Source organism: Kitasatospora sp. NPDC092948 (assembly GCF_044754805.1).
Classification (GTDB): domain Bacteria; phylum Actinomycetota; class Actinomycetes; order Streptomycetales; family Streptomycetaceae; genus Kitasatospora.
This window is the reverse complement of sequence record NZ_JBIVPU010000014.1, coordinates 117757-171555: the sequence shown is the minus strand read 5'-3', so window position 1 is coordinate 171555 and position 53799 is coordinate 117757. Positions and strand designations below refer to the sequence as shown.

Here is a 53799-nt window from a genome sequence, read left to right as displayed (position 1 = left end):
AAAGCGAATCCGCCGCAATCTCCGAAAACGCGCACAGCAAATACGAACGGAGACGCGAAAAGGACGCGACCCGTCACGGATCAACTGGGTGGTTCCAAGGGATTGGCTGCCCCGGGACCGTCCACGCAGACGCGTGCTCGGTGCTCCCTGTCAGGCAACTCGAAGAACTCTACACACCTACGGGTGCCGGATCAAGTGCCACCTGGAAGACCAGGACGGCGACATCGTCGTCGTGTTCCGCGGTGACGCCGAGGGCCCGCAGCAGGCGGGCGCAGACGATGTCGGGGGCGGCGACGGGGCCGGTGAGGGTGCGGGCGAGGTCGTCGATGCCCTGGTCGATGTCCTGGTCGCGGCGTTCGACCAGGCCGTCCGTGTAGAGGACGCCGGTGGTGCCGGGGAGCAGGCGGAGGGTGTGGGAGAGGTGGCCGGCGCCGCCGGTGCCGAGGGGTGGGCCGTTCTGTTCCTCGCCGTGCAGGACGGTGCCGTCGGGGGCGCGGAGCAGGAGGGGGAGGTGGCCGGCGGAGGCGTAGACAAGGGTGGTGGTGGCCGGGTCCCAGACGGCGTAGGTGCAGGTGGCGATCTGGTTGGCGTCGATCTCCATGGCGAGGCCGTCGAGCAGGGTCATCACCTCGTGCGGCGGGAGGTCGAGGCGGGCGTAGGCGCGGACGGCGGTGCGGAGCTGGCCCATGACGGCGGCGGCGCGCAGGCCGCGGCCCATGACGTCGCCGATGACGAGGGCGGTGCGTCCGCCGCCGAGGGCGATGACGTCGTACCAGTCGCCGCCCACGGCGGCATCGGCTCCGCCGGGGAGGTAGGTGGCGGCGACGTGGAGATCGGCGGGCTGTTCGAGTTTCTGCGGGAGCAGGCTGTGCTGGAGGGTGACGGCGGCTTCGCGTTGTCGGCGTTCGGCGTCGCGGAGGCGGCCGGCGGCCTGGACCTGGTCGGTGACTTCGGTGGCGAAGATCAGGACGCCGGTGGGGGTGCTCTGTTCGTCGGGGCCGAGCGGGACGCAGGCGATGTTGTAGTAGCGGTTGCCGCCGAGGCCGAGGATGCAGCGGGACTTGACGCTGCGGGGGCGGCCGCTGCGCAGGACCTGGTCGAGCAGGGGGAGGACGCCGAGCGCGGTGAGTTCGGGGAGGGCCTCGGCGACGGGGCGGCCGGGGGTGCGGGTGCCGAACAGGTCGCGGTAGGCGCGGTTGGCGTAGCCGAGCAGGTGGTGGGGGCCGTGGGTGAGGGCGACGGGGGCGGGCAGGCGGCGCAGGACATCGCGGAGGTCGTAGAGCTGTTCGGGGTCGCGGGCGTCGGGGCCGGAGGTGGCGGGGTCGCGCTGGCCGGGGACGGTGACGGGTTCGTCCGCGGTGGTGGGGGTGGTCCGCCACGCGGCTCCGGTGAGCCGGGCGCTCCAGCGCATGAGGTTCAACGTGGGCCGCTTCCTCGGGGAACTGATGTGGGGGTGGTTCCTGCTTCTCGGTCGATTGCGGTGTGAACATCACATTGCGTACCCGGGGCAGCACTCCATGTGATGGGCCGATCCTGTCAGGCTCCGGGGTGATTCCGGAAGTCGGGCCCCCGGTACGGCGCGTTCCGATGGGTGTGCGCCGGGGTGCGCTTCCGTGCGGCCGGCGTGGGGTGCCGGAGGGCCCGGTGTGGGAGCCGAGTACCGGAGTCGGTCAGCTGCCCGGGCCGGTGGTGAACCCGGACTCGAACTCGGCACGCGGGTGCTCGATGGTGCCGAGCGAGACCACCTCGCGCGGGAACAGTCCGCCGAACAGCCAGTCCATCAGCACCCTGATCCGGCGTTCCCGGCTCGGCAGCCGGCGCAGCTGGCGGGCGCGGTGCAGCCACCAGGCGCGCCGGCCGGTGAGGCGGGCGCCGCGCCGGGTGTGGGCGACCGCGCGGCGCAGACCGAGTGAGGTGGAGCAGGCGGGGTCGTCCGGCCGGTAGTCGGTGAGGGGCTGCCCGGCCAGTTCGGCGGCCAGGTTCTCGGCCAGCAGCTTGGCCTGGGCGAGGGCGTGCTGTGCGTTGGGGGCACAGGGTTGGCCGGCCTGGTCGGGGACGGCGGCGCAGTCGCCGGCGGCCCAGGCGTCGGCCAGCGGGCTGCCGTCGGGGTCGGCGATCCGGAGGGTGGGCAGGCAGGTGATCCGGCCGGCCCGGTCGAGCGGGAGGTCGGTGAGCGCGAGGACCGGGGCGGGGCGGATGCCGGCCGTCCAGACCAGGGTGCGGGCGGCGAAGCGGCCTCCGTCGGAGAGCGCCATGACCTGGTCGACGGCGGATTCCAGGGTGGTGGACAGCCGGACGTCGACATTGCGCTCGCGCAGTTCGGCGAGGGTGTGGGTGGCGAGTTCGGGGATCTCCTCGCTGAGGATGCGGTCGGTGGCCTCGACCAGCACCCAGCGCAGGTCGTCGGGAGCCAGGTTGTGGAAGCCCTTGGTGGCGGTGCGCGCCATGTCCTCCAGTTCGGCGAGCGCGCCGACGCCCGCGTAGCCCGCGCCGACGAAGACGAAGGTGAGGGCGGCCTGCCGGAGTGCCGGGTCACGGGTCGAGGACGCGAGGTCGAGCTGTTCCAGGACGTGGTTGCGCAGGGCGACGGCCTCGCCGACGGTGGCGAAGCCCATGCCGTGCTCGGCGAGCCCGGGGACGGGGGCGGTGCGGGAGACCGCGCCGGGGGCCATCACCAGGACGTCGTACGGGACTTCGGTGGGCAGTCGGAGCTCGCCCCGCGGGGCCGCGTCCACCCAGGCGGTGCGGGCGGCGTGATCGATCCTGGTGACGCGGGCGGTGAGCACCCGGCAGTCGGGAAGCGCGGTGCGCAGCGGGACGACCACGTGGCGGGGGTCGATGGAGCCGGCGGCGACCTCGGCCAGCAGCGGCTGGAAGGTGAGGTACGGCTGCGGTTCGACGATCGTGATGTCGATCCGCCGGTCCCTCAACTGTGGTCGCAGCAACTGCTGGAGGCGCAGCGCGGTGCTCAGTCCGGCGCAGCCGCCGCCGATGATCAGGATCCGAATGGGGCACCTCCGGCCGGCCCTCGGGCTGTGACCCGTTTCACGTTCCCCCTATGACGCACCGGGCGGAGGGGTCTTGTCCACAGTCCGGGCCGGATCGGTCCGAATCCGGTCCGGAAAGCGGCCCCGGGGGCGGTGCCGGGCCGCCCTGCCGGACAAGTGGCGGGGGCGGCGCGGCGGTTGGGCGGCCGCCGGTGGGGCCGGCACGGGTTGTCCGGCCGGACTGTTCCGGTTCTCGTCCGGGAGAACGGTGAATCCGTTTCCCCCGGGTTCTGTCTGCCGCATCATGCCCCCCCATGCATTTCGGCAAGATGTGTGGTTGTTGTGCGCGCGCGTGCTGCTCACGGGAGCCGGGAACGGCCGTCCGGCTGGCGAAAACGTGCACGTTCGACCCGCTCGAAAGCGGTGCGGGGCCTGTTTTCGCGGGCCGACGGCCCGTCAAGGCCCGGCGAATGCTGACAAGTCGGATCGAATGCGCGCGGATAGGGGCATATCTGCGCCGATGGCCGGGATCCGATCGGACGGGACGACGGGTGGTCCACTTCTGCGGCGAACTTCCTTGAACTATGGTCGGATTGTGGTTCGGACCGCCGATGGTGCCGGTCCATGTACCTGCGAGCCCGGTGGCATCGGTGCGACTGCCCGGGAGCCATCCGGGGAAGGTAGTGCGCGGACGTCGGACCGACCGGTGTCGACAGCGCACACCAGGGGGCGCAGTGACCGTTCGGGTGCCCGGGACGGGGTGCCTCGGGGGAGGTTGGCATGTCGGAGCAGGAACAGTTGGCCGAGCGGTCGCCGGGTGCGGCGTTCGGGAGGTCCTCGGTGGACGTGGTGCCGGAGCAGCGCGGCCCTGGTGAGCGGGAGCGGTTCGCGTTCCCGCAGGGCGAGCGTGCGGGCGAGGCCGGACGCGGCGCGGGTTCGCGGCTGCGGGTGGACGCCCGGCGGAACCTGGAGAGCGTGCTGCGCGCCGCCCGTGAGGTGTTCGGCGAGCTCGGCTACGGGGCGCCGATGGAGGAGGTCGCGCGCCGCGCCGGGGTGGGGGTCGGCACGGTGTACCGGCGCTTCCCCAGCAAGGAGGTGCTGGTCCAGCGGATCGCCGCCGAGGAGGTGTCCTGGCTGACCGCGCAGGCCCGGGAGTCGCTGTACGGCGGGCTGAACGGTCCGTGGGACGCGCTGGCCGGGTTCCTGCAGCGGGCGGCCGCCTCGGGCGCGGGCCGGCTGCTGCCGCCGGAGGCGTTCCGCTACGCGGAGGAGATCGGCCGGGTGCCGGAGCAGCGCGGCGGCGAGCTCCGGGCGTTCGCCGGGGTGCCGGCGGCCGACGGCGAGCAGAGCGCGGACCCGCGGCTGCTGCTGCAGTTGCTGGCGGCGCTGGTGGCCCGGGCGGGTGCGGCGGGCGAGTTGCGGCCGGGGGTGACGGTGTCCGACGTGGTGCTGGTGCTGACGGCGGCGGTGCCGGTGCACGCGTCGGCGGCGCTGGCGTCCGAGGACGGCGGCGAGGGCAGTGCCGGGAGCCGGCTGCTGCAGATTCTGTTGCAGGGGCTGCGCGCTTCCTGAACCGGTCGCGCGGGTCGGGCAGTTGACGGCCGGCGCGGGAGGGGGCGGCCGGGCGGGGGAAGTCCGGCCGGTCCCGGTGACGCGCCGTTCGGGTGACGGGGAGCCACCCGGCGCACCGCCCTGGGCGGACGGCGCGCGGAACTGTCCGGGTACGCGCGGTGCTTGCGCCCCCGTGTTCCCGAACACCTCGGCGAGCGGCGGCACGGAAGGGTGGGTCGGGGTCCGTGCGGCTACCGGCGGTCGCTGCACTATGCCATTCTTTGCCCGTGGTTGGAGCCATTGTCCCGTTGCGCCCCGTGATCGCCGTCGACTTCGAGCGGCGGCCCGCTCCGTGTGCCGTGCGGCCGGGCGGTGCCCGGTGAGCCCGGAGGAGCAGGGCACCCACGGGCAGGTCCCGGACCAGGGCGGCAGTCCCGCCCGGGAGTCGCTGATCGGCCGGGTGCCGGGTCAGGCGCCCGCCGGGCAGGGCGGGGTCATGCCGGAGGCGTTCATCGCCGACGAGCTCTCGGGGTGGGCCGCGGTGCCCCCGCCGGCCGATCCGGTGGACGGTGAACGCCCGCCCTCGGACGCCGAGTTGACCGCCCTGGTGCGGGCCGGCGACGACTCCGCGTACGCGGAGATCTACCGCCGGCACGCCGACGCGGTGCGCCGTTACGCCCGGACCTGCTGCCGGGACAGCTTCACCGCCGAGGACCTCGCGGGCGAGGTGTTCGCCCGTACCTTGCAGGCATTGAAGGCGGGCAAGGGGCCGGAGTTCGCGGTCCGCGCCTACCTGCTGACGGCGGTGCGCAACGTCGCGGCGGCCTGGGCGCGGTCGGACCGGCGCGAGCAACTGGTGGACGACTTCTCGACGTTCGCCGAGGCGTCCGCCGCCACCGTCGAGTTCGACCTGGCCGACCCGGGCGCGGACGCCTGGGCGCTGGCGCTGGCCGATCAGCGCATGGTGATGCGGGCGTACGCGGAACTCCCGGAGGACGACCGGGTGGTGCTCTGGCACACCGAGGTCGAGCGGGAGTCGCCGAAGACGGTGGCGGTGATGCTGGGCAAGACCGCCAACGCGACGGCCGTGCAGGCCCACCGGGCCCGGGACCGGCTGGCCGCGGCGTTCCTCCAGGCGCACGTGTCGGGCAGTCAGGAGTCGGGCTGCGCCGGGTACGCGAACCGGCTGGGCGCGTACGCCCGCGGCTCGCTGCGCAAGCGGGCCTCGGCGGAGGTCGGCAAGCACGTCCAGGACTGCACCCGGTGCACGGCCGCGTACCTGGAGCTGGCCGACATCAACCACAGTCTGCGGGCGGTGCTGCCCGGCGGTGCGCTGCTCTGGGTCGGCGTCGGCTGGTTCACGACCGCGGCGGCCGCGGTCGGCGCCGGGGTCGCCGTCACGGGCGCGGTCGCCGGCGGCACGGCCGCGGCGGGCGGTTCGTCCGCCGGCGGCGGGGCGGCCGGGGCGGCCGGGAAGGGGCTCGGCACGGCCGGCAAGGCCGGGATCGCCGCGGGCATCGCGGTGGCGGCGGCCGCCGTCGCCGCGTTCGCGCTCACCGGTTCGCCCGAGCCGAAGCCGCCGGTGGCCGCGCCGCCGCCGGTCAGCGCGGTGCCGGAGTCCCCGACGCCGGTGCCGCCGCCGGCCGGCCCGAAGCCCGCGCCCTCGGCGACGCCGACGCCGTCGCGGTCCCCGAGTCCGACGCAGGCGCCGAAGCCGAGCGCGGCACCGTCGCAGCCGTCGAGCCCGGCGGCGTCCACGCCGCCGGCCGCCACGACGCCGCGGGCGCCCGTCCCTGAGCCGTCGGTCCCGGCGACGACGCCGCCGCCGAGCCCGAGCCCCTCGCCGAGTCCGACCGTCACCGCGTCCAGCCGGTTCTGGCTGGACGAGGTGCCGACGAACCACGGGCAGGGCTCGGACGGGCCGACCATCCGCGGTGCCGGGTTCGCGTTGCAGCTGCCCGGGGCCTGGATGCACGGCGCCTACTACCGGCATGTGCTGGCGGTCCAGGTGCCGTCCCGGGTGACCATCGACCTGAACCGCAGCTGCCAGTCGTTCGACGCCGTCGCCGGCCTGGACGGCTTCGGGCCGGCCTACGGGCGGGTGGTTCTGTCGGTGCAGGGCGGCAACGGTGAAGTGCTGTGGAGTTCCGGCGAGTTGTCCGCGAACGACAAGCCGGTCACGGTGCACGCACCGCTGACCGGCCAGCGCTCGATCCGGCTGGTGGTCACCGCGGTCCACGGCGCCGGCCCGGTGGCCGACCTGGCGGACTGGGCCGGCGCAAGCCTCAGCTGCTGACGACCCCGGTCAGATCTGGCAGCTGCCGTCCGCGCAGGTGTCGCCGGCCGGGGCGATCGGGGTGAGCTGCCGGGCGGTCTCGGCCTCGACCTGGCGCAGGACCTGGAGGAAGGTGTCGGCCTCCTGCCCGCCCTGGACGGCCCACTGGCCCTCGAAGACGAAGGTGGGGACGGCGGTGACGCCGATGGCGCGGGCCTCGGCGAGCTGCGCGAGCGTCTCGGCCTCGCCCTCGTCGCCGGCCAGGTAGGCGGCGGCGCGCTCGCGGTCGATGCCGGTCTCGGCGGCGAGGCCGGCCAGCGCGTCGACGTCGCCGACGTCGACGCCCTCGGTGAAGTGGGCCTTCAGCAGGCGTTCCTTGAGGGCGGCCTGCACGGGGGCGCCGTACTCGGTCTCGGCGAGGTGCAGCAGGCGGTGGGCGCGGAGGGTGTTGACCTCCAGTGCGGCGTCGAAGTCGTAGTCGATGCCGAGCGTCCTGCCGACCTCGGCGATCCGGGCGTCCATGGCCAGCGACTGCGGCCCGTAGCGCTCGGCGAGCCACTCGCGGTGCGGGCGGGCCTGCTCGGGGGCGTCCGGCACCAGCTGGTACGGGCGGAAGACCACCTCGACGCCGTCCTTGCCCTCGAACCGCTCCAGGGCCTGCTCGAAGCGCCGCTTGCCGACGTAGCACCAGGGGCAGGCGATGTCCGAGTAGATTTCGACCTTCATGGCGGGGAGGGCTCCTGTCGGGTGGTTCACGCCGGCCGGACGGCCCGCGACAGCAGGTCGAACGCTCGGCCGTCCGCCGTCATTCCGGCTGCTCAGTCGTCCTCCGCGGGCCCCGGGACCACCAGCACCGGGCAGCCGGCGTGGTGGACGGCGGCGGTGCTGACCGAGCCGAGCAGCAGCCGGGTGAAGCCGCCGTTGCCGCGGGTGCCGATCACCAGGGTGTGCCGCCCGTTCGCGGCCTGCAGCAGCACGTCCACCACGTTGCCGAGCACCACGTGCAGAGTGAGCTGCCCGGCGTACGGGCGGGGGCGGGCGGCCTGCACGGTGTCGACGGCCCGGCGCAGGCCGTCCGACATGCTCGCGGTGAGCCGCTGGACGCTCTCCTGGATCAGGTCGGCCATGCCCGGCGGGTAGCCGGTCGGCGAGGGGTTGACCACGGCGAGCACGTGCAGCGGCAGGCGGTGCGCCTCGGCCTCGGTCATCGCCCGGTCGAGCGCCCACAGCGAGGCGTCGGAGCCGTCGCACGCGTTGAGGATCGCGGTGCCGGGCGGCGGGGCGTCGGTGCTGACGGGGAGGGTCATGGCGCGACGCTATCCGGCGGTCCGGCGCCCTCCGGGCAGGCACGCTCAGGGCTCCAGCGCGGGGCGGCGCGGCGCGGGCAGGCCGGTCCAGGCGGAGCCGGGGCGGCGGGCGGCGAGACGGCGCAGCCAGACTTCGACGGCGATCAGTTCGGCGAGGGCGGCGAGGGTGGCGGGCGGGGCGTCCTGGGCGGGGTCGACAGCGGTGGCGAGGGCCTTGCGGACGGCGGGGGCGTCGATCAGTCCGGCCTCGCCGAGCAGTGGACGGTCGAGCAGGTCGGCGAGCGCGGGGGCGGCGGCCAGGAGGCCGTCCCGGGCGGGGGCGTGCGGGTCGGGTCCGGCGGTGCGGCCCCAGTCGGCGGGCAGGTCGGTGCGGCCGGCGCCGGCCAGCACGGCGGCCAACAGGGCGGGCCGGGCGCCGGGTTGCAGGCGGACGTCGTCGGGGAGCAGGCGGGCGGCCCGGACCACCTGGTTGTCGAGGAACGGCGCGTGCAGGCGCTGGCCGTGCTGTTCGGTGGCGTGCACCAGGGTGCGGTAGTGGGCGGCGTGCCGGTGCAGGGCGAGGCGGGCCCGGCGGGCGCCGGGCGGTTCGGCGGGGGTGACGTCGCGGGCGGCGGTGCGCAGGTGCTGGGCAAGCGCGGCGAGGGGTTCGTCGGCCAGCAGGTGGGCGGCCGGGCCGGGCCGGTGCCAGGCCAGTTCGGCGGCCAGCGCCCGGCCCACGGTGCCGGGCGCGGCGGGCTCCTGGCGGAGTATCAGCTTCAGCGCGAGGTCGTCGAGGGCGTCGCCGCGGCGGGTGCGGGCCAGGCGGCGGGCGGCGCGCAGCACGGTGACGGGGGTGTGCAGGGCGCCGGTGAAGGCCCCGGCGGTGGCGCGGTCGGCGCCGGCCAGCGCGGCGATCGGGGCCAGCAGGTGCAGCGGACGGCCGGCGCGCAGCAGGTCGGCGAGCCGGGCGGGGTGGCCGTCGAGCACCTGCCGGGCGCCGTGGCCGGTGAGGTGGTCGGCGCCGCCGGCCCGGTGCAGCGCGGTGTGCCGGGCGGCGGTGAGCAGCGCGGGGCCCGGTTCGTCGGTGAGCGGCCCGGCCAGCGGATCGGCGAGTCCGGCGTACGGGAGGACGGGCGGGACGACGACGTGGCGCAGCCGGGGTGCGTGCACGGCGAGCGCGAGCCGGTCGGCGGTGCCGAGGGTGACGGCGGGCAGCGTCTCGGGCTCGGGCCGCCCGTCGGCGCCGCGGGCCCAGGAGCCCCGGACGGCGCCGGTGCGGGCGGCGGGCCGTTCGAGCGCGGTGCCGACCGGGGTGCCGGCGGGCAGCGGGACGGCGGCGGCGAGCAGCGCGACGGTGGCGGACGCGGTGCCGTACGACAGGTCGACGCCGAGCCGGGGGCGGTCGCCGGGGGCGGTGGCGCGGACCCGGCAGCGGACGGCCTCCAGCAGGGCGCGGGTGAGTTCGCGGACGGCGGGGGCCTCGGCCGGGGCCGCGGCGGGGTCGTCGGGGTGGGCGGTGCGGTGGGCGCGGCCGCCGCGGATGCCGAGCGCGTGGCCGGGCGGCACCCGGCGCACGCCCCGGAACGGGGTGCGGTCGCCGAGCGCCTCGGGCGTCTCGGGGGTGGCGAGCCGGGCGGCCAGGTGGCCGGCGTCCAGCGGTGCGCCGACCAGGTCGGCCAGCGGCAGGGCGGCGGTGGCGTAGGCGGTGCCGCCGGCGAACGCGGCGTGGAAGACCGGCTGGACGCCGGCCAGGTCGGTGAGCAGCACGGTGGAGCGGGTGCCGGTCCGCAGGACGACGGTGTAGCTGCCGGGCCAGTGGGTGAGGTGGCGCAGTGCGCCGCCGCGGGCGGCGGCCAGGCCGTCGGCGAGTTCGCGGTCGGTGGCGCCGCAGCGGCCGGCGACGGCGAGCCGCAGGGTGGCGGGGGTGTCCCGGTCGGTGCGGTCGGCGGGGTCGCGCGGGTCGAGTCCGCCGCGGACGGCGGCGGGGGCGCCGGGGCGGAGCACGGCGAGGCGGAGTTCGTCGGGGCGCCAGTCGCCGACCGCCCACAGCGGGTCGGGGCCGCCCCAGAGCAGGGTGCCGGCGATCGGCCGGACCGCGGCGAGGGCCGGGTCGGCGGCCGGGCCGCTCCAGCCGGTGAGCCACCGCATCGCGCCTCCGTGGTGCTCCGGGCGCGCGGCGAACTTCCGATGATGTGAAAGAAATTGGCGCACCGTCAGGAGACATCGTGCCACCGGTGGGGCCGGATCGGGCCGGGCTTGCGCGGCGGGGCGCACGGACCGGGCCACCCCCTCCGGGGCCCGGGCCGTGCGGGCCCTCGAACTCCCGTCCGGGGCACGGCCGGTGGCCGGACTGCGCGGCGCGAAAATTGGTCCGTGGACGCCGCATTGCGGCCAAGTTTGGCCGAAAGACGTCGCACGACCCGGGAGGGCATCCGCATGCCCTCCCGGACGCGCCGCTGCCCGCGGGGATTGAGGCAGCGTTTCCCCCGGCCCGCCGGGTCCTCGGCGGCGGGCCGATCCACAGGCACCAGCGAATCGCCCACCTGCCGCTGCGGCCAGGGAGCACGGATGGCGCACACGGGCACGGGCCCGGAGCACGGGCGTCCGGCACGTGTCCGCGCGGCACCCGGCGGGCACCCGGCCGCCCGCCGTGGACGCAGCACGTTCCCGCCAACCGGAATGCGGGCTCTTAACCGTGGGAACGCGGGCGACTACGCTAGGTGCAAGCAGTCCGGTGGCGTGCTGCTGCCGTCGCGACTCGCCGCCATCCGCGCACGACGTCGCCAGGGGGTGCCACCGCCACCATGACCGTCAGCTCACGAGGGCCGAACGACCGGCTCGGCGCCCTCCTCGCGCTCGCCCAGATCAGCAACGCCGGGCTCGCCCGCCGGGTCAACGACCTCGGCGCGCAGCGCGGCCTGACCCTCCGCTACGACAAGACCTCGGTGGCCCGCTGGGTGACCAAGGGGATGGTGCCGCAGCGCCCGGTGCCGCACCTGATCGCCACCGCGCTCGGCAACAAGCTCGGCCGCCCGGTGCCGCTGGAGGAGATCGGCCTCGCCGACTCGCACCCCACCCCCGAACTCGGCCTGGAGTTCCCGCGCGAAGTCCCGGAGGCGGTCCGGTCCGCCACCGAACTCTGGCGGGTCGACCTCGACCTGCGGCGCGGCCCGGGCGGCGGCCGGTGGAGCGACAGCCTGGCCGGCACCTTCTCGGTCGCCGCGTACGCCACACCCGTCTCCCGCTGGCTGATCACCCCCGCCGACGGGTCGGTGGCCCGGGAGGGCGGCCCCGACCTGTCCGGCTACCGGGTGGGGCACGCGGACGCCGCCAAGCTCCGCGAGGCCGCCCAGGAGGCCCGCCGCTGGGACTCCAAGTACGGCGGCGGCGACTGGCGTTCCTCGATGGTCCCGGAGTGCCTGCGGGTGGAGGCCGCCCCGCTGCTGCTCGCCTCGTACAGCGACGCGGTCGGCCGGGCGCTGTTCGGCGCCACCGCCGAACTCACCAGGCTCGCCGGGTGGATGGCCTTCGACACCGGCCAGCACGAGGCCGCCCAGCGCTACTACATCCAGGCCCTGCGGCTGGCCCGGGCCGCCGGCGACGTGCCGCTCGGCGGGTACGTGCTGGCCTCGATGAGCCTGCAGGCCTCCTACCGTTCCTTCCCGGACGAGGCCGTCGACCTCGCCCAGGCAGCCCTGGAACGCAACCGGGGCCTGGCCACGGCGCGCACCATGAGCTTCTTCCACCTGGTCGAGGCCCGCGCCCACGCCAAGGCCGGCAACGCCACCGCCTGCGGCAGCGCGCTGTCCGCCGCCGAGGCCGCGCTGGACCGGGCCCGCCCCGGCGACCCGGACCCGACCTGGATCGACTTCTACGCCTACGACCGCCTCGCCGCCGACGCCGCCGAGTGCTTCCGCGACCTCGGAGTGCCGTCCAAGGTCCGGCAGTTCACCCGCGAGGCGCTGGCCCGACCGACCGAGGGCTTCGTCCGCTCGCACGGCCTTCGGCTGATCGTCTCCGCGATGGCCGAGGCCGAGGCCGGAGACCTGGACGCCGCCGTCGCCGCCGGCGAACGCGCCGTCGAGGTCGCCGGGCGGATCTCCTCGCACCGCAGCCGCGAGTACGTGGTCGAGCTGCTGCGCCGCCTGGAGCCCTACCAGAACGAGCAGCGGGTCAAGGAACTCACCGAACGCGCCCGCCTGGTCCTCACCACCGGCTGACGAGGGGTTGCGTTCTTGAAGCACGACGTCCAGGTCCTGGTGGTCGGCGGCGGCATCGTCGGCCTGTCCACCGCGTACGCGCTCACCCTCGCCCACCCCGGCACCTCCGTCACGGTGCTGGAGAAGGAGAGCGCGCTCGCCGCCCACCAGACCGGCCGCAACAGCGGCGTCATCCACAGCGGCGTCTACTACCGGCCCGGCTCCCTGAAAGCCCGGTACGCCACCGAAGGCGCCCGCGAGATGGTCGCGTTCTGCCGCGACCAGGGCATCGCCCACGAAGTCACCGGCAAGCTCGTGGTCGCCACCGAACCGGACGAACTCCCCCGGCTGGCCGCCCTCGCCGAACGCGGCCGCGCCAACGGCATCCCGCTGCTCGAACTCGACCCGGCCGGCATCCGCGACCACGAACCCGAGGTCACCGGCCTCGCCGGCCTGCACCTCGCCACCACCGGCATCTGCGACTACACCGCCGTGGCCCGCCGCTACGCCGCGCTCGCGGGCGAACGCGGCGCCGAACTGCGGCTCGCCACCCCTGTGCTGGACATCGCCCGCCGCGACGACGGGGTCACCGTCACCACGCCCACCGGCGAGATCCGCTGCGCGGCGCTGGTCAACTGCGCCGGGCTGCACAGCGACCGGATCGCCCGGCTGGCCGGCGACGACCCCGGCGTCCGGATCGTCCCCTTCCGCGGCGAGTACTACGAACTCGCGCCCGCCCGGCGCTCGTTGGTGCGCGGACTGGTCTACCCCGTCCCTGATCCGGCGTTCCCGTTCCTCGGCGTCCACCTCACCCGCGGCATCCACGGCGACGTCCACGTCGGCCCGAACGCCGTTCCGGCGCTGGCCCGCGAGGGCTACGACTGGCGGACCGTCAGCCTCCGCGACCTCGCCGAGACGGTCCGCTTCCCCGGCGCCTGGACGATCGCCCGCCGGCACTGGCGCTACGAACTCGGCGAACTCCACCGCTCGCTGTCCAAGCGCGCCTTCACCACCGCCGTCCGCCGCCTCCTCCCCGCCGTCACCGAGAACGACCTCCTCCCCACCACCGCCGGCGTCCGCGCCCAGGCCGTCGCCCGCGACGGCACCCTCCTCGACGACTTCGCCTTCGCCGGCTCCGGCCGCCTCGTCCACGTCCTCAACGCCCCCTCCCCCGCGGCGACGGCCTCGCTGGCGATCGGACGGGAGATCGCGCGGCGGGCGGTGGCCGCGATCGGGTGAGCGACCGGGGGCGCGAGGAACTGCGCGAGGGGGAACGCGCCACGTCGGAAAGATCGCGACGCGGGACAGTGACTTGCACGTGATCGCGACCCTTGCGGACGTGGTCTGCGCTTGTCGCGCAGTTCCCCGCGCCCCTGGTGGTGCTGCCCACCTGCCCAGGCCCCGGCCCCGGATTTTCGGCTCCCGTAGACTGGTGCGATTGTGACTTCCTCCGCCCCCAGCCCCCAGTTGCCCGCCTCGGCCCGGCTGTCCGCCGCCCCGGCGGCGTACCCCGCGCCGATGTACCCGCACAAGGCCACCGAGGCCCAGCACCGTGAGCAGCGGATCCGCAGTTTCCAGCCGCGCCGTGGTCGGATGACCAAGGCGCAGGCGGGTGCGCTGGACCGGGGCTGGGAGCGTTTCGGCCACGCCATCGACGGCACCCCGCTGGACCTGCCGGCGATGTTCGACGGCCGCCCGGTGACGCTGGAGATCGGCTTCGGGATGGGCGACACCACGGCCGCGATGGCCGCCGCGGACCCCTCGTCGGGCATCCTCGCGGCGGACGTCCACACCCCGGGCCACGGCAACCTGCTGCAGTTCCTGGAGCGGGACGGCTCGGAGAACGTCCGGCTCGCGGCGGGCGACGCGGTGATCCTGCTGCGCGACATGCTGCCGGACGCGTCGCTGGCGGGCCTGCGGGTCTACTTCCCGGACCCGTGGCCGAAGCCGAAGCACCACAAGCGCCGGCTGATCCAGGCGTCGTTCCTGGAGCTGGTGCTGCCCCGGCTGGCCCCCGGCGCGCTGGTGCACTGCGCGACCGACTGGGAGCCGTACGCCGAGCAGATGCTGGCCGTCCTGGAGGCGTCGCCGGAGCTGGAGAACCTGCACCCCGAGGGCGACGGCTCGCCGTGGCTGGAGCCGGACGAGCACCCGGCGGGCTCCGTCCCGGGCTACGCGCCCCGCCCCGAGTGGCGTCCGGTGACCAAGTTCGAGCGGGCCGGCCTGGCCAAGGGCCACGTGGTGCACGACGTGCTGTTCCGCCGCCGCTGAACCCGCCGCCCGGACTGCCGAATCGTCCCTGCGGGGAATCGGGCTGACGACGGCGGACGCGTTCTCCCCCGCGGCATCGCGGGTAGGAACACCACCGAGGCGGTGTCCGCCGCTTCGCCTTGCTGACGGACCGTCGTCCGAGCTGCGCGGATTGCTGTCGCCACTCCCCCCGGAGTGGAGCATTCCCCTACGCTTCTGCGGGTGAGCAGTCCGCCCGGCGGCAAGGCCTCCCCCAGCCTGCCTGTAGGGGCCGCCGCCATGGCCGCCGATCCGCCGCCCCCCACCGGTGCCCGATCGTTCCCGGAGCCGGGGGTGCACCGGTCCGGTGTGCTGTCCCGGGTGCGGTTGTCGGCGGTCGGGAGGATTCCGGGCCAGCGCGGGGCCCGGGTGGCGCGGGTCGCGCCGTCGCTGGTGCGCCGGCTGCGGCCGCTGCGGCGGCCTGCGGTGTCCTCGGCGGTGGTGGCGATGGCGCTGGCCGGGTCGGGGGTGCTGATCCTGCACCTGGTGCAGCGTCAGACCGGGACGGCGGGGCTGCTGGTGGGCCTGGGGCTGGCCCTGCTGCCGCTGCCGTTCGTGCTGGGTTCGCTGGCGTGGCTGAACCAGACCGCGCGGGTGCCGATCCGGCACACCCTGTTCTGCCTGGCCTGGGGGGCGTGCGCCGCGACCACGGTGGCGATCATGGCCAACGGCTGGGCGAGCGACTTCCTGATCGCCCACCGGGGCGCGCGCGGGGAGACCTGGGGCTCGGAGTTCGCGACGCCGCTGATCGAGGAGGTGGCGAAGGGCTCGGCACTGCTGATGCTGCTGCTGCCGCTGCGGCGACGGCACCGCTGCGAGCCCGACCGCCCGTGCGGCCGGCTGCGCCGCCTGCTGTGGCACCGGCACGGCGACCCCGAGCGTCCTTTGGCCTTCCGGCCCGCACCGGGCGGACGGCGGCGGGCCCGTTCCCGGCCGCGCACGCTGGCGGCGGGGGCGGTCCTGGGCGGGGTGACGGCGTCCGGCTTCGCGTTCACCGAGAACGCGCTGTACCTGGGGCGGGCGTTCACCGCGGACCGGCAGGCCCGCCTGGACGCGATCGGCCTGGGCCGGACACCGAGCCTGCGGGACTTCGACGGGACGGTGCACACCTTCGTCCTGCGGGCCCTGCTGTCGCCGTTCGCCCACCCACTGTTCACCGCCCTGACCGGCATCGGCCTCGCGGTGACGCTGACCACCGGCCGCCGCTGGGCGGCCCGGCTGGGCGCCCCGGCCGGCCTGCTGCTGGCGATGGGCCTGCACGGCGTGTGGAACGCGGCGGCCGGGCTGGGCACCGACGGCTTCCTGCTGGTGTACGGCCTGGTGATGGTGCCGTGCTTCGCCGCACTGGTCTGCTTCGCGGTGTGGGCGCAGACCCGCCGCACCCGCCAGCCGACCGGCCCCGGCTGACCGGCCCCGCTGACCTGCGCGGGTCTCCGAGGGGAACGGATTTCCCTTTCTCGACGGAGTCACGTAGAGTCGTGTTCACCGACGCGGGGTGGAGCAGCTCGGTAGCTCGCTGGGCTCATAACCCAGAGGTCGCAGGTTCAAATCCTGTCCCCGCTACTCAGTAGCAACGAAGGCCCGGAGGCATCGCCTCCGGGCCTTCGTCGTGCCTGCCGCGGTTTCCTCGCGGATAAATCCGTTGCCCGCCCCCGCGGCGGTGCCTACGCTGGCGGCACACTGAAAGGAGGTGATCCTGAGTTGAGTTCCTTCAGGATGCGTGAGGTGGCTGCTCGCTAGAGCCGCCCCTGCCTGTGCAGCGGTGAGGCCGTACGGTCTCCGGCTCAGGCCAATTCCCAGCAGTCACCCGGCCCGTGGGCTCACCGGTACATCCCCGGTGCCTCGACCGCCGTCCCCCGCCGAGCGGGGTCCGGCCCGAGGAGCAGCCCACGGGCCGTCTGCGTTCCCGGTCCGTTCCAAGGGGTCTCAGGGGCGCTTCGGCGGGAAGCCGTGCCGACGGGACAGGACGGCGACGGCGAGGACGGGGAGCAGGAGGGCGAGGGCGAACCAGGGGAAGGAGCCCGGGCCGGCCAGGGCCAGGAGGAGTCCGCCGACGGCGCCGCCGAGGCCCATCGAGGTGTTCCAGGTGGCGACGAGGAGGGTCTGGGCGCGGTCGCCGCCCGCGTCGGCGGCGGCGGTCTGGAAGAGCGGGGGGACGGCGCCCCAGCCGAGGCCCCAGAGGGCGGCGGCGAGCAGGACCAGGGGGGCGGCGGGGGCGGGGAGCAGGAGGAGTCCGAGGGCGGCGAGGACGGCGGCGGTGGCGGCGAGGGTGAGGTGGCGCAGTCGGCGGTCGACGAGGGCGCCGGTGATGGCGAGTCCGGCGACGGAGGCGATGCCGAGGACCAGCAGGACCAGGTCGCGGCGGTCGGCCATGCCGTAGTGGTCGAGCAGGGCGGCGATGTACGTGTAGAGCACGTTGTGGGCCAGGACGAACGCGGCGACGACGAACAGCACGGGTCGGACGCCGGGCAGCCGCAGGGCGGCGAGGAGGGGTTCGCCGTGGCCGGCACGCCGGCCGGGGGCGTCGGGGACGGCGGCGGCGAGCCACAGCAGCAGGGCGGCGGCCAGGACGGCGACCAGGCCGAAGGTGGGCCGCCAGCCGATCAGCCGGCCGGACCAGGTGCCGATCGGGATGCCGAGGGAGAGGGCGAGCGGGACGCCGATGCCGGTGACGGCGATCGCCCGGCCGTGCAGGTTCGGCGGGGTCAACCGGCGCGCGTACCCGACGAGTTCGGCCCAGATCGCGGCGACGGCGACGCCGCCGGCGATCCGGGCGGCCATGGTGAGCGGGTAGGACGGGGAGAGTGCGGTGACGGCGTTGGCGACCAGCAGGACGGCGACGGCGGCGAGCACCAGGCGCTTGCGGGACCAGCGGGCGGTGGCCCGGGCCAGCGGGATCGCGGAGAGTCCGGTGGCGAGGGCGTAGCCGGTGAGCGACTGGCCCATCGCGGATTCGCCGACCCGCAGGTCGTGGGCCATCTCGGGGAGGACGCCGGCGGGCAGTGCCTCGGTGACGATGCCCAGGAAGGCGGCGGTGGCGAGGGCCAGCAGGGGGGACCAGCGCAGGCCTTGGCGGGGGCTCGAAACAGGTGCGGCAACGGGGAGTTCGGTTCGGGTCGCGGTCATGCCGCTATCCTCGAACCCTCACATCTATGTGAAGGTCAAGTCCTTTCCGACGGACGGGAGACGCGGATGCGGATCGGCGAACTGGCGGACCGGGCCGGGGCCTCGCCCCGGCTGGTGCGCTACTACGAGGAGCAGGGCCTGCTGAAGCCGGGGCGTTCCGCGAACGGCTACCGGGAGTACGACGAGGCGCTGGTGGAGCGCGTCCGGCAGATCCGTTCGCTGCTGGACTCGGGCCTGTCCACCCGCACCATCCGGGAGGTGCTGCCGTGCCTGACCACCGGCCAGTACCACGTCCGCGGTGCCACGGCGGAGACGCTGGCCACGCTGGAGCACGAGCACCGGCAGCTCACCGAGCGGGTGGAGTGCCTGTCCCGCAGCCGGGACGCGGTGGGCGCCTACCTGCGGGCGGTGCACTCGCTGCGGGAGGTCCCCGCCCCGGCCGAGGCCTGCTGAGGAGCGGTCAGCGCGCCGGGTTCAGCACCAGGATGCGGTGGGCGGGGGCGGTGGTCAGGACCCGGCTGGAGATGTGGTGGTGGCGGAGCGCGGCGCGCAGTTCGGTGAGGTGCGGGCAGCGGCTGCCGGTGTGGTCGTGGAGCGGGAAGATCCGGACTTCGCCGTCGGGGGCGGTGACCCGGGCGAGTTCGCGCAGGGCGCGGAACTGGTCGGCGGGGGTGAACAGCGCCGGGTAGGCGAACACCAGGTAGGAGCTGAGGGTGAGGGCGAAGCTGCCGTCGGCGAACGGGAGGCGGGGCAGCGCGGCGGCCAGGTAGTGCCCGGGGTGGGCCGCGGCGTCGGCGGCGAACAGGCGGCGGGCGCGGTCCCAGCTGCGCAGGTACTTGTCGGGGTGGCGCCGGCCGGGCCGGCCGCGACGGGGGCCGCCCCGGCCGCCGGCCGGGGGGAGGTGGTGGGCGGGGTCGCGGCGGATGGCGAGGGCCATGGTGTCGCGGCCGGCGGCGGCGAGTTCGGCGAGGCGGCGCGGGCCGAGCGCGTAGCCGGGGTCGACGGCGACCGCCTCGCAGCCGAGCGCGCGGGCCTCGGCGGCGAACGCGGCGGCTCCGCCGGGGCAGTCCAGCAGCGGGCCGGGCAGTTGGACCAGGTCGGCGCGGGTGAGGCCGAAGTAGCCGCAGTACTCGTCGAGCGGCCGGGAGGTGATCAGCACCGGCGGGGCGGCCGGTGCGCGGCGGTTCACGGGGCGGGCGCTGCTGACCGGGCACATCGGCGGTCCTCCGGGCGTTCGGCGGGCCCGGGGTGCGGCCCGGGCCCACGGACCGGTCCGGCCGGGTCCTGCCGGGCGCGCGACGCCGGACGGGCCCGTGGTCATCCGACCACGGGCCCGGCGGTGGCGCATGTTCAGCGGCCGGCCAGCAGACCGCGGGCCGCGAGGCGGTTGAGGCCGTTGAGGGCGTGGACCAGCTGCGGGGTGAGCAGGACGAACACCGCGCCGAGCAGGCTGACGGCGCCGATCTGGAACGGCGAGACGAGCTCGTAGACGTGCTGGACGCCGTGCGAGTCCGTCCAGTCGGCGACCCGGTAGCCGTTCCAGTCGGTGTAGCGGGGCCACACCCACTGGTAGGCGGGGAACAGCAGCAGCGCCCAGCCGAGGACGAAGAAGGTCAGCGAGAACACGAAGCCGACGATCGCCCAGGGGAACATGACGAACTGGTACAGCGCGCCCTTCCAGCCGGCCGCGTCGCCGAGCCGGGCGGTGATCGCGCCCCAGACGCCCTCCCGCCGGACGACGACCGCGGCGGGGGCGGGCAGGTCGAGATCGAGCAGGGTGCGGATCCGGGAACGCTCGGCGGCGCCGAAGCCGCGGCCGGCGATGGTCAGCAGGGCGAGCACCGGCAGGCCGAGCATGGTGACGGCGAGGCCGAGACCGGTGCTGAACAGCGCGATGACGAGGGAGAAGCCGAGCACGGCGATCGGCAGGCCGCTGAGCGCGAAGCCGAGCTCCCGGAAGGCGGCCCGGGAGAACGGGGCGCGCCAGAACCCGGGCCGGGTGGGGCGGTCGCCGGTGGTGGCACGGTACGCAGCGGTGGACATCCGCGGTCCTTCGGGTGAGCGGGGCGGTGCCGCCGGTCGGCGGCGTCGGGCACCCTTCAAAGGTGCCCTACCGGGCCGGGCCTCCGGAATGAGGTCTGCTGCCCGATCGGAGGTGGGGTTAACCCCCGGGTCGCCGGGCGGGGGCGCCGAGGGCCACGGCCCGCCATTCGGGGGCGAGCAGCGAGTACTGGAGGGCGTCGTGCCAGCTGCCGCCCCAGTGCGACTCGGCGCGGATCCGGCCCTCGTACCGGAAGCCGGCCCTGACCAGCACCCGGGCGGCGGCCTGGTTGTCGGGGTCGGTGCGGGCGAACAGCCGGTGCAGGCCGAGGGTGTCGAAGCCGAGCGCGCACAGCAGCTCCGTGACCTCCCCGGCGTAGCCGCGGCCCCAGGTGTCGGCGCGCAGCACGCAGCCGAGCTGGGCGGCGTGCGCTCCGTCCCGGGTGAGGGCGGCCTGGCCGATCGGCTCGCCCGCGGCGTCGTCGACGGCCAGCCGGTAGTGCCCGCGGGGATCGCTCTCGGCCTCGTCGAGGTAGAGCTCGATCTGGTCGGCGCACTCCTCGAAGTCGGCGGCGTCGAACGGGAGATGGCGGACGACGCGGGGGTCGCCGTGGACGGCGTGCAGCGCGGCGACTTCCTCGGGGGTGTGGCGGTACTCCCGCAAGGTGAGCCGGGCGCCGGTCAGCCGGACGGTTTCCATGACGCTCGACCCTACCGGGCGACCCCGCGCGGACCGGTTAACGTACCGGGGTGGACGACGAAGACCTGCACCTGCTTCCCCGTACCCGAGTCGCCGACCTGCTGGAGTGGGCCGCCGAGGAGGGGCTGGAGGCGGTGCCCGAGCATGCGGTGCAAACCGTCCTGACGCTGCTGGAGCTGGGCGGCGCCCGGCTGCACGACGGTTTCCCGGAGCTGACCTCGCCGGTGCTGGAGCATCTGCTGTACGAGCAGCTGCACCTGTACGTCCAGCCGGACGGCGACGGCCGGGCGTACCCGGCGGCGGTGCGGCTGCTGATCGAGCGCCAGCGGGCGGCGCGGCGGCTGAACGCCAAGCGGCTGGAGAAGCTGCGCGAGGAGACCGACTGGCAGGGCGAGGTGCTGGTGGACTCGCTGCTGCTCCGGTCCGACCTGCTGACCTGGCCCCGGCTGTACACGCTGCTGCTGCGCGCGGACGGCGTGCCGGTGCAGGACCTGGAGCGGGTCCGGGACTGGCTGGAGGAGTTCCGGGCGCTGGACGTCGAGGAGCGCTTCGCCGCCTACGAGCGGGTGCCGGGGGTGGAGCCGGACGGCGGTTGGGGCCCGGAGCGGGCGCTGCTGGTCGGGGTGTCCACGGACGGGGCGCGCCGGCTGCTGGAGCAGGGCCTGATGCGGCGCTCCTACCGCAACCTGGCCGAGCTGAACGCCCGGGGCCTGCCGATGCCGGCCGAGCTCGCCGGGGAGTTCGAGGACTTCGAGGAGGCGGTGGCGCAGGCCGCGATCGACCTGTGCGGCGAGTGGACGGTGCCGGGGCTGCCGCGGCTGCTGCTGGAGGAGTTCCCGGAGCTGGCGCCCGAGGTGTACTGAGCGTCCCGGCCCGGTCGGCACGGCCGCGGCCGGCCTGCGCGCGTCGGCCCTCGGCCGCCGGCCCCGGCCGGGAGGCGGCGGCCGTGGGCGGGCGCGCGGGTTACGGCTGGAGGCCGAGCTGCCGGAGCCAGGGCAGCGGGTCGATCGGCGCGCCGCCGCCGGGGCGGACCTCCAGGTGCAGGTGCGGGCCGGTGACGTTGCCGGTGGCGCCGACCGCGCCGAGCACGGTGCCGGGCGCGACCGGGCCGGAGGCGGTGACGATCCGGGACAGGTGGCAGTACCAGAGTTCGGTGCCGTCGGGGAGGGTCTGGATGACCCGGTAGCCGTAGGGGCCGGACCAGCCCGCCGAGGTGACGGCGCCTCCGGCGACGGCGGCGACGGGGGTGCCGGTGCGGGCGGCGAAGTCCAGGCCGGTGTGCAGGTGCGCCCAGTGCGAGCCGGCCTGGGCGAACTGCGCGGTCAGCTGGTAGCCGGCCACCGGCAGGGTGTGCGCGGCCCGGTCGGCCTCGGCCTGCTGGGCGGCCCGCTTGGCCTCGGCCTCCTGGGCGGCGGCCAGCCGGGCGGATTCGTCGGCGGCGGTGCGCTGGCCGTCGGCCTGCTGCTGGATGCGGGCGGCGAGGGCGAGGCCGGGGTCGGCGGCGAGCAGTCCGTCGGAGACCTCGTCGGCGGCGGTGACGGGCGTCGGGGCGGCGGCCTGCGCGGGGGCGGCGGCGAGTCCGGTGGCGCCGAGCGCGGCGGTCATCGCGGTGACGCCCAGCAGGGGTGCGCCGGTGCGGGACTGCCGGGGCAGTCGGTGCCGGGCGACTTCCGGCTCGACCGGGTGGTCGAGCAGCTGGGTGCCGGTGCTCTCGGTGTAGGTCGACGCCACGGGGGCGTGCTCCTTCCTTCCCTGTCGCCGACCGGGTTAGCTGACGGGTTCGGAGGTGGAAGGTCTCCTACGGTCGGGCCCAGGGCCGTCCCGATTCACCCCGGTGGAACGTGGTTCCCCGGCTCCTGGGACGCCCCGAGGGGTGTGCCCAAGTGGATTAGGCGTGGCGCACGGTGCCGCATGGTTACGGCGTTGCCGACCGCGCTGCGTTATCAAACGTTAATCCTATGGACCCCATGATTCCAAGCGCCTCCATGGAGACCGCGAAGATTTCCTGACGACCTATGGGCGATTTGTGACGGTTCGCCAGGGGGTACCCGACGGACGGTGACCGCGCGATTGAGTATCCGTACTCACGCCCCGGCCCCGGGCCGACGCGACCCTGATTGCCATGACCGCACCCGTTCCGCACCGCACCACCGCCGCCTACTTCGCCCAGGCCGCCGTCTCCTTCGGGCTGGCCACCGTCGCCCTCTCCCTGGGGATCGCCTACCTGCCGGTCAGCTCCTGGATGCGCGCCTTCCTCGCCGTCGGGCTGCTGTACGAGATCACCTCCGCGTTCACGCTGGCCAAGGTGATCCGGGACCGCCAGGAGGAGGGGGCGATCACCAGCCGGGTGGACAAGGCCAGGCTCGACAAGCTGCTCTCCGAGCACGACCCGTTCAAGGTGGAGAACATCTGACGCCCGGGCCGGCCGCCCCGCCTTGACGGCTAAGGCTATTAGCCTTAGCTTTATGGCTATCGGCAGTCGGCCGGGCCTCCGGCGCCCGGCGCACCGCAACGCCCGTCCAGGAGGCCCGCGATGAACAGCACCCCCGGCACCACCCGGTACCTCGACGTCACCGGCGGCCGGATCGCCTACGACGACAGCCGCGGCGACGGCGTCCCGGTGGTCCTGCTGCCCGGCATGCTCGACAAGCGCGCCGCCTACCGGCACCTCGCCCCGCTGCTGACCGCCGCCGGGCACCGGGTGATCACCATGGACCTGCGCGGCCTCGGCGAGTCCTCCACCGGCTTCACCGACTACACCCCCGCCGCGATCGCCGACGACCTGGTCGCCCTGCTCGCCCATCTCGACCTGCACGGCGCCGTGCTGGTCGGCAACTCCTACACCGGCGCCACCGTGGTCCGCGCGGCCGGCCTGGCCCCCGAGCGGACCGGCGGCGTGGTGCTGATCGACGCCTTCGTCGAGAACCTCCCGCTGAACGGCTTCCAGAAGGCTCTGTTCGGGCTGGTCGGTCCGCTGGTGGCCGCGTTCCCCGGCCTGTGGAGCGCGCTGCAGAAGTTCTACTACCCGACCGACCGGCCCGCCGACTTCGACGCCTACCGGGCCGGCCTCGCCGAGATGCTGCGCGACCCCGCCCGCAAGGCCGCACTGCGCGGCTACCTCAAGGGCGACTCCGCGCCGGTCGGCTGGTGCGAGGCCGTCGACGTCCCCGCCCTGGTGCTGATGGGGAGCAAGGACCCCGACTTCCCGAACCCCGAGCTGATCGCCGACCGGCAGGCCGCCGCACTGCGCGGCCGTAAGGTGATGATCGAGAACGGCGGCCACTACCCGATGGCCGGCCACCCCCGGGCCGTCGCCGACGCCCTGCTCCCCTTCCTGAACGAGGTCGCCCGCTGATGGCCCGCGCCGGACTCTCCCCCACCGCGGTGGTGGACCACGCCCTCGACCTGATCGACGCCCAGGGCGCCGAGGCACTCACCCTGGCCGCCGTCGCCGCCAAGGCCGGCGTCGCCACCCCGTCGCTGTACAAGCACGTCCCCGGGGGCCTGCCCGAGCTGCGCCGCCTGGTCGCCGTCCGCACCCTGGACGACCTCACCGACCGCCTGGCCGCCGCCGCGCTCGGCCACTCCCGCGACGAGGCGGTGGCCGCCCTGCTCACCGCCTACGCCGGGTACGCCACCGGGTTCCCCCGGCGGTACGCCGCGCTGCCGCAGGCCCCCGACCCCGACCCCGAGCTGACCGCGGCCGGCGAGCGGCTGGTGAACGTGCTGTTCGCCGTCCTGCGCGGGTACGGCCTGGACGGGTCCGAGGCGGTGCACGCGGCCCGCACGCTGCGCGCCGTGGCCCACGGCTACGCCTCGTTGACCACGGCGGGGGCGTTCCAGCTCGCCGAGGGCCGGGACGTCACGCTGGAGCGACTGACCGGCGTGCTGGTCGACGGCCTCGCGCACTGGCCGGGCGGACGCACCGCGTGACCTGTCGGGGGTCCGGCGCGTTCTACCCGGTATGAAGAAGCGCAGCCTGCTCGCCTTTGCCTCGCTCGCCGTCGGCGTGGTCGCCTCGCTCACCGCGCCCAGCGCGCACGCCACCCACGAGCACGCGGGCGGCACCACCCCGCACACCGACACCCTCTCCGCCCCGGACCGGCCGCTCGCCGAGAACGTCCAGGAGGACGGCTCGCCCGCCTGACAGGGGCTCCCACCTGCGCACACGCCCCCCACGCGCGCCCCTCCACACCTTTTCGCAACCGGTCCATCATCTTTCCGTCACCACCGGTGCGTAACACTGTCCTTCGGTCGGGAAGTCATACCGCATAGAGAAGTTCCACGGTGTGACCGACAAGCACGGAGGACAGTGATGCCGCAGGCGACTCAGCACACCGAGGCCGGCACGGGCCTGATCCCCTCGCCGCGGACCTCCCCCGACGGGGTGGTGTCCGCCGCACGGGTCGGCGAGCCCCGGCCGGAGCGGTGGGGGGCGGTACTGGCGCGCGGCTTCGCGGTGGCCCGGGGGCTGCGCTCGCTGCGGCCGGTGCCGGCGAAGGAGCAGCAGTCGTACGGCGAGGTCGACGGTCAGTGACCGTCACCCGCCGAAGGTGACGCTGCGTGAAATCCGTCCCGGCGCAGGCGCGTTGCCGCCGAGCCGTCGAACCGCCCTGTCATGGGCGTCCGGCTACGGCGGTTCTGTCCGACATTGACGCGCTCTGAACAGCAATGCTTCGATCAGTTCATACGCACGTAGGAAGTCCGCCCTAGAATTCGCGCGTGACGACCACTCAATGGTGCTTGGCAGCAGCCGCATTGCTCGCTCTTCTCGCTCTCGCGGCCACCGCTCGGTACCGCGCCGTCACCCGCACGCTGCGCGGCCGGCTGGCCGACACCGAGGACGAACTCGCCACCACCCGTGACCGGTTGGCCGTCGAGCTGGCGGCCCGTCAGGCCGGTGCCGAATCGGTTCTGCGCGAGCAGGAGATGAACGCGGCCACCCGCCGCGCCTTCCTCAGCGTGGCCCGCCGCATCCTGGTGATGGCGCACGACCAGCAGGCCGGCCTGGACGAGATGGAGCGCACCCACGACGACCCGGTGCTGCTCGAAGGCCTGCTGCGCGCCGACCACGCGGCCGCCCAGCAGGCCCGACTCGCCCAGACCCTGGCGGTGCTGTGCGGCTCCCGGGCGGGCCGGCACTGGCCGGACCCGGTCCCGTTGGAGGACGTGGTGCGCGGCGCCCAGTCGCGCATCCTGCCGTTCCAGCGGGTGGTCGTGCACAGCCGGGTGGACACCGCCGTGCTCGGCGCCGCCGCGGAGGCGCTGATCCACGCGGTCGCCGAACTGCTGGACAACGCGACCCGCTACTCGCCGCCCAGCTCGCAGGTCTACGTCACGCTGATGCCGGTCCACAACGGCGCGGTCATCGAGATCGACGACTGCGGCGTCGGCATGACCGAGGTGACGGTGGCCAAGGCGGGCGCGGCGCTGAACGGCGGCGGCTCGCTGGAGGTCTCCCGGATCGGCGAAGTCCCGCAGCTGGGCCTGGCCGCCGTCGGCCGGCTCGCCGAGCAGTACGGCTTCCGGGTCACCATCAACTCCGCGCCCTCGCCGTACGGCGGTGTGCGGGTGGTCGTGCTGCTGCCGTCCGCCCTGCTCACCGACCCGCTGTCGGTGCCGAGCAGCCTCCCGCGCACCGAGCCGGCAGCGGTGCCGGCCGCGACCTCCCGTGCGGCCGTCGTCGCGGCCGACCCCGGGCAGCCGGCCGTTCCCCCGCAGAGCGGCGCCCTGCCGCGGCGGGTCAACCGCCGGGGCAGCGCCCCGCAGCAGACCGGGTCCCGGGCCGAGGAGCGGCCCGCGCCGCCGCCGCGCTGTGCGCGCGAGGCGCAGACGTTCCTGTCGCAGTTCCAGGCCGGGACCGCCAGCGGCCGTTCGGCCGCCCAGCAGGACCGGCGGTCCGACCAGGGCCGTCACGACGCATTCCCCGCTTCCCCCCAAGAACCGCAGCGCTCAGGAGATTCCCATGACCACAACCCCTGATCTCGGCTGGCTGCTGACCGACATCGTCACCGTCCCGGAGGTCCAGCACGCCGTCGTGGTGTCCAACGACGGCCTGGAGATGGGCCGCAGCCCGAAGATCGGCCGGGACGACGCCGAGCGGCTGGCCGCCGCCTGCTCCGGACTGCAGTCGCTGTCCCGGGGCGTGGCGCAGGGCTTCGGCGACGGGCCGACCCGACAGATCATCATCGAATTCGGCGGCGGATACCTGTTCGTGGTCGCCGCCGGCGCCGGCACCCACCTGGCGGTGCTGGCCACCGAGTCGGTGGACGCCGGCCTGGTCGCCTACCAGATGCAGACCCTGGTCGAGCGGATCGGCAGCCACCTGACCGCCGCACCGCGGCAGGAGCACGCCACCGCCGGGGACGTGCGGTGAGGCGGGGGCCGGTTCGGCCTTACGTGATCACCGGCGGTCGCAGCCGGGCCGGCCGCAACGTGCTGGAGTTCGAGAGCCTGGTGCGGACCGTACCGGGCGCCACGGTCGACGGCACGGCCTTGAACCGCGAGCAGCAGGCGATCCTGGCGCTGTGCCGGGAACTGCTGTCGATAGCCGAGGTGGCCGCCCACCTCGGCCTGCCGATCAGTGTGCTGAAGGTACTGGTCGGCGATCTTCTGGACCTCGGGGCCGTGCAGGTCCTGCCGCCGGTGCGGCAGGCCGAGCAGGTCCCGCTCGCACTGCTCGAGGAGGTGCTGGTTGGCCTCCGTCAGCTCCGTTGAGCCGACCTATCTGCCGTCCACCGTCCAGGGGGCGGTCAAGATCCTGGTCACCGGCCCGTTCGGGGTCGGCAAGACCACGCTGGTCGGTGCGCTGAGCGAGATCGCTCCGCTGCGCACCGAGGAGACCATGACCACGGCCGGCGCCGGGGTGGACGACCTGACGGGCCGTCCGGAGAAGACCACCACCACGGTGGCGCTGGACTTCGGCCGGATCACCCTCAACCAGCACCTGGCGCTGTACCTGTTCGGCACGCCCGGCCAGCAGCGGTTCTGGCCGCTGTGGGAGGACCTGTCGCGCGGCGCGCTGGGCGCGATCGCGCTGGTGGACTCCCGCCGGATCGAGGAGTCCTTCGACGTCCTCGGCCTGCTGGAGGAGCACCGCATCCCGTTCGCGGTGGCGGTCAACGTCTTCCCGGACACCCCCGACCACTCGGACGAGGAGCTGCGGACCGCCCTCGACCTGCTGCCCGACGTCCCGATCCTGGCCTGCGACGTCCGCGACCCCGACGCCGCGCACCAGCTGCTGATCGACTTCGTGGACCACCTGCGGGCCGTCGCCGAGGAGTTGCCGTGACCGTCCCCGACCACCGGGCGGCCACCGGCTGCCCGTACACCCGCGCCCAGGGCTCCCCGCTCTACGGGGCCGCGGTCGCCGAGAACCCGCACAGCCTGTACGCCCGGCTGCGCGCCCAGCACGGCCCGGTCGCGCCGATCGAGCTGGAGCCCGGGGTGGAGGCCTGGCTGGTGCTGGGCTACCAGGAGATGCTCGAACTGACCCGCAACGAGCAGCTGTTCTCCAAGGACTCGCGGCGCTGGCGGGTGCAGCAGGAGGGCCGGCTGCGGGCCGACTCGCACCTGATCCCGATGACCATGTGGCGGCCCACCCTGCAGAGCATGGACGGCGCCGCCCACCACCGGCTGTCCACCGCCGTCGCCGACACGCTGGCGAAGATCGACCACCAGCAGCTGCGGGAGACCACCGAGGAGGCCGCGCTCGCGCTGATCGAGAGCTGGGGCCCGGACGGCACCGCCGACCTGGTCACCCAGTTCACCCGGCGGCTGCCGCTGCTGGTGTTCACCCGGCTGCTCGGCCTGCCCCCGGAGGACGGCCCGCGCATGGTCGGCCTGATCACCGACCTGGTCGACAGCAGCAAGGACTCGCAGCGCGCCGCCGCCGAGTTCTTCGGCCTGCTGACGGACCTGGTGGTCAGCCGCCGCACCCGGCCCGGCGCCGACCTGGTGTCCTGGCTGCTGGCCCACCCCGCCGCGCTCAGCGACGAGGAGATGGTGCACAACCTGATGGTGATGCTGGTGGCCGGCAACGAGCCGTCCATCAACTGGATCGGCAACACGGTGCGGCTGCTGCTCACCGACCGCCGCTTCCGCACCACCCTGACGGGCGGCCGGGCGACCGTCGCGGACGCCCTCGACGAGGTGCTGTGGCGCGACCCGCCGGTGCAGAACTTCCCCGGCCGGTGGGCGGTCTCCGACACCGTCCTGGGCGGCCAGTACATCAGCGCCGGCGACATGCTGGTGCTCGGTCTGGCCGGCGCCAACGACGACCCGGCCGCGCACGGCCCGGACGGCATCGCCGGGAACCGGGCGCACCTCGCCTGGGGCGCGGGCCGGCACGTCTGCCCCGCGCAGGACCCGGCCCGGCTGATCGTCGAGACCGCGATCGAGACCCTCCTGCACTGCCTCCCCGACCTCCAACTCGCCATCCCCGCACACGAGTTGAAGTGGCGCCCGTCCCCCTGGTCGCGCGCCCTGGTCAGCCTGCCGGTGCTGTACAGCGCCTTCGTACCGCCCCGCCCCGCCACGCCCGAGAGGACCGCATGGACACCGCAGAGCAGCTCCAGCCCGTCAGACTCGACCCACTCGGGGCCGACCAGCACGCCGAGAACGAGCGCCTCCGCGCCAACGGACCGGCCACGCTGGTGGAGCTACCTGGTGGCGTGGTGGTCTGGGCGATAACCCACCACGACACCCTGCAGGAGCTGCTTGCCGACCCGCGGGTCGGCAAGAACGCCAAGCACTGGAACCTGTACCAGGAGAACCGGCTGCCCGAGGGCTGGCCGCTGATGACCTTCATCACCGTGCCCGGCATGACCACCTCGGACGGCGCCGACCACCGCCGCCTGCGCGGCCTGGTCTCGCAGGCGCTCACCCCGCGCCGGATCGCCGCGCTCGCCCCCGCCATCGAGCAGCGCGTCGGCCGTCTGCTGGACGGCATCGCCGACCTCGACGGCGACTTCGACCTGCGCACCCACTTCGCCTATCCGCTGCCCATGCAGGTGATCGGCGAGCTGCTCGGCCTGGCCGTGGAGCAGCAGGACCTGCTGCACGCGCTGTCCGACACCCTGGTCAGCTCCTCCGCCGTCCCCGGCGCGGGCGCCGCCGCCGCCCGCGACCTGGCCGGGCTGCTGGCCCAGGTCGCCGCCGCGAAGCGGGCCGAGCCCGCGGACGACCTGACCACCGCGCTGATCGCCGCCCGCGAGGAGCAGGACGGCCTCAGCGAGGCCGAACTCATCGGCATCCTGATGCAGCTGGTGGTGGCCGGCCACGAGACCACCCTCAACCTGATCTGCAACGCGGTGCGCGCCCTGCTCGCCCACCCCGAGCAGCTGGCGCTGGTGCTCGACGGCTCGATCCCCTGGTCGGCGGTGGTCGAGGAGACGCTCCGCTACGACGGCCCGGTCGGCCAGTTCCCGATGCGCTACGCGCTGGAGGACATCCAGGTCGGCGACGTGCTGATCCGGCGCGGCGAGGCGATGCTCGCCTCGTACGCCGCCGCCGGCCGCGACGACCGGCACTACGCGGACGCGGACCGGTTCGACCTGACCCGGGAGAACAACCGCCACCTGGCGCTCGGGCACGGGCCGCACTTCTGCATCGGCTCCGCGCTGGCCCGGTTGGAGGCCGAGACGGCGCTGCGCGAGCTGTTCGCCCGCTACCCCGCCCTGCGGATGGCCGACGGCGCGGACCCGCGGCCGATCGCCTCCTTCGTCAGCAACAGCGTCAGCACCCTGCTGGTGCGCACCTCCTGACAGCATCTCGGGGCCGCCCCCGTCCGGTCGACGCACGTGACCGGGCGGGGGCGGTTCTCGTTGCACCGGCCATGAAGAAGCTCACCGCGCTCGCCGCCCTCTCCCTCTCCGGCCTCGCCCTCGGCGCGACCCCGGCCGCCGCCGGCCCCATCCTCCAGACCGGCCAGCTCACCCAGGCCCACGGCCTGGACACCGGCTACCACGGCGAAATGCCCTCGTCGAGCGAGCTCTGCCACCGCGACCTGGCGAACTACCCCGTGGTCGGCGAGGTCGTCGACCGGGCGACGGGGGCCTGCGAGGCGCTGGGCGCCACGCTCGACGGCAACAGGTAGGGGGAGCGGACGCGAGCGGGCGCGCAGCCGGGTACCCCACACACCGCCGGTGGTGCACTCCCTGGTTTCGCGCCCCCTCGTGTCCACTTTCGCCCGATATGGTCGGCTGGTCCGAATTCCCCCGTGGCGTGAGGTGATCCCGTGGGCAGCGTGGCCGACCAGATGGTGGAAGTGCTTCAGCAGGCGGGGGTCGAGCGGGTCTACGGGGTGGTGGGGGACAGCCTGAATCCGGTGGTGGATGCGATCCGGCGCGCCGAGGGGATTTCCTGGGTGCACGTCAGGAACGAGGAGGCGGGGGCGTTCGCCGCCGCCGCGGAGGCGGAGCTGACGGGGCGGCTGGCGGTGTGCGCGGGGAGTTGCGGTCCGGGCAACACGCACCTGATCCAGGGGCTGTACGACGCGCATCGCAGCGGCGTCCCGGTGCTCGCGCTGGCGTCGCACATTCCGTCGGCGCAGATCGGGACGGGGTTCTTCCAGGAGACGCATCCGGAGCGGGTGTTCACGGACTGCAGCGGCTGGTGCGAACTGCTGTCGAACCCGGCGCAGTCGCCACGGCTGCTGCGGGTGGGCATCCAGCACGCGCTGGGCGCCCGCGGCGTCGCGGTGCTTGCGTTCCCGGGCGACGTCGCCGCGCTGCCCGCGCCGGCCCCGACCGGCCGGAGCACGTTCCTGACCGAGCAGGCGGTCGCGGCTCCGCCGTGGTCGCAGGTGCAGGCGCTCGCCGAGGCGTTGAACGCGGCGGGAACGGTGACGGTGTTCGCGGGCGCGGGGGTGCGGGGCGCGCACGAGGAGGTGATGAAGCTCGCCGGGGTGCTCCAAGCGCCTGTCGGGCATTCGCTGCGCGGCAAGGAGTGGGTGCAGTTCGACAATCCGTACGACGTCGGGATGAGCGGGCTGCTCGGCTACGGGGCGTGCCACGAGGCGTTGCACGAGGCCGAGTTGGTGCTGCTGCTGGGCACCGACTTCCCGTACGACTCGTTCCTGCCGCAGGCCCGCACCGTGCAGGTGGACCACGACGCGACCAGGCTGGGCCGGCGCACCGCGCTGGAGCTGGCGGTGCACGGGGATGTGGCGGCGACGCTGCGGGCGGTGCTGCCGCTGGTGGAGCAGAAGACCGACCGGTCGTTCCTGGACGCGCTGCTGACCCGGCACTGCCGGGCGCTGGAGACCGTGGTCGGGGCGTACACCTCGGGCATCGAGAAGCACCGGCCGATCCATCCCGAGTACGTGGCGTCGGTGCTGGACGAGGTGGCCGCGGACGACGCGGTGTTCACCGTGGACACCGGCATGTGCAACGTCTGGGCGGCCCGGTACCTGACGCCGAACGGGCGGCGCCGGGTGATCGGCTCGTTCCTGCACGGTTCGATGGCGAACGCGCTGCCGCACGCGATCGGCGCCCAACTGGCGTTCCCCGGGCGGCAGGTGGTCTCGATGTCGGGCGACGGCGGGCTCGGCATGCTGCTGGGCGAGCTGCTGACGGTGGCCAAGCACCGGCTGCCGGTGAAGACCGTGGTGTTCAACAACGGGGCGCTCGGCATGATCAAGCTGGAGATGCTGGTCTCCGGCTACCCGGAGTTCGAGATCGACAACGGCGACGTGGACTACGCGGCGATCGCCCGGGCCTGCGGCATCCCGGCGAAGCGGGTGACCGATCCGGCGAAGGTCCGCGAGGTGCTGGCCGACGCCCTGGAGCGGCCCGGCCCGGTCCTGGTGGACGTGGTCACCGATCCGAACGCGCTGTCCATCCCGCCGCGGATCACCGCCACCCAGCTCAAGGGCTTCGCGCTGGCCGCCGGACGGACGGTCCTGACCGGCGGCGTCGGCAAGATGATCGACCTGGCCCGTTCCAACCTGCGCAACGTTCCCCGGCCCTGACCCGCGGGTAACACCCGGATAAGGGTGGGGAGACTGGAGAAAGTCGAGGGGGGCACGCCACCTTTGCCTGTGGGGCAAGTTTGTTGCCGCTGAGGCACAGAAGGTGTGGACTGGAGTCATGACAGACAGTCCACTGGGCGACGAGCACGAAGTCGCGGGCCTCGGCGCGCGACTCCGGGAACAGCGGGTCTCCAGCCGGCTCACGCTGGAGACGGCGGCGGCCCGGGTCGGCCTGTCGCCAGCCTACTTGTCACGCCTGGAGACCGGACGGCGCCAGCCCTCCCTGCCGGTGCTGCTCGGCCTCGCCCGGGCGTACGGGAGCAGCGTGTCCGGGCTGCTCGGCGAGCAGGTGGCCGAGCCGGACCCGGTGATCCGCGGCGGCGTGGTCGAACCCGGCCGGGCCGGCGGCTGGGGGTACCGGCGCGCCGGTGCGCCGGGCCGGGCCATGCAGGCGCTGCGGGTGCACGTCCCGCCGGGCTCCCAGGACGCCGTGGTGCGGGTGCACCCCGGCGAGGAGTGGCTGTACGTCACCAAGGGCCGGATGAAGCTCACCCTGGGCGACCGGGTGCACCTGCTCGGCGAGGGCGACTCGGCGCACTTCGACTCGATGACCCCGCACTGCATCGCCGCCGACTCCGACACCGGACTCGACCTGATCTTCGTGCACACCCTGCTGCAGAGCCCCACCGGCGAGCTGTGCCTCGGCGACGCCCCGCGCCTGTAGCCCCCGTACCCCGTCCGCCACCACCGTCAGGAGACCGCCATGGCCGACACCAAGCCCGCCGTTCCGCAGTACAAGGAGACCTTCGACGCGGGCTACCGCGCCTCCAACCGGGTGTGGATCCGCGTCTGGATCTACATCGTGTCGGGCCACGGCTTCGTGGGCTTCCTGTTCCTGCTGTTCTACGTCGGCAGCCGGCACCACTGACCTTCCCCGCCAGCAGCACGTCCGTGAGGTCGCGCTCACGTGCAGGTCGCTCTCCTGCATCGCGATCTTGCGGACGTGGTGCCTTCCGCTTCGCGCAGTTCCCCGCGCCCCTGTCTTCGCGCTCGCCTGCCTTTCGCGCGATGGTGGGTGGTGAGGTGAGTGCGATGGCCGAGATCGCCTTGCAGGTCGATGTCGCGGCGTCCCGGGAGCGGTTGCTGGCGGCGTTGGACACCCAGGTGGGGTTGACGTCGTGGTGGAGCACCGGAATCGACCGGGACGGGGAGGATCTGCTGGTCACGGTGCCGGATGCACCGAAGCCGCTTCGGCTCCGGCGTGAGCGGGCGGACCTGGACCGGGTGGGGTGGCGCAGTGTCGGGATGTATCCGCCGACGTGGCAGGGCACCACGGTGACGTGGGATCTGTTCGATCATCCGGACGGGGCGCGGCACACGCTGTTGCTGCTGCGCCATCTCGGGTGGGCGCCGGACGCGGCGGCGAGTGTTCCGGCCGCGGCGGGCGGCTGGGCGGAGGCGATCGTGCGGTTGAAGGACTATGCGCAGAGTGGCCGTCCGCACCCGCTGTTCGTGCCGGACGGCCACCCGCATCCGGGGGTGCACGCGGCGGCGGACTGATTGCGACGCGCCGTTTCGGGCAATGACCGGCACGGAGCGGCGGCGGCGGGTGAGACTGGCTCCATGTTGGGACTTCCGGACCGCATCAACGCTTTCCTGTTCGACCTGGACGGGGTGCTGACCCAGACCGCGAAGGTTCACTCGGCCGCGTGGAAGGACATGTTCGACTCCTTCCTGTGGTCGGAGGCGGAGCGCACCGGCGCTCCGTTCGTCCCGTTCGATCCGGTCGCGGACTACGACCGGTACGTGGACGGCCGGCCGCGGTTGGACGGCACCCGGCAGTTCCTGGCGTCGCGCGGCATCGAGCTGCCGGAGGGCGCCGCGCAGGACCCGCCGGGCTCGCGGACGGTGAACGGGCTGTCCGCGGCGAAGAACGACATCGTGCTGCGGATGATCCGCGAGCAGGGCGTGCAGCCGTACGAGGGCTCGGTGGCGTACCTGCACCGGCTGCGGGAGTTCGGGCTGCCGCGGGCGGTGGTGTCGTCCAGCGCGAACTGTCGGGACGTGCTGAAGGCCGCCGGGATCGACGGCATGTTCGACGTGGTGGTGGACGGGATCACCGCGGCCCGCGACCACCTGGCGGGCAAGCCCGCGCCGGACACCTTCCTGGCCGCGGCGGAGCAGCTGGGGGTGGCCCCGGAGCACGCGGTGGTGTTCGAGGACGCGCTGGCGGGCGTCGCGGCGGGCCGGGCCGGCGGGTTCGGCACGGTGGTGGGGGTGAACCGCACCGGGCAGGCCGCGGCGCTGCGCGAGCACGGCGCGGACGTGGTGGTCGACGACCTGTCGGAGCTGCTCGGGGAGCGCGGATGAGCCCGTCCGAGGCGTTCACGGTCGATCCGTGGGGGATCAGCGAGCACGGCCTGGACCTGCCCGGGCAGGCCCGCGCGGAGTCGGTGTTCGCGCTGTCCAACGGCCACATCGGGCTGCGCGGCAACCTGGACGAGGGCGAGCCGCACGGCCTGCCCGGCACCTACCTGAACGGCGTGTTCGAGCTGCGCCCGCTGCCGTACGCGGAGAGCGGCTACGGCTTCCCGGAATCCGGGCAGAGCGTCATCAACGTCACCAACGGCAAGCTGATCCGGCTGCTGGTCGACGACGAGCCGTTCGACCTGCGGTACGGCGAGCTGCGCAGTCACCGGCGCAGCCTGGACTTCCGGGACGGCATCCTGCACCGGGAGGCCGAGTGGACGTCGCCGGCGGGGCGGACGGTGCGGGTCAGTTCCCGTCGGGTGGTGTCGCTGACCCAGCGGGCGGTCTGCGCGATCCACTACACCGTGGAGGCCGTGGACGGCCCGGTGCGGATCGTGCTGCAGTCCGAGCTGGTCGCCAACGAGCAGCTGCCCGGCGGCGGGGACGGCGATCCGCGGGCGGCGGCCGTGCTGGAGGCCCCGCTGGCGTCCGAGCTGCGGCACGCGGACGGCACGAAGGGGGTGCTGGTGCACCGCACCCGGTTCTCCGGGCTGCGGGTCGCCGCCGGGATCGACCACGTGATCGACGGTCCGGAGCGGATCGACACCGCCGCCGAGGCCTCCGAGGACCAGGCCCGGATCACCGTCACCACGGTGCTGAACTCCGGTCAGAAGCTGCGGCTGGTGAAGTTCGTGGCGTACGGCTGGTCGGCGACCCGGTCGCTGCCCGCCGTCCGCGACCAGGTGGAGGCGGCGCTGACCGCGGCCCGGTACACCGGGTGGGACGGGCTGGTGGCCGAGCAGAAGGAGTTCCTCGGCAGGTTCTGGGGCGACAACGACGTCGAGATCGAGGGTGACGTCGAACTCCAGCAGGCCGTCCGGTTCGCGCTGTTCCACGTGCTGCAGGCGGGTGCCCGCAGTGAGGAACGCGCCATCCCGGCCAAGGGGTTGACCGGTCCGGGCTACGACGGGCACTCGTTCTGGGACACCGAGACGTTCGTGCTGCCGGTGCTCACGTACTGCCTGCCGGAGGCCGTCAAGCAGGCGCTGCGCTGGCGGCACACCACGCTGCCGATGGCCCGTGAGCGGGCGGCCCAACTGGGGCTGGCCGGGGCGGTGTTCCCGTGGCGGACGATCCGCGGCGAGGAGTGCTCCGGGTACTGGCCGGCCGGTACCGCCGCGTTCCACATCGGTGCGGACATCGCGGCGGCGGTGGTGCGCTACGTGCGGGCCACCGGCGACACCGAGTTCGAGCGCACGCACGGCCTGGAGCTGCTGGTGGAGACCGCCCGGATGTGGCGTTCGCTGGGCCACCACGATGCCAAGGGCAACTTCCGGATCGAGGGCGTCACCGGCCCCGACGAGTACAGCGCGGTCGCCGACAACAACGTCTTCACCAACGTGATGGCGCAGTCCAACCTGTGGAACGCCGCCGATGCCGCGCTGACGTACCTGCACGAGGCGTCGCAGTTCGGGGTGGACACCGAGGAGGCCGCCGCCTGGCGCGACGCCGCCGACAAGATGTTCATCCCGTACGACGAACAGCTCGGCGTTCACCCGCAGGCGGACGGCTTCACCGACCACCAGATGTGGGACTTCGACACCACCCCGCCCGAGAAGTACCCGCTGCTGCTGCACTACCCGTACTTCGACCTGTACCGGAAGCAGGTCGTCAAACAGGCCGACCTGGTCCTCGCCATGCAGGTCCGCGGCGACCTGTTCACCCCCGAGCAGAAGGCCCGCAACTTCGCCTACTACGAGCGCCTGACGGTCCGTGACTCCTCGCTGTCCGCCTGCACCCAGGCCGTCATCGCCGCCGAGGTCGGCCAGCTCGACCTGGCCTACGACTACACCGCCGAAGCCGCCCTGATGGACCTGCACGACCTCGGCGGCAACACCCGCGACGGCCTGCACATGGCCTCGCTGGCCGGCGCCTGCATCGCCCTGGTGGCCGGCTTCGGCGGCCTGCGCGACCGCGGCGACGAACTGGCGTTCCGGCCCCGGCTGCCCGCCGGGCTGCAACGGCTGTGCTTCTCGATGACCGTGCGCGAACACCTGCTGCGGGTCGACATCACCCACGCCACCACCACCTACACCCTGCGCCGCGGCAGCGTGCTGACGGTCCTGCACGACGACACCCCGCTGCGGGTCGAGGTCGGCAAGTCCGTCAGCCGCCCCACCGCGAGGATCAGCGCCCCCGCCGAACGGCCCGGTCAGCCGCCCGGCCGCGAGCCGGCCCGGCGGCACAGCCAGGCCGGCGTCCAGGCCCGCGGCGTCGACCATCTACCGGCCGAGTGACCGTACGCATAAATCACTGACGCCGCGTCAACACTCCCTGTACGAACCGCGACCGGCGGTGCAGGGAGTTCCACGCGCGCCTCCGGTCCGCCGCCCCGACCGGAGGCCCGTCCGTGCGCACCTTCGCCCTCACCGCCGCAGCCCTGCTCACCACCCTCGCCACCGCCACCGCCACGTACGCCGACACCCCCCACCCCACCGCCGCGCACCACGGCGGCGCCCGCTGGGTGCACAACTGCACCAGGTCGGACCGTCCCGACACCGCCGTCTGCCACGCCCTGCGCGTCGTCAGGCCCGCGACCGAGCAGCGGGGTTACGGCCCCGCCGACCTGCTCGCCGCGTACGGGCTGCCCGCCGACGGCGGCGACGGCGCCGTCATCGCCGTCGTCGACGCGTACGACGACCCGCACGCCGAGGCCGACCTCGACGTCTACCGCCAGTACTACGGCCTGCCGTCCTGCACCGCCGACGACGGCTGCTTCCGCAAGACCGACCAGCGCGGCGGCAGCCGGCTCCCGCGCACGGACAGCGCGTGGGCCGGTGAGACGGCGCTCGACCTCGCCATGGTCTCCGCGATCGCCCCGCGCGCCGACCTGATCCTCGTGGAGGCCGACAGCGCCGGCATGTCCGACCTGGGCGCCGCCGTCAACACCGCCGTCTCGCTGGGCGCGAAGTTCGTCTCGATCAGCTGGGGCGGCGCCGAGAGCGTCAACTCCGCCGGCTACGACAGCCGGTACTTCGACCACCCCGGCGTGGCCATCGCCGTCGCCGCCGGCGACGGCGGCTACGGCGTGATCTTCCCCGCCTCCTCGCCGCACGTCACGGCGGTCGGCGGCACCGCGCTCCAGCCCGACAGCAGCACGCCGCGCGGCTGGACCGAGAGCGTCTGGTCCACCAGCCCCACCGAAGGCACCGGCAGCGGCTGCTCCGCGCGGCTCCCCAAGCCCAGCTGGCAGAAGGACACCGGCTGCAGCCGCCGCACCGTCGCCGACGTCGCCGCCGTCGCCGACCCCGAGACCGGCGTCGCCGTCTACCAGACCTTCGGCGGCTCCGGCTGGTACACCTACGGCGGCACCTCCGCGGCCGCGCCCATCATCGCCGCCACCTACGCCCTCGCGGGCACGCCGGCCGCCGGGAGCCGCCCCGCGAGCTTCCCGTACGCGCACCCGGACGCGCTCAACAACGTGACCACCGGAGCCACCGCCACCTGCCGGCCGGCCTACCTGTGCACGGCGGGCCCGGGCTACAACGGGCCGACGGGGCTCGGCACCCCGAACGGGCTTCGGGCGTTCCAGGGCTAGCCGTTGGGGAACCGCGCGAGCGGAGGGGCGCGAAGCCAGAAGGGAACTGCGCGACAAGCGCAGACCACGTCCGCAAGGTCGCGATCACGGGCAGGTGATCGTCCTGCGTCGCGATCTCGCGGCGGGGCGCCCTCCGCTTCGCGCAGTTCCCCGCACCGCTGGTTTGCCGCCTGCTCGCACGCTATTCCTCCCGCCACTCCGTGCTGAGCACCCCCATCTGGACCTGGTCGTGCCAGCTGCCCGCGCGGAAGACGGCCTCGCGGCGGCGGCCCTCCTCGGTGAAGCCGGCCCGGCGGTAGGCGGCGAGGGCGCGGGTGTTGTAGCCGTTGACGGTGAGTTCTATCCGGTGGAGGCCGAGTTCTTCGAAGCCGTAGCGGATGGTGGTGCGCAGGACATCGGTGCCGAGACCGCGGTCCTGGTGGGGCGGGCCGATGATGATGGCGAGGGTCGCGCAGCGGTCCTTGGGGGTGGCGCCGTAGAGGGTGACGTGGCCGGCCAGGTCCTCGGTGTCGAGGGTCTCGACGGAGAGGCCGAGGTCGGTGCCGGTGTTCTGGCTCCAGGAGCGGAACATGTCGGCGAGGCGGCAGTCCGGCTGGGGGTGGACCGGGCCGGTGAGCTGCTGGATGGCGAGGCCGGGCTCGCGCCACCAGGCGGTGAGTCGGGGGAGGTCGCTCTCGCGGAGTTCTCTGAGCCGGACGAGTCTGCCGCTGAGTGGATCGTGGTCGAGGGTCATGGCGAACTCCTGTGCGGGGGACGAACGGTGGGGCTGCTCCATCCTTCCAGCGGGAGCGGGCGCGGGAGCTGTCCGCAACCGGACAGGAACCTTCCCGCGAGCCGGATGAAACATCCGGGCCGTGCCGGGCCGTCATAGGGCGGACTCGGCGGAGGGAGAGGAAACGTGGCCACAGCTCGACGGCGGGCGGCCCTGGAGGAGGAGTTCGTCGCGTTCGCGGGGGCCCGGTCCGGGCAGCTCTACCGGTCGGCGTACTTCCTCACCGGCGGGGACGCGCACCTGTCGGAGGATCTGGTGCAGGAGACGCTCGGCCAGATGTACACCCAGTGGCACCGGCTGCACCGGCCGGGCTGGGCGGGGCGGATAGAGAATCCGGCCGGGTACGCGCAGACCGTGCTGGTGCGCGCCTACCTGACGCACCAGCGGCGGCGCAGCAGCAGTGAGCGGCCGAGCCAGGTGCTGCCGGAGGTGGCGGCGCAGTCGCCGGACTCGGACCTGCGGCTGGCGCTGGTCGGCGCGCTGGGTCAACTTCCGCCGCGGGACCGGGCGGTGGTGGTGCTGCGGTACTGGGAGGACCGCAGTGTGGAGGAGACCGCGGCAATGGTGAAGGACAGTTCGGCCGCGGTGCGCACCAGGTGCACGCGGGCGCTGGCCAAGCTGCGGGCGTTGTTGGGTACGGAGTTGGCGGAGCTGGTGGCGCGATGAGCGGGGAGTTCGACCGAGGGAGCGGTGAAGTGACGGGCGGGGGCGAGGAGTTCGAGGTGCAGCTGGGGAGGGCCTTCGGGCAGGCGGGCGGTGGTCCGGGTCCGGAGGTGACGGCGCGGCTGATGGACGGCGGGCTGGCGATCGGCCGGCGGCGCAGGCGGGCCCGGCGGCGTCGGGCGCTGGCGGCGGGTGCGCTGGCCGCGGTGGTGGTGATCGGGGCGGGGGCGCTGACGGTGCCGCACGGGGTGCCGGGGGTGCGGTCGAACGCGATCGAGCTGGCCAACTCGGGGTCGCCGTCGGCGTCGTCGCAGAAGGATGTGACGATCCTGCTGGTGGGTCTGCAGTCCAGCTTCGACGCGCAGGGCCGGCCGGTGCCCGACGATCTGCTGTACGGCGACCTGCACGCCCAACGTTTCGGCGAGGACATCCCCGACACGCTGATGCTGGTGCGCATCCCGGCTGATGGCAGCGAAGTCCGGCAGCTGTCGATCCCCCGGGACCTGCGGGCACCGGACGGACACAGCTGGGCCGGCCAGCTCAACTCGGTGTACGCGAAGGCGGAGTCCGACGAGATCGGCCGGCTGCACGAACACGGCCTGGCCCACGAGGACATGATCCAGCGCGGCCGGGAGGCCGGGCGGGTCGCGCTGATCAAGGCCGTGGAACAGCTCGCACAGCTGCCGGTGGACCACTACGCCGAGATCTCGATGACCGGCTTCTACCGGGCGGCGCAGGCGCTGGGCGGAGTGCCGGTCTGCCTGAACCGGGCGGCGAAGGACAAATGGAGCGGGATCGACCTGCCTGCGGGCAGGCAGGAGTTGGGCCCGGCGCAGGCGCTGGCGTTCGTCCGGCAGCGGCACGGCATCGGCGACGGCTCGGATGTCGGGCGCACCCGCCGGGCGCAGGCGTTCCTGGCCGGGGTGCTGGCGAAGTTGCGCACCGGCGGGGTGCTGACGGATCCGGCCAAACTGGCCGCGCTGTACGGCTCGTTCGCGGACCAGTTGGTGACCGACGCGGGCTGGAGTCCGGTGGACTTCGTCCGCCAGGTGCCGGCGCTCGCGGCCGGCCGGGGCACGTCGGCGACGCTGCCGGTCAGGGGCGAAGGGTCGTCCGTGACGACGGACCCGGGGTTGGCCCATCAGTTCCTGCTCGACAGCGAAGCGGCGGCGACGGCGAAGCCGGGCCTGGCCGAGGCGAAGGAGGCGGACCGGCAGGCCCTGGAGGCGGCGGGCGGGGTGCCCTGCGTGGACTGACGGCCGGTCAGTCGACGGCCGTCCACCGCCAGGGGCGGGGCCCGTGTTCGCCGCGCAGGCAGGCCAGCCGGTAGTGCGCCTGCGCGGCGTGCCGGGCCGGGTCGGCGGCGGCCTGCTGCAACGCGTAGCAGACCAGCCGCAGTTCGCGGACGGCGCGGAAGACCGGGTAGCCGGGCCACTCGGTGACGTCCGCGCCGTACGCGGCGCAGAAGGCGGCGTAGCCGGGGGCGGTGAGGGTGCCGAAGGAGTCGTGGGCGACGGCGGTGGAGGTCAGGTCCCAGGCGGGTGGGCCGAGGGCGGTGCGTTCGAAGTCCAGCAGGTGGGCGGCGGTGGCGGTGACGGCCAGGTTGCCGCCCCAGGCGTCGCCGTGCACGACGGTGGACGGGCCTGCGGCGGCGCCGAGTTCGGCCCAGGCGGTGCGGAGTTCGGCGAGCCGGGCGTGCAGCCAGCCGCGCTGCGGGGCGTCGAGGGTGGTCGCGCCGTCGATCCGGTCGGGGAGCCGGACGAACGGGTCGATGATGCCCAACTCGGCTTCGGGCGGGGGCAGTCGGTGGAACCGGCGGAGGACGGCCGCCAGTTCGGGGGCGGTGGCGTGCCGGTGCGGGGGCAGCTCGTGCCAGAAGGTGACGGGCCGGCCGCGGACCACGATCGGGGCGGGCGGTCCGTCGAGCGGGCGCACGGCGGGGACGCGGTGCCGGTGCAGCCATCGGGCCACGGTCAACTCGCGGGCGGCGACGGCAGTCCGACCGGTCCGGTGGATCCGGGCCACGACCTGGCCGGGCAGCCGCCACAGGGTGTTCTCACCGGCCCGGATCAGCTCCGCGCCGACGCTCGGGCGGCCGGCGGCGGCGCAGGCCTCGGCCAGCAGTCCGGCGGGGTCTCGGCAGTCCACGTCCAGGCCTCGTTCCACTCGGCGTCCAGGGCCGTGCGCGGCGCGCCCGGCCAGTTTCCACCCTGCTTACGCGGAACGGGAATTCGGGGCTCCGCCGGTCGGCCGGCCGATCGGCCCTCGCCGATGGTCCAGACCACCCTTGCCTTTGGTCCAGACCTATTGACGCGCCCTGCCAGCGCTTTTACGATCCGGTCGGCACAGCCCCACATGTCCCCCACCTCACCCAGAGCCCGGCGTCACGCCCCCACGCAGCATGGCCACACCCATGCCCATGGCGCTCGGCGGGAAGGGAGCACCACATGTTCCGTCGGAGCCCGCGCACGTCACACCCGCACCATGCGGGGGTGGAACGCGCAGTCCAGGTGATGCGGCCCGAGACCGGGCCGACCGTGTTCAAGCGCTCCCTCGCCGGGGTGTGCGCCGCCGCCGTGATCGGCACCGGCCTCGTCGTGGCCGGCTCGGTCACGGCCTCCGCCGACACCACCAACCTGGTGGTCAACTCCGGCTTCGAGAACGGCCTCTCCGGCTGGACCTGCTCCGGCGCCACGGTCGTCAGCACCCCCGTCCACTCCGGCAACGCCGCGCTCCAGGCCACCCCCACCGGCCAGGACACCGCGCAGTGCAGCCAGACCATCAGCGTGCAGCCCAACTCCCAGTACACGCTGAGCGCGTACGTCCAGGGCAGCTACGTCTACCTGGGCGCCACCGGCACCGGCCTGACCACCGCGCCGTCCACCTGGACCGCCAACAACGCCTCGTACGGCCAGCTCAGCGTCGGCTTCACCACCGGCGCGAGCACCACCTCCGTCACGATCTACGTGCACGGCTGGTACGGGCAGCCCGCGTACTACGCGGACGACATCTCGCTCGCCGGCCCCGGCGGCAGCAGCAGCCCCTCGCCGAGCACCAGCGCGAGCAGCAGCCCGTCGTCGAGCCCGTCCAGCAGCACCTCGGCCAGCCCGTCGAGCAGCGCCTCGGCCAGCCCGTCCACCAGCACGTCCGCCAGCCCGTCGAGCAGCGCCTCGGCCAGCCCGTCGTCCAGCTCGACCTCGGGTGACGCCACCTGCCCGACCAAGCCCAAGCCGGCCGGCAAGGTGCTGCAGGGCTACTGGGAGAACTGGGACGGCGCCTCCAACGGCGTGCACCCGGGCATGGGGTGGACCCCGATCACGGACAGCCGGATGGCGCAGCACGGCTACAACGTCATCAACGCCGCGTTCCCGGTGATCCTCTCCGACGGCACCGTGCTGTGGCAGGACGGCATGGACACCGGCGTGAAGGTCTCCACCCCGGCCGAGATGTGCCAGGCCAAGGCGGCCGGCGCGACCATCCTGATGTCGATCGGCGGCGCCGCCGCAGGCATCGACCTGAGCTCCAGCACGGTGGCCGACAAGTTCGTGGCGACCGTCGTGCCGATCCTGAAGAAGTACAACTTCGACGGCATCGACATCGACATCGAGACCGGCCTGTCCGGCAGCGGCAGCATCGGCACCCTGTCCGCCTCGCAGTCCAACCTGATGCGCATCATCGACGGCGTGCTGTCCCAGATGCCGGCCGGCTTCGGCCTGACCATGGCCCCGGAGACCGCGTACGTCACCGGCGGCAGCGTCACCTACGGCTCGATCTGGGGCGCCTACCTGCCGATCATCAAGAAGTACGTCGACAACGGCCAGCTGTGGTGGCTGAACATGCAGTACTACAACGGCTCCATGTACGGCTGCTCCGGCGACTCCTACTCGGCCGGGACCGTCCAGGGCTTCACCGCCCAGACCACCTGCCTGAACAACGGTCTGAACATCCAGGGCACCACCATCAAGGTCCCCTACGACAAGCAGGTCCCGGGCCTGCCGGCCCAGCCCGGCGCGGGCGGCGGCTACATGGCGCCCAGCCTGGTCAGCCAGTCCTGGAGCGCCTTCAACGGCCAGCTGAAGGGCCTGATGGACTGGTCGATCAACTGGGACGGCTCGAAGGGCTGGACCTTCGGCGACAACGTCAAGGCGCTGCAGGGCCGCTGACGTTCCGGCGTGAGGCCTGTCCACAGGCCTGTGGACAGAGAAGGACCGGGCAGGGCCCCGGGAGCGCAGGTCGCTCCCGGGGCCCTGTCTCCGTTCCGCCCGAAATCGCCCGATGCCGGGCCTGGTCGGTTTATGACACGGCATAAACCGACCAGCTCGAAATCGTTCGACCCCCTAGTGACGCGGCCGAAGATAAGAGTATGTATCTGGTGCACGCGCGACTACGCTCGCCGGTCGGTCGAGGAACTCCTCCCGACCTGGCGAAATTGATTCGTTCCCATGCGGAGGACCTCGACGCGCTGGAGCACGTGAGCGTCCACCCGAGCGGATCCGACGAGGTCACGGTGGGCGTGTTCAGCCTGGCGCCCACCCTGCTGGAGGCGGAGGACCGGGCGGCCGCACTGGTGCGCCGGGCGGTGCGGGAGGAGCCCGCGCTGGCCGGCTGGACCGTGCTCGCGGTAGGCGCCGCACTGGTTCCAGGGCCTTGGTGGGGCTTCGAGTAGCCCCGGAGTGGACGGCTTAGGACAGTGCATGTTCCGTCCAGTCGCCCCCTGTTCCCACCGCGGCACGGGTGCAGCACAGTAGTGATGTCGGCGGGAGCAGCCGCCGACAGAACTCCGGGAAAGGAATCCCGGAGAGAATCCCGCCACACTTTCGAGGAGAATTCCCGTGCTGGTCACCCGTGTCTCCAAGTTGGTCGCTTTCTCGGTCGCCGCAATTGCCGCCCTGGCCTTTTCGGTGACGTCGGTGGAATACTCCGGGAATGTCGCCGACGGCACCGGCCAGGCCGCCCCGACCGCGACCACCACTCCGAGCCCGGGCGTCTCCCCGAACGGCGACGTCACCTGGGGCGGCTGAGCCACCCGGACGACGACCACATCCGACCGATCGCACTCACGGGGGTGAAGACGATGGAATACCTGGTCCTGGGCGCGCTGGAGACGCGTCAGGGCGGCGTCCTGGTGGACGTCCGGGGCATGCGGCAGCAGAGACTCCTGGCGCTGATGCTCCTGAACGCCGGCCGGGTGGTGCCGATGGACTTCCTGGTGGACGAACTGTGGGAGGACCCGCCGCCGTCGGCCAGGCCGCAGGTGCACAACGCGATCCGCGACCTGAGACGGGTGCTGGCCGCGGGCGAGCACCGGCTGGTGACGGTGGACGTCGGGTACCGGCTCGCGGTGCCGGAGGACGCGGTGGACGCGCACCGGTTCACCCGCAAGGTCCGGGAGGCCCGGGCCGCCGAACGGGACGGGCGGTTCCCGGAGGCGATCCGGCTGCTGCAGTCCGCGGTGGACCTGTGGCGCGGCGAGGCGTTCGCCGGCATCCACTGCCCGGCGGTGACCAGCGCGGCCGTGAAGCTGAACGAGCAGCGGCTGACCGCGCTGGAGGACCTGATGGCCCTGCGGCTGAAGGTCGGTGAGACGTCCTCGCTGGTCGGCGAGTTGACCGCGCTGCTGGCCGAGTACCCGCTGCGCGACTCGCTGCGGCGGAGCCTGATGACGGCGCTGTGCCGCAGCGGCCGGCAGGCGCACGCACTGGCGGTGTACGACGAGGGCCGCCGGTTCCTGGCGGACGAACTCGGCCTGGAGCCCAGCCCCCAACTGCGCGCGCTGCACTCGGAGATCCTCGCGGACGCGCCCGGCGTGCACGACGCGCCGGAACCGCTGGAGGCCCGCCCGGCGACCGTCGCGGAGAACCCGGCGCCCGGGCAGCGGCCGAACTGCCTGCCCCACGACCTGACCGACTTCACCGGACGGAGCGCCGAACTGGCGCTGCTCCAGGAGGCGGTGGCCCGCCGGGCGACCGGCGCCCCGCTGATGCTGGCGATCGACGGCATGGGCGGCGTCGGCAAGACCACGCTCGCCGTCCGGGTCGCGCACCGGGTGACCCCCGACTTCCCGGACGGCCAGTTCTTCGCCGCCCTGGACGGCTTCGACGAATCCCGGCCGCCGGTCCCGCCGAGCCAGGCACTGGCCGCGCTGCTGCGCGCCGACGGCCTGCCCCCCGAGCGGATCCCGGCCTCGCTGGAGGAGCGCTCCGCGCTGTGGCGCTCCCGGCTGGCGGGCCGGCGCTGCCTGCTGGTGCTGGACGACGCCGCGACCAGCGCCCAGGTGCGCCCGCTGCTGCCGGGCGCCGGCGAGACGCTGGTGCTGGTGACCAGCCGGCGCAAGCTGAGCGCGCTGGACGGGGCGGTGGCGCTGCCGCTGGACGTGCTGCCCCCGGGCGACGCCGTGGAGTTGCTGGCCCGGGTGGCCGGCGAGCGCCGGGTGGGGCGCGAGCCGGTCCGGGCGGCGGAGGCCGCGGCGCTGTGCGGCTACCTGCCGCTGGCGATCCGGATCGCCGCGACCCGCCTGCGGGACCGGCCGGCCTGGTCGGTGGCGGACCTGGTGGACCGGCTGGCCGACCCGGAGCGCCGGGCACGCTGCCTGCGCACTGCGGACCGCGACCTGATGGCGCTGCTGCGCGCCTCCTACCAGTACCTGGACCGCGCCCAGCAGCGGTTCAGCCTGCTGATGAGCCGTCAGCCCGCCGGGTCGTTCGACGTGGACCGGGCGGCGGCGGTGACGGGACTGAGCACGGACGAGGTCGAGGGTTGCCTGGACGTGCTGTACGAGAACAACCTGATCCGGCAGGAGGCGGCGGCACTGTTCTCGTTCCACAGCCTGGTGCGGGACTGCTCGCGGCTGCTGCCGGAGCCGCCCGACGGGACGGTCGCCCCGGCGGGCGTGACGGTGGCTCAACTGGCTGCGACGGCCTGACTCCGAGGAGTTCCCGAACGCTCCGTCGGCCGCCTCCGGGCCGCTGTTGTCCGGACATGTTTCCGGAATCCTGTGGCCAAGGTGTGGTTGCCCTGTGTCAGTAAGCTCAGGAAAAGATGTAGACCTTACTGGCGCTGATCGAAACGGGGACCGATCCATGCTGGACGTTCTGGGGCTCGATGCGGAGGCCGAGTCCATCTACCGCCGGATGCTCGCCGACCCGCAGGCCGGGGTGGCCGCGCTGGCCAGAGCCTTGTGCCTCACCGAGGACAGAGTCCGAACAGGACTCGACCGACTCAGTGAACTGGCCCTGATCCAGCCGTCGGCCCGGGAGGGCATCGGGTTCCGGGCGATAGGACCGGAGACCGCGATGGAGGTGCTGCTGGCCCGCCAGCAGGCCGAACTGGCGGCCCAACAGCTGCGGATAGAGGCATCGCGGGCCGCGGCGGCCCAACTGATCGCGGAGTGCTCGGCGTTCCGCCCGACCGCCACCGACGCCGCGTCCGAGCAGCTGGACGGCCCGGAGATGATCCGCGAGCGGCTGGCCGAACTGGCCGGATCGGTGCGCCAGGAGGTGGCGACCTTCGCCCCCGGCGGCGCCCACACCGAGGAGGACCTGCGGGCCAGCCGGCAGCCGAACGCGGCGCTGCTGGAGCGCGGGGTGCAGATGCGCACCGTCTACCTGGACAGCGTCCGCAACCACCGGCCCACCCTGGACCACGTGACCTGGCTGAACCTGCACGGCGGCCAGGTCCGCACGGTGCCCGAACTCCCCATTCGCATGATCATCTTCGACCGCCGGCAGGCCGTCCTGCCGATCGACACCGACAACGCCCGGGCCGGCGCGGTGGTGCTGCGCGGCGCCGGCACGGTGGCCGCGCTGTGCGCGCTGTTCGAGGGCGTGTGGGCGAGCGCGATCCCGGTCGGGGACGCGCCCAAGTTCGACGAGAACGACATGCCCCCGCACGAGCTCGCGGTGCTGAAGATGCTCGCCCAGGGCCACACCGACGAGGCGATCGCCAAGCGCATGGGCGTCTCCCCGCGCACCGCCCGCCGGTTCGCCGCCAACCTGATGGAACGCCTGGACGCCCGCAGCCGGTTCGAGGCCGGGGTGCACGCCGTCCAGGACGGCTGGCTCCCCGCCACGCGCTGAGGGCCTGTCCGGCAGGATCGGCCCGGACAGGCCCTCGGTGCGGGTGTCGCACCGGCCTTTCGTCACGCCGTCGCGGCCTGGCGCTTCTTCTCCCAGCGGTCCGCGAGGAGGAGCGCCAGCGCCGGCAGCAGCGTCACGCCGTACACCCCGAGCAGCCAGCTGAAGGAGTGCGCGAACGCGGCCGGCACCATGCCGTGGTGGCTGCGGGCCGAGTCGGTGAGCACCACGGTGACCACCGCGATGGCCAGCGCGCCGCCGATCCGCTGGGTCAGGTTGAGCTGCGAGGAGGCGTCCGGAATGGACTCCTGACGGATCGACTGGAACGCCCGGGTCATGGTCGGCACGATGGTCAGGCCGGTGCCGAGGCCGCGGATCACCAGGCTGCCGCAGATCATCCAGTACGGGGTGGTGCCGGTCAGACCGGTCATCGGGACGGTCGCGGTCATCGTCAGGCAGATGCCGATCAGCACCGTCCCGCCGCCGCCGATCTTCCGCAGCAGCACCCGGGAGAGCCAGGCCGCGGTCACCACGCCCAGGCCGCCGACGGACATCAGCAGGCCGGTGGTCACCGCGGACTCGCCGCGGGCGTCCTCGAAGTACAGCGGGATCAGCATCATCGGCGAGTACAGGACGAAGCCCAGGCAGAAGATGTTCACCACCGCGGCCGCGTACACCGGGATGCGGAACAGCCGCAGGTCGAGCAGCGGGAACTTCGCCTTCAACTCGCGCACCACGAACACCGCCGCACCGACCACGGCCAGGCCCAGCGGCACCAGCAGCGACGCACTCGCCTCGGCGCCCCGCTCTGCGTACGCGTGGATGGCCAGCACCAGGGAGACGGTCGCGGTCGCCGAGGAGACCAGGCCCAGCAGGTCCAGCGGCTTGGCGCTGCCGGCCGGCGGGGCGTCCTTGCGGACCCAGCGCACCGCGGCGAAGAGCAGGACCGCGCAGAACGGGATGTTCACCGCGTACACCGCCGACCAGCCGCCCCAGGAGACCAGCAGACCGCCGATGGTCGGGCCGAGCAGCGGACTGATCAGCATCACCGAGCCGTTCAGGCCCTGCACCCGGCCCAGGTGCTCGCGCGGCACGCCACGGGTCAGCAGGATCGTCGAGGCCGGGGTCAGGATGCCGGCGGCCGCGCCGGACACGCCGCGGAACGCGATCAGCTGGTCCAGCGACTGCGCGGCGGCGCAGCCCAGCGAGCCCAGCGCGAACAGCGTGGCCGCCGCGGCGAACACCCGCTTGGTGCCGAACCGGGTGGACAGCCAGCCGGTCGCGGGCATCGTCGCCGCGAGCGCCAGCAGGTAGGCCGTCACCACCCACTGCACCTGGTTGATGCCGCCGAACCGGGCGGTGGTCTCCTGCATGGAAACGTTGACGATGGTGGTGTCCAGCAGCGCGATGAAACCGCCGGCGATGGCGACGGCCATGGTGATCAGCGCGGCCTTGGACGGACCGCCGTCCTGGGCGGGCGGCGCACCGGCCGACCCGGCGTCGGCGGGCCTGTCGGCTGCGGCGGCGGCCGGGGCCTCGGGCTCCGCGACGGCGACCGCGACGGTCTCCTCGACCACCGTTGCGGGCTCGGTGCTCTTCGGGGCGACCGGTGTCTTCGCGGGAGTGGGCTTGGCGGGAGTGGGCTTGGCGGGAGTGGGCTTGGCGGACGCGGCTGGCTTCTGAGCTGCGGCGGGCTTGGCGGGCTTCTGCGTGGCGGTGGGCTTCTGGGCCGCGGCGGGCTTCTGGGCGGCGCTGGGCTTGGCAGTGGCAGTGGGTTTGGCGGTGGCAGTGGGCTTGGCGGCGGGCTTGCGTGCCGGGCCCGGCTTGCGGCGGGCCTTGCCCTTGGCCGCGTTCACCGTGGTGCGGGCGGGCTGCTTGGTGGGCATCTTCGCGGGTCCTTCATCAGCGGGGAGGAGGGGGGCCGGGTCAGTCGGCGGCGAGCAGGGCGCGTTCGACGTCGTCCAGGACGGCTTCGGCGGCCGGGCGGGCGTCGGGACGGTTGCGGCAGGACAGGGTGACTTCGGTGCGGCCGTCGAGCTGGCAGGTGCTCAGGAACATCTCGGCGTACGGGACGAGCATCGGCAGCGTGCAGTAGTCGGTGGGACGGAAGTGCGCGGTACGGAACAGCTCGGTGTCGATCCGGCCGTGGTCGGTGAGGATCGCGGTGCACGGGAAGCGGGTGCCGTCCAGCTCCTGAGCCTCCCGCAGCGAGTTCGCGAACGGGTTGTTGCGCAGGAAGTCCCGGTCCAGGGCGGCGACTTCGCGCTTGCGGAGCATGGCGGCCAGCAGCTGGCTGTGCAGCCGGTTCCAGCGGTCCTCGCGGTGCAGGTCGAGCACCAGCTGGGAAGTCAGGTTGGCGGTGGAGCGCACCTCGCGGTCGTGCCGACGCAGGTCCACCGGGATGATCAGGCGGCCGGCGTCGGCAGCCAGCCGCCGGGACACCGCCGCGCCGATCCGGGCGGTCACGGCGGACGGCGTGGCCTCGATCGAGCGGCGCAGCCAGAGCGCCGTGCCGTCGGCGGCCTGCTGTCCGAGGATCGCGGGGCCTCCCTCCACCCGGGCCGGGACGGGGGCGGCCGGGACGGGGGCGGCGGCGGCCCGGAAGTGCGTGTCGTCGACGGTGGAGTCCGCGCCGACCACGGGCTCGCCGCGCAGCGCGCGGAACAGGTCCTCGATCCAGTACCGCAGGCCACGGCCGTCGGTGACGATGTGGCTGGCCCGGACCACCAGACGGGCGCTCACCGGGCCGTTGGCGAGGCCGACTTCGCAGACCGGCCCGGCCACCACGTCCAGGTCGCGGTGGAAGAACGGGTGGTCGAATCCGGCGTCGGCCGGCAGCTCGGTGATCGGCGGGAGCGCGTCCTCGGCCCGCCAGTTGGGGCCCTTGCGGCGGACCGCGAGGCCGGGGTTGGCGGCAGTGGCCTGCCGGACCGCGTCGGCGAGTTCCGCCGGGTCGATGCGGCCCTCGCCGTCGATCACCATCTGGATCAGCTGCGGGGTGCCGGTGGCGTTGGCGTTCAGGTAGCCGCGCTCGATCTGGGAGATCCGCCGGGTGTAGGCACGGCCCGGCGCGGCGACGGCGGTGGCGGTGGCGGTCATGCGGCGAGCTCCAGGGTCGGGGCGGCGAGGTCCCTCGGGCCGGGTGGCCAAGTCCTCGGGCAGGGTGACGAGTTCGAACTGCGGGGCGGGTCGGCGGACAGCGGGAGCGGCAATGGCGGCGGTCATGCGACGAGCTCCAGGACCGGAGCGGCGAAGTCCTCGGGCCGGGTGGCCAAGTCCTCGGGCAGAGTGACGAGTTCGAACTGCCGGGCGGGTCGGCGGACAGCGGGGGCGGCAATGACGGCGGTCATGCGACGAGCTCCAGGACCGGAACGGCGAAGTCCTCGGGCCGGGCGGCCAAGTCCTCGGACAGGGTGACGAGTTCGAACTGCCGGGCCGGTCGGCGGACAGCGAGGGCGGCAATGGCGGCGGTCATGCGACGAGCTCCAGGACCGGAATGGCGAAGTCCTCGGGCCGGGCGGCCAAGTCCTCGGGCAGCGTGACGAGTTCGAACTGCCGGGCAGGTCGGCGGACGACGGGAGCGGGTCGGCGGGCGGCAATGGCGGCGGTCATGCGACGAGCTCCAGGGCCGGAGCGGCGAAGTTCTCGGGCCGGGCGGCCAAGTCCTCGGACAGGGTGACAAGTTCGAACTGCCGGGCCGGTCGGCGGACAGCGAGGGCGGCAATGGCGGCGGTCATGCGACGAGCTCCAGGACCGGAGCGGCGGGTTCGGGCAGGCAGTCCCACCGGGAGCAGCTGCTCGCCACCACCTCGCGCCGCGCGCGGCCGGGTTCGGCCGGCGGTGTCGGGGCGGCACCGGAGTCCTCCTGCGGGCCGACGGGTTCGGCCGAGCAGTCCCACCGCGAGCAGGCGCGGGCGGAGGCAGAGGCGCGCTGCGCGCAGCCGGGACCGGCTTGCGGAGCCGCACCGAACTCCTCGACGGGAGCGCCGAGTTCGGCGGAGCCGTGCTGCGCCGGGCGGGCGGCGGGCCGGGTGGCCGCACCGGGGTTCTGCGGCCGGTGGCAGGGGGCGAGGGCGGCGGCGGGCCGCTGCTCCATTCCGGCTTGCCCCATCCCGACCTGCTCCGTTCCGACCTGCTCCGTTCCGAGCTGGCCCGTTCCGGCTTGCTCCGGTCCGACCTGCTCCGTTCCGGCCTGCCCCATCCCGACCTGCTCCGTTCCGGCCTGCCCCATCCCGACCTGCTCCGTTCCGGCCTGCCCCATCCCGACCTGCTCCGTTCCGGCCTGGCCCATCCCGGCCTGGCCCGTTCCGGCCTGCCCCGTGCAGCGGGTGGCGGTCATGCGGCGGCCTCCAGGCTGAGTGCCTCGGTGCGGACGGCGGGGGCGGACGGTTCGGGCTGCCACCACCAGCGGACGTCGGCGGGGGCGTCGGTGGCCAGGGCCAGGTGCAGTCCCTCGCCGAGGTCGGCGGAGCGCACCAGGTGGCCGACGTTGGTGGGGCGCCATCCCGGCTGCCAGTCGGGCAGCCGGACCCCGGCGAAGGTCTCCTTGCGCAGGTGCGAGGCCTTGATCAGCGCCTCGCACTCGGCGAAGTCCCGCATGGTGGCGGGCTCGCCGTCCGGGCGGCCGAGCAGCGCGCCCAGCCACTGCATCGCGAACGGGCGGTCGCGGTGGTCCTGGAGGTCCACGCCGACGGTCTGGCCGGACACCAGCGCCACCGTCGAGTACGCGGCGCAGTGCGCCACCGAGGCGGTCAGGCCGAGCGCCGGGACGCTCCACCGCCGGTGCTCGTCGCGGGCCAGTTCGCGGGGGCTCAGTCGAACCCCGTAGAGGCTCGCCACCGCCTCGGTGATCAGCCACCGGCCGGCGTCGTTCAGCCGGTGGCCCATCCGGTCGCGCGGCAGGTGCGGGTGCCGGGTGACCAGGCAGTCGATGGCTGCCCCGTCGTCCGGGCCACCCTGCGGGGCGACGGCGGTGAGCGGCGAGTCGGCCGCGGGGCGGGCGGGCGACGGGCGGTCCGGCTGCCCGGGGGCGGCCAGGGCCTCCATCGTCGCCCGCCGGACCGTCAGCCCGAGGGCCGCCCACAGGGGCTGGGGGCGGACCGGCGCTGCGGTCGGGGTGGGTGCCGGGCCGCCGCCCGGCACCCGGCCGAAGTTCGACGCCCCGCCGGGCGCCGTCTCCGGCGTCCGGGACGGCGCCAGCTGCGCCGTGCCTCCGCCGGGCTGCACCAGGTCGGTCTCGGGGCGCTGTTGCTCCAGCCAGTCCCCGCCGGCCCGAGCAGTCCGCCCGACCGAAGTACGAGCCACAGCCGAAGCGAGCACCGAACCCGACCGACCGGCCATCACCAACTCCGCCTCCGGACGCTGCTCCTCCAACCGGCCCCTGCCAGCCCGAGCGATCCGCCCGACCGGCGTGGGCGTCGGCAGGCCGGCTGCGTGGTCCCGGCCTCCCGCCGACAGCGGTCCGGCGGCCTGCCGGGCGCGTGCCGCGGGCGCGAGTGCCCGGTCGGCCTGCTCGCCCGCCGTCGTCGCCGCCGCGCCTCCACCGGACCGACCGGCCGTCACCAGGTCGGTCTCGGGGCGCTGCCGCTCCAGCCAGTCCCCGCCGGCCCGAGCCGTCCGCCCGACCGGCGTGGGCGTCGGCAGGCCGGCTGCGCGGTCCCGACCTGCCACCGACAGCGGTCCGGCGGCCTGCCAGGTGCCTGCTGTGGGCGCGAGTGCCCGGTCGGCCTGCTCGCCCGCCGTCGTCGCCGCCGCGCCTCCACCGGACCGACCGGCCGTCACCAGGTCGGTCTCGGGGCGCT

The 53799-nt window shown here is 74.1% G+C and carries 53 protein-coding genes, 1 tRNA gene, 1 pseudogene and 1 riboswitch; of the genes and pseudogenes, 35 read left to right on the top strand and 20 right to left on the bottom strand.

Annotation, left to right across the window (positions count from 1 at the left end; genetic code table 11):
- Nucleotides 1-202: 202 nt before the first annotated feature.
- Together ACIQF6_RS30670 and ACIQF6_RS30665 are read right to left on the bottom strand one after the other, a co-directional pair.
- Nucleotides 203-1420, bottom strand: a pseudogene (locus ACIQF6_RS30670) (PP2C family protein-serine/threonine phosphatase); the annotation flags it as partial.
- Nucleotides 1421-1670: 250 nt separating this feature from the next.
- Nucleotides 1671-2993, bottom strand: a complete 1323-nt coding sequence (locus ACIQF6_RS30665) for an NAD(P)/FAD-dependent oxidoreductase (protein ID WP_400900807.1) — start codon at nucleotides 2991-2993, stop codon at nucleotides 1671-1673.
- A gap of 774 nt (nucleotides 2994-3767) precedes the next feature.
- Between ACIQF6_RS30665 and ACIQF6_RS30660 the strand changes: the two genes are divergently transcribed.
- Together ACIQF6_RS30660 and ACIQF6_RS30655 are read left to right on the top strand one after the other, a co-directional pair.
- Nucleotides 3768-4559, top strand: coding sequence for a TetR/AcrR family transcriptional regulator (locus ACIQF6_RS30660; protein WP_400900795.1), 792 nt, complete (start codon nucleotides 3768-3770; stop codon nucleotides 4557-4559).
- A 358-nt stretch (nucleotides 4560-4917) separates the two neighbouring features.
- The gene (locus ACIQF6_RS30655) at nucleotides 4918-6834 is read left to right on the top strand and encodes a sigma-70 family RNA polymerase sigma factor (RefSeq protein WP_400900793.1); all 1917 of its coding nucleotides are present in this window, start codon (nucleotides 4918-4920) and stop codon (nucleotides 6832-6834) included.
- A 9-nt stretch (nucleotides 6835-6843) separates the two neighbouring features.
- On the opposite strand, the gene ACIQF6_RS30650 is transcribed toward ACIQF6_RS30655, so the two are convergent.
- The 3 genes from ACIQF6_RS30650 to ACIQF6_RS30640 all read right to left on the bottom strand — a co-directional run bounded on the left by ACIQF6_RS30650 (nucleotide 6844) and on the right by ACIQF6_RS30640 (nucleotide 10247).
- A complete protein-coding gene (locus ACIQF6_RS30650) occupies nucleotides 6844-7539 on the bottom strand; it encodes a DsbA family oxidoreductase (RefSeq protein WP_400900791.1) in 696 nt (231 codons plus the stop codon).
- Nucleotides 7540-7631: 92 nt separating this feature from the next.
- Nucleotides 7632-8120, bottom strand: a complete 489-nt coding sequence (locus tag ACIQF6_RS30645; RefSeq protein ID WP_400900789.1) for a universal stress protein — start codon at nucleotides 8118-8120, stop codon at nucleotides 7632-7634.
- Nucleotides 8121-8165: 45 nt separating this feature from the next.
- Entirely contained in the window at nucleotides 8166-10247 is a 2082-nt protein-coding gene (locus ACIQF6_RS30640) for an asparagine synthase-related protein (RefSeq protein ID WP_400900787.1), read from the bottom strand.
- A 656-nt stretch (nucleotides 10248-10903) separates the two neighbouring features.
- Here ACIQF6_RS30640 and ACIQF6_RS30635 point away from each other — a divergent pair.
- The 5 genes from ACIQF6_RS30635 to ACIQF6_RS30615 all read left to right on the top strand — a co-directional run bounded on the left by ACIQF6_RS30635 (nucleotide 10904) and on the right by ACIQF6_RS30615 (nucleotide 16150).
- A complete protein-coding gene (locus ACIQF6_RS30635) occupies nucleotides 10904-12319 on the top strand; it encodes an MFS transporter (RefSeq protein WP_400900785.1) in 1416 nt (471 codons plus the stop codon).
- A gap of 15 nt (nucleotides 12320-12334) precedes the next feature.
- A complete protein-coding gene (gene lhgO / locus ACIQF6_RS30630; protein ID WP_400900783.1) occupies nucleotides 12335-13537 on the top strand; it encodes an L-2-hydroxyglutarate oxidase in 1203 nt (400 codons plus the stop codon).
- 201 nt (nucleotides 13538-13738) lie between these two features.
- Nucleotides 13739-14569 (top strand): tRNA (guanosine(46)-N7)-methyltransferase TrmB, encoded by an 831-nt coding sequence (gene trmB / locus ACIQF6_RS30625; protein ID WP_400900781.1) that lies wholly within the window; start codon nucleotides 13739-13741, stop codon nucleotides 14567-14569.
- 201 nt (nucleotides 14570-14770) lie between these two features.
- Nucleotides 14771-15994, top strand: a complete 1224-nt coding sequence (locus ACIQF6_RS30620) for a PrsW family intramembrane metalloprotease (RefSeq protein ID WP_400900779.1) — start codon at nucleotides 14771-14773, stop codon at nucleotides 15992-15994.
- 82 nt (nucleotides 15995-16076) lie between these two features.
- A tRNA-Met gene (locus ACIQF6_RS30615) sits at nucleotides 16077-16150 on the top strand.
- A gap of 363 nt (nucleotides 16151-16513) precedes the next feature.
- On the opposite strand, the gene ACIQF6_RS30610 is transcribed toward ACIQF6_RS30615, so the two are convergent.
- Entirely contained in the window at nucleotides 16514-17713 is a 1200-nt protein-coding gene (locus ACIQF6_RS30610) for an MFS transporter (RefSeq protein WP_400900777.1), read from the bottom strand.
- 66 nt (nucleotides 17714-17779) lie between these two features.
- On the opposite strand from ACIQF6_RS30610, the gene ACIQF6_RS30605 reads away from it, so the two are divergent.
- Nucleotides 17780-18166 carry a MerR family transcriptional regulator gene (locus tag ACIQF6_RS30605; RefSeq protein WP_400900775.1) on the top strand — a complete coding sequence of 129 codons (387 nt, stop codon included), beginning with the start codon at nucleotides 17780-17782 and terminating at the stop codon, nucleotides 18164-18166.
- A 7-nt stretch (nucleotides 18167-18173) separates the two neighbouring features.
- On the opposite strand, the gene ACIQF6_RS30600 is transcribed toward ACIQF6_RS30605, so the two are convergent.
- From ACIQF6_RS30600 to ACIQF6_RS30590, 3 genes are all read right to left on the bottom strand, one after another.
- Nucleotides 18174-18929 (bottom strand): class I SAM-dependent methyltransferase, encoded by a 756-nt coding sequence (locus ACIQF6_RS30600; protein WP_400900773.1) that lies wholly within the window; start codon nucleotides 18927-18929, stop codon nucleotides 18174-18176.
- A 134-nt stretch (nucleotides 18930-19063) separates the two neighbouring features.
- Nucleotides 19064-19756 carry a sensor domain-containing protein gene (locus ACIQF6_RS30595; protein WP_400900771.1) on the bottom strand — a complete coding sequence of 231 codons (693 nt, stop codon included), beginning with the start codon at nucleotides 19754-19756 and terminating at the stop codon, nucleotides 19064-19066.
- Between the two features lie 118 nt (nucleotides 19757-19874).
- On the bottom strand, nucleotides 19875-20453 hold the full coding sequence (locus ACIQF6_RS30590) for a GNAT family N-acetyltransferase (protein ID WP_400900769.1): 579 nt from the start codon (nucleotides 20451-20453) through the stop codon (nucleotides 19875-19877).
- A gap of 50 nt (nucleotides 20454-20503) precedes the next feature.
- Here ACIQF6_RS30590 and ACIQF6_RS30585 point away from each other — a divergent pair, with 50 nt between their 5' ends.
- Nucleotides 20504-21316 carry a hypothetical protein gene (locus tag ACIQF6_RS30585; protein WP_400900767.1) on the top strand — a complete coding sequence of 271 codons (813 nt, stop codon included), beginning with the start codon at nucleotides 20504-20506 and terminating at the stop codon, nucleotides 21314-21316.
- 100 nt (nucleotides 21317-21416) lie between these two features.
- On the opposite strand, the gene ACIQF6_RS30580 is transcribed toward ACIQF6_RS30585, so the two are convergent.
- Entirely contained in the window at nucleotides 21417-22184 is a 768-nt protein-coding gene (locus ACIQF6_RS30580; RefSeq protein ID WP_400900765.1) for a M23 family metallopeptidase, read from the bottom strand.
- Between the two features lie 10 nt (nucleotides 22185-22194).
- Nucleotides 22195-22358: riboswitch (cyclic di-AMP (ydaO/yuaA leader) on the bottom strand.
- A 217-nt stretch (nucleotides 22359-22575) separates the two neighbouring features.
- On the opposite strand from ACIQF6_RS30580, the gene ACIQF6_RS30575 reads away from it, so the two are divergent.
- The 19 genes from ACIQF6_RS30575 to ACIQF6_RS30485 all read left to right on the top strand — a co-directional run bounded on the left by ACIQF6_RS30575 (nucleotide 22576) and on the right by ACIQF6_RS30485 (nucleotide 38491).
- Nucleotides 22576-22866, top strand: a complete 291-nt coding sequence (locus ACIQF6_RS30575) for a YiaA/YiaB family inner membrane protein (protein ID WP_400900763.1) — start codon at nucleotides 22576-22578, stop codon at nucleotides 22864-22866.
- A 120-nt stretch (nucleotides 22867-22986) separates the two neighbouring features.
- Nucleotides 22987-23808: an alpha/beta fold hydrolase gene (locus ACIQF6_RS30570; RefSeq protein WP_400900761.1), complete on the top strand. Its 822-nt coding sequence runs from the start codon at nucleotides 22987-22989 to the stop codon at nucleotides 23806-23808.
- On the top strand, nucleotides 23808-24386 hold the full coding sequence (locus tag ACIQF6_RS30565; protein ID WP_400900759.1) for a TetR/AcrR family transcriptional regulator: 579 nt from the start codon (nucleotides 23808-23810) through the stop codon (nucleotides 24384-24386). Before ACIQF6_RS30570 ends, ACIQF6_RS30565 begins: the two co-directional genes overlap by 1 nt.
- Nucleotides 24387-24417: 31 nt before the next feature.
- Nucleotides 24418-24600, top strand: coding sequence for a hypothetical protein (locus ACIQF6_RS30560; RefSeq protein WP_400900757.1), 183 nt, complete (start codon nucleotides 24418-24420; stop codon nucleotides 24598-24600).
- Nucleotides 24601-24768: 168 nt separating this feature from the next.
- Nucleotides 24769-24990: a hypothetical protein gene (locus ACIQF6_RS30555; protein WP_400900755.1), complete on the top strand. Its 222-nt coding sequence runs from the start codon at nucleotides 24769-24771 to the stop codon at nucleotides 24988-24990.
- A 185-nt stretch (nucleotides 24991-25175) separates the two neighbouring features.
- Nucleotides 25176-26435: an ATP-binding protein gene (locus ACIQF6_RS30550; protein WP_400900753.1), complete on the top strand. Its 1260-nt coding sequence runs from the start codon at nucleotides 25176-25178 to the stop codon at nucleotides 26433-26435.
- Nucleotides 26419-26829 carry a roadblock/LC7 domain-containing protein gene (locus tag ACIQF6_RS30545; RefSeq protein WP_400900751.1) on the top strand — a complete coding sequence of 137 codons (411 nt, stop codon included), beginning with the start codon at nucleotides 26419-26421 and terminating at the stop codon, nucleotides 26827-26829. The genes ACIQF6_RS30550 and ACIQF6_RS30545 overlap by 17 nt, the downstream gene beginning before the upstream one ends.
- Nucleotides 26830-26852: 23 nt before the next feature.
- Nucleotides 26853-27170 (top strand): DUF742 domain-containing protein, encoded by a 318-nt coding sequence (locus ACIQF6_RS30540; RefSeq protein ID WP_400900749.1) that lies wholly within the window; start codon nucleotides 26853-26855, stop codon nucleotides 27168-27170.
- Complete coding sequence (locus ACIQF6_RS30535) at nucleotides 27148-27744, top strand: GTP-binding protein (RefSeq protein WP_400900747.1); 597 nt, start codon at nucleotides 27148-27150, stop codon at nucleotides 27742-27744. The genes ACIQF6_RS30540 and ACIQF6_RS30535 overlap by 23 nt, the downstream gene beginning before the upstream one ends.
- The gene (locus ACIQF6_RS30530; protein ID WP_400900745.1) at nucleotides 27741-29144 is read left to right on the top strand and encodes a cytochrome P450; all 1404 of its coding nucleotides are present in this window, start codon (nucleotides 27741-27743) and stop codon (nucleotides 29142-29144) included. Before ACIQF6_RS30535 ends, ACIQF6_RS30530 begins: the two co-directional genes overlap by 4 nt.
- On the top strand, nucleotides 29108-30217 hold the full coding sequence (locus ACIQF6_RS30525) for a cytochrome P450 (RefSeq protein ID WP_400900743.1): 1110 nt from the start codon (nucleotides 29108-29110) through the stop codon (nucleotides 30215-30217). Before ACIQF6_RS30530 ends, ACIQF6_RS30525 begins: the two co-directional genes overlap by 37 nt.
- A gap of 71 nt (nucleotides 30218-30288) precedes the next feature.
- Nucleotides 30289-30549, top strand: coding sequence for a hypothetical protein (locus ACIQF6_RS30520; RefSeq protein ID WP_400900741.1), 261 nt, complete (start codon nucleotides 30289-30291; stop codon nucleotides 30547-30549).
- Nucleotides 30550-30690: 141 nt separating this feature from the next.
- Nucleotides 30691-32424, top strand: a complete 1734-nt coding sequence (locus ACIQF6_RS30515; protein ID WP_400900739.1) for a pyruvate dehydrogenase — start codon at nucleotides 30691-30693, stop codon at nucleotides 32422-32424.
- A 118-nt stretch (nucleotides 32425-32542) separates the two neighbouring features.
- Nucleotides 32543-33148: a helix-turn-helix domain-containing protein gene (locus ACIQF6_RS30510; protein ID WP_400900738.1), complete on the top strand. Its 606-nt coding sequence runs from the start codon at nucleotides 32543-32545 to the stop codon at nucleotides 33146-33148.
- A gap of 39 nt (nucleotides 33149-33187) precedes the next feature.
- Nucleotides 33188-33352: a DUF6126 family protein gene (locus tag ACIQF6_RS30505; protein ID WP_400900737.1), complete on the top strand. Its 165-nt coding sequence runs from the start codon at nucleotides 33188-33190 to the stop codon at nucleotides 33350-33352.
- A gap of 164 nt (nucleotides 33353-33516) precedes the next feature.
- Nucleotides 33517-33984 carry an SRPBCC domain-containing protein gene (locus ACIQF6_RS30500; RefSeq protein WP_400900736.1) on the top strand — a complete coding sequence of 156 codons (468 nt, stop codon included), beginning with the start codon at nucleotides 33517-33519 and terminating at the stop codon, nucleotides 33982-33984.
- 63 nt (nucleotides 33985-34047) lie between these two features.
- A complete protein-coding gene (locus ACIQF6_RS30495) occupies nucleotides 34048-34794 on the top strand; it encodes an HAD family hydrolase (RefSeq protein ID WP_400900734.1) in 747 nt (248 codons plus the stop codon).
- Nucleotides 34791-37190: a glycoside hydrolase family 65 protein gene (locus ACIQF6_RS30490; protein WP_400900732.1), complete on the top strand. Its 2400-nt coding sequence runs from the start codon at nucleotides 34791-34793 to the stop codon at nucleotides 37188-37190. Before ACIQF6_RS30495 ends, ACIQF6_RS30490 begins: the two co-directional genes overlap by 4 nt.
- Nucleotides 37191-37303: 113 nt before the next feature.
- The gene (locus ACIQF6_RS30485; RefSeq protein ID WP_400900731.1) at nucleotides 37304-38491 is read left to right on the top strand and encodes a S8 family serine peptidase; all 1188 of its coding nucleotides are present in this window, start codon (nucleotides 37304-37306) and stop codon (nucleotides 38489-38491) included.
- Nucleotides 38492-38672: 181 nt separating this feature from the next.
- Here the strand turns inward: ACIQF6_RS30485 and ACIQF6_RS30480 are convergent, their stop codons facing one another.
- Nucleotides 38673-39224 carry a GNAT family N-acetyltransferase gene (locus ACIQF6_RS30480; protein ID WP_400900729.1) on the bottom strand — a complete coding sequence of 184 codons (552 nt, stop codon included), beginning with the start codon at nucleotides 39222-39224 and terminating at the stop codon, nucleotides 38673-38675.
- A 165-nt stretch (nucleotides 39225-39389) separates the two neighbouring features.
- Between ACIQF6_RS30480 and ACIQF6_RS30475 the strand changes: the two genes are divergently transcribed.
- Nucleotides 39390-39929 (top strand): SigE family RNA polymerase sigma factor, encoded by a 540-nt coding sequence (locus ACIQF6_RS30475; RefSeq protein WP_400900727.1) that lies wholly within the window; start codon nucleotides 39390-39392, stop codon nucleotides 39927-39929.
- Nucleotides 39930-39958: 29 nt separating this feature from the next.
- Nucleotides 39959-41182 (top strand): LCP family protein, encoded by a 1224-nt coding sequence (locus ACIQF6_RS30470; protein ID WP_400900725.1) that lies wholly within the window; start codon nucleotides 39959-39961, stop codon nucleotides 41180-41182.
- Between the two features lie 7 nt (nucleotides 41183-41189).
- On the opposite strand, the gene ACIQF6_RS30465 is transcribed toward ACIQF6_RS30470, so the two are convergent.
- Nucleotides 41190-42074 (bottom strand): phosphotransferase enzyme family protein, encoded by an 885-nt coding sequence (locus tag ACIQF6_RS30465; protein WP_400900723.1) that lies wholly within the window; start codon nucleotides 42072-42074, stop codon nucleotides 41190-41192.
- Nucleotides 42075-42439: 365 nt separating this feature from the next.
- Here ACIQF6_RS30465 and ACIQF6_RS30460 point away from each other — a divergent pair, with 365 nt between their 5' ends.
- The 5 genes from ACIQF6_RS30460 (at nucleotide 42440) to ACIQF6_RS30440 (ending at nucleotide 48001) form a co-directional block, all read left to right on the top strand.
- Complete coding sequence (locus ACIQF6_RS30460) at nucleotides 42440-44089, top strand: carbohydrate binding domain-containing protein (protein WP_400900805.1); 1650 nt, start codon at nucleotides 42440-42442, stop codon at nucleotides 44087-44089.
- 266 nt (nucleotides 44090-44355) lie between these two features.
- Nucleotides 44356-44592, top strand: coding sequence for a hypothetical protein (locus ACIQF6_RS30455; RefSeq protein WP_400900721.1), 237 nt, complete (start codon nucleotides 44356-44358; stop codon nucleotides 44590-44592).
- A gap of 166 nt (nucleotides 44593-44758) precedes the next feature.
- The gene (locus ACIQF6_RS30450) at nucleotides 44759-44947 is read left to right on the top strand and encodes a hypothetical protein (RefSeq protein ID WP_400900719.1); all 189 of its coding nucleotides are present in this window, start codon (nucleotides 44759-44761) and stop codon (nucleotides 44945-44947) included.
- A gap of 53 nt (nucleotides 44948-45000) precedes the next feature.
- Entirely contained in the window at nucleotides 45001-46848 is a 1848-nt protein-coding gene (locus ACIQF6_RS30445; RefSeq protein ID WP_400900803.1) for a BTAD domain-containing putative transcriptional regulator, read from the top strand.
- Nucleotides 46849-47005: 157 nt separating this feature from the next.
- Nucleotides 47006-48001, top strand: coding sequence for a LuxR C-terminal-related transcriptional regulator (locus tag ACIQF6_RS30440; protein WP_400900717.1), 996 nt, complete (start codon nucleotides 47006-47008; stop codon nucleotides 47999-48001).
- A 62-nt stretch (nucleotides 48002-48063) separates the two neighbouring features.
- On the opposite strand, the gene ACIQF6_RS30435 is transcribed toward ACIQF6_RS30440, so the two are convergent.
- From ACIQF6_RS30435 to ACIQF6_RS30400, 8 genes are all read right to left on the bottom strand, one after another.
- The gene (locus ACIQF6_RS30435) at nucleotides 48064-49884 is read right to left on the bottom strand and encodes a DHA2 family efflux MFS transporter permease subunit (protein WP_400900715.1); all 1821 of its coding nucleotides are present in this window, start codon (nucleotides 49882-49884) and stop codon (nucleotides 48064-48066) included.
- A 40-nt stretch (nucleotides 49885-49924) separates the two neighbouring features.
- Nucleotides 49925-51223: a hypothetical protein gene (locus ACIQF6_RS30430; RefSeq protein ID WP_400900713.1), complete on the bottom strand. Its 1299-nt coding sequence runs from the start codon at nucleotides 51221-51223 to the stop codon at nucleotides 49925-49927.
- The gene (locus ACIQF6_RS30425; RefSeq protein ID WP_400900711.1) at nucleotides 51220-51348 is read right to left on the bottom strand and encodes a hypothetical protein; all 129 of its coding nucleotides are present in this window, start codon (nucleotides 51346-51348) and stop codon (nucleotides 51220-51222) included. Before ACIQF6_RS30425 ends, ACIQF6_RS30430 begins: the two co-directional genes overlap by 4 nt.
- Nucleotides 51345-51473 carry a hypothetical protein gene (locus ACIQF6_RS30420; protein WP_400900709.1) on the bottom strand — a complete coding sequence of 43 codons (129 nt, stop codon included), beginning with the start codon at nucleotides 51471-51473 and terminating at the stop codon, nucleotides 51345-51347. Before ACIQF6_RS30420 ends, ACIQF6_RS30425 begins: the two co-directional genes overlap by 4 nt.
- On the bottom strand, nucleotides 51470-51610 hold the full coding sequence (locus ACIQF6_RS30415; RefSeq protein ID WP_400900707.1) for a hypothetical protein: 141 nt from the start codon (nucleotides 51608-51610) through the stop codon (nucleotides 51470-51472). Before ACIQF6_RS30415 ends, ACIQF6_RS30420 begins: the two co-directional genes overlap by 4 nt.
- Nucleotides 51607-51735, bottom strand: coding sequence for a hypothetical protein (locus tag ACIQF6_RS30410; RefSeq protein ID WP_400900705.1), 129 nt, complete (start codon nucleotides 51733-51735; stop codon nucleotides 51607-51609). The genes ACIQF6_RS30415 and ACIQF6_RS30410 overlap by 4 nt, the downstream gene beginning before the upstream one ends.
- The gene (locus ACIQF6_RS30405; protein ID WP_400900703.1) at nucleotides 51732-52337 is read right to left on the bottom strand and encodes a hypothetical protein; all 606 of its coding nucleotides are present in this window, start codon (nucleotides 52335-52337) and stop codon (nucleotides 51732-51734) included. Before ACIQF6_RS30405 ends, ACIQF6_RS30410 begins: the two co-directional genes overlap by 4 nt.
- A partial coding sequence (locus ACIQF6_RS30400; RefSeq protein ID WP_400900701.1) for a hypothetical protein occupies nucleotides 52334-53799 on the bottom strand: 1466 nt, incomplete at its 5' end. The genes ACIQF6_RS30400 and ACIQF6_RS30405, both read right to left, overlap by 4 nt.

Bases quoted from the DNA above. Each gene is read 5' to 3' on its own strand.
- ACIQF6_RS30660 (WP_400900795.1), top strand. From the start codon at position 3,768: ATGTCGGAGCAGGAACAGTTGGCCGAGCGGTCGCCGGGTGCGGCGTTC.
- ACIQF6_RS30650 (WP_400900791.1), bottom strand. From the start codon at position 7,539: ATGAAGGTCGAAATCTACTCGGACATCGCCTGCCCCTGGTGCTACGTC.
- ACIQF6_RS30645 (WP_400900789.1), bottom strand. From the start codon at position 8,120: ATGACCCTCCCCGTCAGCACCGACGCCCCGCCGCCCGGCACCGCGATC.
- ACIQF6_RS30640 (WP_400900787.1), bottom strand. From the start codon at position 10,247: ATGCGGTGGCTCACCGGCTGGAGCGGCCCGGCCGCCGACCCGGCCCTC.
- ACIQF6_RS30635 (WP_400900785.1), top strand. From the start codon at position 10,904: ATGACCGTCAGCTCACGAGGGCCGAACGACCGGCTCGGCGCCCTCCTC.
- ACIQF6_RS30610 (WP_400900777.1), bottom strand. From the start codon at position 17,713: ATGACCGCGACCCGAACCGAACTCCCCGTTGCCGCACCTGTTTCGAGC.
- ACIQF6_RS30605 (WP_400900775.1), top strand. From the start codon at position 17,780: ATGCGGATCGGCGAACTGGCGGACCGGGCCGGGGCCTCGCCCCGGCTG.
- ACIQF6_RS30600 (WP_400900773.1), bottom strand. From the start codon at position 18,929: ATGTGCCCGGTCAGCAGCGCCCGCCCCGTGAACCGCCGCGCACCGGCC.
- ACIQF6_RS30595 (WP_400900771.1), bottom strand. From the start codon at position 19,756: ATGTCCACCGCTGCGTACCGTGCCACCACCGGCGACCGCCCCACCCGG.
- ACIQF6_RS30590 (WP_400900769.1), bottom strand. From the start codon at position 20,453: ATGGAAACCGTCCGGCTGACCGGCGCCCGGCTCACCTTGCGGGAGTAC.
- ACIQF6_RS30575 (WP_400900763.1), top strand. From the start codon at position 22,576: ATGACCGCACCCGTTCCGCACCGCACCACCGCCGCCTACTTCGCCCAG.
- ACIQF6_RS30570 (WP_400900761.1), top strand. From the start codon at position 22,987: ATGAACAGCACCCCCGGCACCACCCGGTACCTCGACGTCACCGGCGGC.
- ACIQF6_RS30565 (WP_400900759.1), top strand. From the start codon at position 23,808: ATGGCCCGCGCCGGACTCTCCCCCACCGCGGTGGTGGACCACGCCCTC.
- ACIQF6_RS30560 (WP_400900757.1), top strand. From the start codon at position 24,418: ATGAAGAAGCGCAGCCTGCTCGCCTTTGCCTCGCTCGCCGTCGGCGTG.
- ACIQF6_RS30555 (WP_400900755.1), top strand. From the start codon at position 24,769: ATGCCGCAGGCGACTCAGCACACCGAGGCCGGCACGGGCCTGATCCCC.
- ACIQF6_RS30545 (WP_400900751.1), top strand. From the start codon at position 26,419: ATGACCACAACCCCTGATCTCGGCTGGCTGCTGACCGACATCGTCACC.
- ACIQF6_RS30520 (WP_400900741.1), top strand. From the start codon at position 30,289: ATGAAGAAGCTCACCGCGCTCGCCGCCCTCTCCCTCTCCGGCCTCGCC.
- ACIQF6_RS30510 (WP_400900738.1), top strand. From the start codon at position 32,543: ATGACAGACAGTCCACTGGGCGACGAGCACGAAGTCGCGGGCCTCGGC.
- ACIQF6_RS30505 (WP_400900737.1), top strand. From the start codon at position 33,188: ATGGCCGACACCAAGCCCGCCGTTCCGCAGTACAAGGAGACCTTCGAC.
- ACIQF6_RS30500 (WP_400900736.1), top strand. From the start codon at position 33,517: ATGGCCGAGATCGCCTTGCAGGTCGATGTCGCGGCGTCCCGGGAGCGG.
- ACIQF6_RS30495 (WP_400900734.1), top strand. From the start codon at position 34,048: ATGTTGGGACTTCCGGACCGCATCAACGCTTTCCTGTTCGACCTGGAC.
- ACIQF6_RS30490 (WP_400900732.1), top strand. From the start codon at position 34,791: ATGAGCCCGTCCGAGGCGTTCACGGTCGATCCGTGGGGGATCAGCGAG.
- ACIQF6_RS30480 (WP_400900729.1), bottom strand. From the start codon at position 39,224: ATGACCCTCGACCACGATCCACTCAGCGGCAGACTCGTCCGGCTCAGA.
- ACIQF6_RS30460 (WP_400900805.1), top strand. From the start codon at position 42,440: ATGCGGCCCGAGACCGGGCCGACCGTGTTCAAGCGCTCCCTCGCCGGG.
- ACIQF6_RS30445 (WP_400900803.1), top strand. From the start codon at position 45,001: ATGGAATACCTGGTCCTGGGCGCGCTGGAGACGCGTCAGGGCGGCGTC.
- ACIQF6_RS30440 (WP_400900717.1), top strand. From the start codon at position 47,006: ATGCTGGACGTTCTGGGGCTCGATGCGGAGGCCGAGTCCATCTACCGC.
- ACIQF6_RS30435 (WP_400900715.1), bottom strand. From the start codon at position 49,884: ATGCCCACCAAGCAGCCCGCCCGCACCACGGTGAACGCGGCCAAGGGC.
- ACIQF6_RS30430 (WP_400900713.1), bottom strand. From the start codon at position 51,223: ATGACCGCCGCCATTGCCGCTCCCGCTGTCCGCCGACCCGCCCCGCAG.
- ACIQF6_RS30425 (WP_400900711.1), bottom strand. From the start codon at position 51,348: ATGACCGCCGTCATTGCCGCCCCCGCTGTCCGCCGACCCGCCCGGCAG.
- ACIQF6_RS30420 (WP_400900709.1), bottom strand. From the start codon at position 51,473: ATGACCGCCGCCATTGCCGCCCTCGCTGTCCGCCGACCGGCCCGGCAG.
- ACIQF6_RS30415 (WP_400900707.1), bottom strand. From the start codon at position 51,610: ATGACCGCCGCCATTGCCGCCCGCCGACCCGCTCCCGTCGTCCGCCGA.
- ACIQF6_RS30410 (WP_400900705.1), bottom strand. From the start codon at position 51,735: ATGACCGCCGCCATTGCCGCCCTCGCTGTCCGCCGACCGGCCCGGCAG.
- ACIQF6_RS30405 (WP_400900703.1), bottom strand. From the start codon at position 52,337: ATGACCGCCACCCGCTGCACGGGGCAGGCCGGAACGGGCCAGGCCGGG.